55 protein-coding genes (1 of these 55 only partly in view) are annotated in these 56292 nt (G+C 69.1%); 28 read left to right on the forward strand and 27 right to left on the reverse strand.

The genetic code is table 11. From position 1 onward, the window contains the following. Window positions 1-50: 50 nt before the first annotated feature. Window positions 51-503: a MarR family transcriptional regulator gene (locus J2Y58_RS07915; protein WP_310101316.1), complete on the forward strand. Its 453-nt coding sequence runs from the start codon at window positions 51-53 to the stop codon at window positions 501-503. Window positions 504-631: 128 nt separating this feature from the next. Further along, complete coding sequence (locus J2Y58_RS07920; RefSeq protein WP_310101131.1) at window positions 632-955, forward strand: hypothetical protein; 324 nt, start codon at window positions 632-634, stop codon at window positions 953-955. On the opposite strand, the gene J2Y58_RS07925 is transcribed toward J2Y58_RS07920, so the two are convergent. From J2Y58_RS07925 to J2Y58_RS07945, 5 genes are all read right to left on the reverse strand, one after another. Further along, window positions 946-1560 (reverse strand): glutathione S-transferase family protein, encoded by a 615-nt coding sequence (locus tag J2Y58_RS07925; RefSeq protein ID WP_310101134.1) that lies wholly within the window; start codon window positions 1558-1560, stop codon window positions 946-948. The two genes, J2Y58_RS07920 and J2Y58_RS07925, sit on opposite strands and share 10 nt — an antisense overlap. Then, window positions 1557-2444: a dienelactone hydrolase family protein gene (locus tag J2Y58_RS07930; protein ID WP_310101136.1), complete on the reverse strand. Its 888-nt coding sequence runs from the start codon at window positions 2442-2444 to the stop codon at window positions 1557-1559. Before J2Y58_RS07930 ends, J2Y58_RS07925 begins: the two co-directional genes overlap by 4 nt. Before the next feature lie 416 nt (window positions 2445-2860). Further along, window positions 2861-3214, reverse strand: a complete 354-nt coding sequence (clpS, locus tag J2Y58_RS07935; RefSeq protein ID WP_310101139.1) for an ATP-dependent Clp protease adapter ClpS — start codon at window positions 3212-3214, stop codon at window positions 2861-2863. A 113-nt stretch (window positions 3215-3327) separates the two neighbouring features. Beyond that, window positions 3328-4092 (reverse strand): TIGR01841 family phasin, encoded by a 765-nt coding sequence (locus J2Y58_RS07940; RefSeq protein ID WP_310101143.1) that lies wholly within the window; start codon window positions 4090-4092, stop codon window positions 3328-3330. 83 nt (window positions 4093-4175) lie between these two features. Next, window positions 4176-5798, reverse strand: coding sequence for a class I poly(R)-hydroxyalkanoic acid synthase (locus J2Y58_RS07945; protein WP_310101320.1), 1623 nt, complete (start codon window positions 5796-5798; stop codon window positions 4176-4178). 193 nt (window positions 5799-5991) lie between these two features. Here J2Y58_RS07945 and J2Y58_RS07950 point away from each other — a divergent pair, with 193 nt between their 5' ends. The 4 genes from J2Y58_RS07950 (at window position 5992) to J2Y58_RS07965 (ending at window position 10554) form a co-directional block, all read left to right on the forward strand. Beyond that, on the forward strand, window positions 5992-7200 hold the full coding sequence (locus J2Y58_RS07950) for an LL-diaminopimelate aminotransferase (protein WP_310101146.1): 1209 nt from the start codon (window positions 5992-5994) through the stop codon (window positions 7198-7200). Between the two features lie 162 nt (window positions 7201-7362). Further along, on the forward strand, window positions 7363-9483 hold the full coding sequence (locus J2Y58_RS07955) for a bifunctional (p)ppGpp synthetase/guanosine-3',5'-bis(diphosphate) 3'-pyrophosphohydrolase (RefSeq protein WP_310101150.1): 2121 nt from the start codon (window positions 7363-7365) through the stop codon (window positions 9481-9483). 266 nt (window positions 9484-9749) lie between these two features. Then, complete coding sequence (locus J2Y58_RS07960) at window positions 9750-10124, forward strand: HdeA/HdeB family chaperone (protein ID WP_310101152.1); 375 nt, start codon at window positions 9750-9752, stop codon at window positions 10122-10124. A 52-nt stretch (window positions 10125-10176) separates the two neighbouring features. Next, on the forward strand, window positions 10177-10554 hold the full coding sequence (locus tag J2Y58_RS07965) for a hypothetical protein (RefSeq protein ID WP_310101155.1): 378 nt from the start codon (window positions 10177-10179) through the stop codon (window positions 10552-10554). A 31-nt stretch (window positions 10555-10585) separates the two neighbouring features. Here J2Y58_RS07965 and J2Y58_RS07970 read toward each other — a convergent pair whose 3' ends face one another. Further along, the gene (locus tag J2Y58_RS07970; RefSeq protein WP_310101158.1) at window positions 10586-12403 is read right to left on the reverse strand and encodes a methyl-accepting chemotaxis protein; all 1818 of its coding nucleotides are present in this window, start codon (window positions 12401-12403) and stop codon (window positions 10586-10588) included. Between the two features lie 182 nt (window positions 12404-12585). Here J2Y58_RS07970 and J2Y58_RS07975 point away from each other — a divergent pair, with 182 nt between their 5' ends. Together J2Y58_RS07975 and J2Y58_RS07980 are read left to right on the forward strand one after the other, a co-directional pair. Next, complete coding sequence (locus J2Y58_RS07975) at window positions 12586-13575, forward strand: M48 family metalloprotease (RefSeq protein WP_310101162.1); 990 nt, start codon at window positions 12586-12588, stop codon at window positions 13573-13575. A gap of 22 nt (window positions 13576-13597) precedes the next feature. After that, window positions 13598-14608, forward strand: a complete 1011-nt coding sequence (locus J2Y58_RS07980) for a glycosyltransferase family 2 protein (RefSeq protein ID WP_310101163.1) — start codon at window positions 13598-13600, stop codon at window positions 14606-14608. Window positions 14609-14769: 161 nt separating this feature from the next. Here the strand turns inward: J2Y58_RS07980 and J2Y58_RS07985 are convergent, their stop codons facing one another. Further along, a complete protein-coding gene (locus tag J2Y58_RS07985) occupies window positions 14770-16053 on the reverse strand; it encodes an aspartate kinase (protein WP_310101166.1) in 1284 nt (427 codons plus the stop codon). A 52-nt stretch (window positions 16054-16105) separates the two neighbouring features. On the opposite strand from J2Y58_RS07985, the gene ubiG reads away from it, so the two are divergent. Beyond that, window positions 16106-16864: a bifunctional 2-polyprenyl-6-hydroxyphenol methylase/3-demethylubiquinol 3-O-methyltransferase UbiG gene (gene ubiG / locus J2Y58_RS07990; protein ID WP_310101168.1), complete on the forward strand. Its 759-nt coding sequence runs from the start codon at window positions 16106-16108 to the stop codon at window positions 16862-16864. 110 nt (window positions 16865-16974) lie between these two features. Here the strand turns inward: ubiG and J2Y58_RS07995 are convergent, their stop codons facing one another. Continuing rightward, a complete protein-coding gene (locus J2Y58_RS07995) occupies window positions 16975-17313 on the reverse strand; it encodes a hypothetical protein (RefSeq protein WP_310101171.1) in 339 nt (112 codons plus the stop codon). Between the two features lie 17 nt (window positions 17314-17330). On the opposite strand from J2Y58_RS07995, the gene J2Y58_RS08000 reads away from it, so the two are divergent. Continuing rightward, complete coding sequence (locus tag J2Y58_RS08000) at window positions 17331-19145, forward strand: ABC transporter ATP-binding protein/permease (protein ID WP_310101176.1); 1815 nt, start codon at window positions 17331-17333, stop codon at window positions 19143-19145. A 54-nt stretch (window positions 19146-19199) separates the two neighbouring features. On the opposite strand, the gene J2Y58_RS08005 is transcribed toward J2Y58_RS08000, so the two are convergent. Beyond that, window positions 19200-20360: a phosphatidylserine/phosphatidylglycerophosphate/cardiolipin synthase family protein gene (locus J2Y58_RS08005; RefSeq protein ID WP_310101323.1), complete on the reverse strand. Its 1161-nt coding sequence runs from the start codon at window positions 20358-20360 to the stop codon at window positions 19200-19202. A gap of 117 nt (window positions 20361-20477) precedes the next feature. Here J2Y58_RS08005 and rpoZ point away from each other — a divergent pair, with 117 nt between their 5' ends. The 4 genes from rpoZ (at window position 20478) to J2Y58_RS08025 (ending at window position 24212) form a co-directional block, all read left to right on the forward strand. Continuing rightward, window positions 20478-20822: a DNA-directed RNA polymerase subunit omega gene (gene rpoZ / locus J2Y58_RS08010; RefSeq protein WP_058755050.1), complete on the forward strand. Its 345-nt coding sequence runs from the start codon at window positions 20478-20480 to the stop codon at window positions 20820-20822. 282 nt (window positions 20823-21104) lie between these two features. Beyond that, window positions 21105-22010 (forward strand): 4-hydroxybenzoate octaprenyltransferase, encoded by a 906-nt coding sequence (gene ubiA / locus J2Y58_RS08015; protein ID WP_310101181.1) that lies wholly within the window; start codon window positions 21105-21107, stop codon window positions 22008-22010. A gap of 65 nt (window positions 22011-22075) precedes the next feature. After that, window positions 22076-23422: a TldD/PmbA family protein gene (locus tag J2Y58_RS08020; RefSeq protein WP_310101184.1), complete on the forward strand. Its 1347-nt coding sequence runs from the start codon at window positions 22076-22078 to the stop codon at window positions 23420-23422. Then, window positions 23415-24212 (forward strand): 3'(2'),5'-bisphosphate nucleotidase CysQ, encoded by a 798-nt coding sequence (locus J2Y58_RS08025; RefSeq protein ID WP_310101189.1) that lies wholly within the window; start codon window positions 23415-23417, stop codon window positions 24210-24212. Before J2Y58_RS08020 ends, J2Y58_RS08025 begins: the two co-directional genes overlap by 8 nt. Before the next feature lie 6 nt (window positions 24213-24218). On the opposite strand, the gene J2Y58_RS08030 is transcribed toward J2Y58_RS08025, so the two are convergent. Both J2Y58_RS08030 and wecB read right to left on the reverse strand, forming a co-directional pair. Then, window positions 24219-24998 carry a sulfite exporter TauE/SafE family protein gene (locus J2Y58_RS08030; protein ID WP_310101192.1) on the reverse strand — a complete coding sequence of 260 codons (780 nt, stop codon included), beginning with the start codon at window positions 24996-24998 and terminating at the stop codon, window positions 24219-24221. An 84-nt stretch (window positions 24999-25082) separates the two neighbouring features. Beyond that, the gene (gene wecB / locus J2Y58_RS08035; protein WP_310101195.1) at window positions 25083-26222 is read right to left on the reverse strand and encodes a non-hydrolyzing UDP-N-acetylglucosamine 2-epimerase; all 1140 of its coding nucleotides are present in this window, start codon (window positions 26220-26222) and stop codon (window positions 25083-25085) included. 83 nt (window positions 26223-26305) lie between these two features. Between wecB and gnd the strand changes: the two genes are divergently transcribed. Genes gnd through J2Y58_RS08055 form a run of 4 tightly spaced genes read left to right on the forward strand, consistent with a single transcriptional unit; the run spans window position 26306 to window position 29166 of the window. Continuing rightward, complete coding sequence (gnd, locus tag J2Y58_RS08040) at window positions 26306-27289, forward strand: phosphogluconate dehydrogenase (NAD(+)-dependent, decarboxylating) (protein WP_310101198.1); 984 nt, start codon at window positions 26306-26308, stop codon at window positions 27287-27289. Further along, window positions 27289-28095, forward strand: coding sequence for a Cof-type HAD-IIB family hydrolase (locus J2Y58_RS08045; RefSeq protein WP_310101201.1), 807 nt, complete (start codon window positions 27289-27291; stop codon window positions 28093-28095). Before gnd ends, J2Y58_RS08045 begins: the two co-directional genes overlap by 1 nt. Next, window positions 28092-28838, forward strand: a complete 747-nt coding sequence (locus J2Y58_RS08050; protein ID WP_310101204.1) for an HAD-IIB family hydrolase — start codon at window positions 28092-28094, stop codon at window positions 28836-28838. Before J2Y58_RS08045 ends, J2Y58_RS08050 begins: the two co-directional genes overlap by 4 nt. A 4-nt stretch (window positions 28839-28842) precedes the next feature. Next, on the forward strand, window positions 28843-29166 hold the full coding sequence (locus J2Y58_RS08055; RefSeq protein WP_310101207.1) for a hypothetical protein: 324 nt from the start codon (window positions 28843-28845) through the stop codon (window positions 29164-29166). Between the two features lie 128 nt (window positions 29167-29294). Here the strand turns inward: J2Y58_RS08055 and J2Y58_RS08060 are convergent, their stop codons facing one another. After that, complete coding sequence (locus J2Y58_RS08060) at window positions 29295-31460, reverse strand: metallophosphoesterase family protein (RefSeq protein ID WP_310101209.1); 2166 nt, start codon at window positions 31458-31460, stop codon at window positions 29295-29297. Window positions 31461-31653: 193 nt separating this feature from the next. Here J2Y58_RS08060 and J2Y58_RS08065 point away from each other — a divergent pair, with 193 nt between their 5' ends. From J2Y58_RS08065 to J2Y58_RS08090, 6 genes are all read left to right on the forward strand, one after another. After that, window positions 31654-31920: a hypothetical protein gene (locus tag J2Y58_RS08065; RefSeq protein WP_310101212.1), complete on the forward strand. Its 267-nt coding sequence runs from the start codon at window positions 31654-31656 to the stop codon at window positions 31918-31920. A 1-nt stretch (window position 31921) separates the two neighbouring features. Further along, complete coding sequence (locus J2Y58_RS08070; RefSeq protein ID WP_310101215.1) at window positions 31922-33076, forward strand: SGNH/GDSL hydrolase family protein; 1155 nt, start codon at window positions 31922-31924, stop codon at window positions 33074-33076. A 104-nt stretch (window positions 33077-33180) separates the two neighbouring features. Next, window positions 33181-34806 (forward strand): GMC family oxidoreductase, encoded by a 1626-nt coding sequence (locus J2Y58_RS08075; RefSeq protein WP_310101217.1) that lies wholly within the window; start codon window positions 33181-33183, stop codon window positions 34804-34806. Beyond that, complete coding sequence (locus J2Y58_RS08080) at window positions 34803-35756, forward strand: NAD(P)-dependent oxidoreductase (RefSeq protein ID WP_310101220.1); 954 nt, start codon at window positions 34803-34805, stop codon at window positions 35754-35756. Before J2Y58_RS08075 ends, J2Y58_RS08080 begins: the two co-directional genes overlap by 4 nt. Before the next feature lie 210 nt (window positions 35757-35966). Continuing rightward, window positions 35967-37289, forward strand: a complete 1323-nt coding sequence (locus J2Y58_RS08085) for a dicarboxylate/amino acid:cation symporter (RefSeq protein ID WP_310101223.1) — start codon at window positions 35967-35969, stop codon at window positions 37287-37289. A 550-nt stretch (window positions 37290-37839) separates the two neighbouring features. Next, window positions 37840-38631 (forward strand): hypothetical protein, encoded by a 792-nt coding sequence (locus J2Y58_RS08090; protein ID WP_310101226.1) that lies wholly within the window; start codon window positions 37840-37842, stop codon window positions 38629-38631. Window positions 38632-38633: 2 nt separating this feature from the next. Here J2Y58_RS08090 and J2Y58_RS08095 read toward each other — a convergent pair whose 3' ends face one another. From J2Y58_RS08095 to rpiB, 5 genes are all read right to left on the reverse strand, one after another. Beyond that, window positions 38634-39677: a TrmH family RNA methyltransferase gene (locus J2Y58_RS08095; RefSeq protein ID WP_310101229.1), complete on the reverse strand. Its 1044-nt coding sequence runs from the start codon at window positions 39675-39677 to the stop codon at window positions 38634-38636. Window positions 39678-39777: 100 nt separating this feature from the next. Continuing rightward, window positions 39778-40239: a transcriptional regulator NrdR gene (gene nrdR, locus J2Y58_RS08100; RefSeq protein ID WP_310101232.1), complete on the reverse strand. Its 462-nt coding sequence runs from the start codon at window positions 40237-40239 to the stop codon at window positions 39778-39780. Window positions 40240-40247: 8 nt separating this feature from the next. After that, window positions 40248-40439, reverse strand: coding sequence for a hypothetical protein (locus J2Y58_RS08105; RefSeq protein WP_310101235.1), 192 nt, complete (start codon window positions 40437-40439; stop codon window positions 40248-40250). 12 nt (window positions 40440-40451) lie between these two features. After that, a complete protein-coding gene (gene glyA, locus J2Y58_RS08110; RefSeq protein WP_310101237.1) occupies window positions 40452-41774 on the reverse strand; it encodes a serine hydroxymethyltransferase in 1323 nt (440 codons plus the stop codon). Further along, window positions 41771-42205: a ribose 5-phosphate isomerase B gene (gene rpiB / locus J2Y58_RS08115; protein ID WP_310101241.1), complete on the reverse strand. Its 435-nt coding sequence runs from the start codon at window positions 42203-42205 to the stop codon at window positions 41771-41773. Before rpiB ends, glyA begins: the two co-directional genes overlap by 4 nt. A 101-nt stretch (window positions 42206-42306) precedes the next feature. Here rpiB and J2Y58_RS08120 point away from each other — a divergent pair, with 101 nt between their 5' ends. Then, on the forward strand, window positions 42307-42738 hold the full coding sequence (locus J2Y58_RS08120) for a hypothetical protein (protein ID WP_310101245.1): 432 nt from the start codon (window positions 42307-42309) through the stop codon (window positions 42736-42738). Window positions 42739-42778: 40 nt separating this feature from the next. Here J2Y58_RS08120 and J2Y58_RS08125 read toward each other — a convergent pair whose 3' ends face one another. Together J2Y58_RS08125 and J2Y58_RS08130 are read right to left on the reverse strand one after the other, a co-directional pair. Next, complete coding sequence (locus J2Y58_RS08125) at window positions 42779-43624, reverse strand: CoA ester lyase (RefSeq protein WP_310101326.1); 846 nt, start codon at window positions 43622-43624, stop codon at window positions 42779-42781. Between the two features lie 5 nt (window positions 43625-43629). Continuing rightward, complete coding sequence (locus J2Y58_RS08130; protein ID WP_310101247.1) at window positions 43630-44223, reverse strand: NAD(P)H-dependent oxidoreductase; 594 nt, start codon at window positions 44221-44223, stop codon at window positions 43630-43632. A 69-nt stretch (window positions 44224-44292) separates the two neighbouring features. Between J2Y58_RS08130 and J2Y58_RS08135 the strand changes: the two genes are divergently transcribed. Further along, window positions 44293-46467, forward strand: a complete 2175-nt coding sequence (locus J2Y58_RS08135; protein WP_310101250.1) for a transglycosylase domain-containing protein — start codon at window positions 44293-44295, stop codon at window positions 46465-46467. Between the two features lie 114 nt (window positions 46468-46581). Beyond that, complete coding sequence (locus tag J2Y58_RS08140) at window positions 46582-48099, forward strand: glycoside hydrolase (protein WP_310101253.1); 1518 nt, start codon at window positions 46582-46584, stop codon at window positions 48097-48099. A gap of 229 nt (window positions 48100-48328) precedes the next feature. Here the strand turns inward: J2Y58_RS08140 and J2Y58_RS20980 are convergent, their stop codons facing one another. After that, window positions 48329-48715, reverse strand: a complete 387-nt coding sequence (locus J2Y58_RS20980) for a hypothetical protein (protein ID WP_405053084.1) — start codon at window positions 48713-48715, stop codon at window positions 48329-48331. Here J2Y58_RS20980 and J2Y58_RS08145 point away from each other — a divergent pair. Next, window positions 48621-49865, forward strand: a complete 1245-nt coding sequence (locus J2Y58_RS08145) for a glycoside hydrolase family 27 protein (protein ID WP_405053083.1) — start codon at window positions 48621-48623, stop codon at window positions 49863-49865. The genes J2Y58_RS20980 and J2Y58_RS08145 overlap by 95 nt on opposite strands. Before the next feature lie 439 nt (window positions 49866-50304). Here the strand turns inward: J2Y58_RS08145 and pcaF are convergent, their stop codons facing one another. The 7 genes in view from pcaF to J2Y58_RS08185 are tightly spaced (at most 1 nt apart) and all read right to left on the reverse strand, a layout consistent with a single transcriptional unit that may run on beyond the window. Next, window positions 50305-51507 carry a 3-oxoadipyl-CoA thiolase gene (gene pcaF, locus J2Y58_RS08155; protein ID WP_310101259.1) on the reverse strand — a complete coding sequence of 401 codons (1203 nt, stop codon included), beginning with the start codon at window positions 51505-51507 and terminating at the stop codon, window positions 50305-50307. Continuing rightward, complete coding sequence (gene pcaD, locus J2Y58_RS08160) at window positions 51507-52688, reverse strand: 3-oxoadipate enol-lactonase (protein ID WP_310101261.1); 1182 nt, start codon at window positions 52686-52688, stop codon at window positions 51507-51509. Before pcaD ends, pcaF begins: the two co-directional genes overlap by 1 nt. Before the next feature lies 1 nt (window position 52689). Beyond that, on the reverse strand, window positions 52690-53829 hold the full coding sequence (locus J2Y58_RS08165; RefSeq protein WP_310101263.1) for a lyase family protein: 1140 nt from the start codon (window positions 53827-53829) through the stop codon (window positions 52690-52692). Beyond that, window positions 53826-54521 carry a protocatechuate 3,4-dioxygenase subunit alpha gene (gene pcaG, locus J2Y58_RS08170; protein ID WP_310101266.1) on the reverse strand — a complete coding sequence of 232 codons (696 nt, stop codon included), beginning with the start codon at window positions 54519-54521 and terminating at the stop codon, window positions 53826-53828. The genes J2Y58_RS08165 and pcaG overlap by 4 nt, the downstream gene beginning before the upstream one ends. Then, entirely contained in the window at window positions 54511-55227 is a 717-nt protein-coding gene (pcaH, locus tag J2Y58_RS08175; protein ID WP_310101269.1) for a protocatechuate 3,4-dioxygenase subunit beta, read from the reverse strand. Before pcaH ends, pcaG begins: the two co-directional genes overlap by 11 nt. Then, on the reverse strand, window positions 55224-55871 hold the full coding sequence (locus J2Y58_RS08180) for a 3-oxoacid CoA-transferase subunit B (protein WP_310101272.1): 648 nt from the start codon (window positions 55869-55871) through the stop codon (window positions 55224-55226). Before J2Y58_RS08180 ends, pcaH begins: the two co-directional genes overlap by 4 nt. After that, a protein-coding gene (locus J2Y58_RS08185) for a CoA transferase subunit A (protein ID WP_310101275.1) crosses the window boundary here: on the reverse strand, window positions 55868-56292 show its 3' portion. It continues 289 nt past the right edge of the window; only the last 425 of its 714 coding nucleotides appear in the window; the start codon falls outside the window, past its right edge; it ends in the stop codon at window positions 55868-55870. The genes J2Y58_RS08180 and J2Y58_RS08185 overlap by 4 nt, the downstream gene beginning before the upstream one ends.

Below are 56292 nucleotides of genomic sequence, written 5' to 3' on the forward strand. Positions count from 1 at the left end.
GAGTCCAGCGGATTGTTATCGCGACAAGGAAAACGTGCTATGTGAGCGCCATGCCCGCCGCCCGCCCGCTCGACGACCAATTGTGCTTCTCGCTCTACGCCGCCAGCATGGCGGTCGGTCGCGCCTACAAGCCGCTGCTCGACACGATCGGCATCACCTATCCGCAATATCTGGTGCTGCACGCCTTGTGGGAGGAGGACGCGCGGACGGTCGGCGCGATCGCCGCGCGGCTGGCGCTCGAATCGAGCACGGTGACGCCGCTCGTCAAGCGGCTGGAGGCGGCCGGGCATGTCGCACGCACCCGCAATCCCAGCGACGAGCGACAGGTGCGCGTCACGCTGACCGACAGCGGGCGAGGCTTGCGCGAACGGTGCGGGTGCCTGGCCGAGGAACTGGTCGCGCGCAGCGGGATGACGCTGGCGCAACTCGACGCGCTGAACCGCCAGGTCGCCGCGCTTCGTACCGCGCTGTCGGGGTCGGGCGCGGGCGCAGCCGTTTCCTGAACGGAGCCGTCGCGCGCGCGACATTCTGAGACACTTTCGCGCATCCTGCGGGACGGGAATGCGACAAGCGCCGCCTATCTTTTCCCTCGTACCGCCGCCGACGCGGTGCCTGTGAAAAGGAGCGTATGATGAACCGTTTCCATCTGCTGATCGCGGGGCTGGGCCTCGCCGGCGTCACCGTTCCGGTCGCGGCCAGCGCCGCGCCGTGGCAGTCGATCAACGCGCGGCAGGCGCGGCTCGACCAGCGTATCGACCAGGGGATCCGCAAGGGCGCGCTGACCCGCGGCGAGGCGCGGCGGCTGCGCACCGATTCGCGCCAGCTCGTCCGGCTGGAGGAGCGTTATCGTCGCACCGGCGGCCTGTCCGGCTGGGAACGGCAGGACCTGAACCGCCGCTTCGATGCGCTGAGCGCGCGAATCCGCTGGGAGAAGCGCGACCGCCGTTATCGCTGAGCGGCGTCTCCAAGCAGCGCGTCGTCGATCGCGACGGCGCGCTGCCATGCCGGACGTTGTTGCAGCCGGTCGAGATAGCGCATGAACGACTCGCGCTTTTCCAGCAGCCCGAATTGCGTGAACCAGCCCACCGCGCTGCCGACATAGACGTCGGCGGCGGTGAAGCGGTCGCCGGCGATATGATCGTGCCGGGTCACGGCATGTTCGAGCGTGTCGACCGCCTGCGCGAAATCGCCGTAACCGACCATGCCGCGCTTGCCCGCGGGCACCTCGACCCCCAGCACCTTGTCGACCATCGCCGCCTCGAGCGGGCCGGCGGTGAAGAACATCCAGCGCAGGTAGGGCGCGCGCTCGGCCGGCGTCGGCGCCAGCCCGGCGGCCGGGAACGCCTCCGCCAGATAGGCGCAGATCGCCGCCGCCTCGCTGACCACCACGCCGTCGTGGACGATCGTCGGCACCTTGCCGAGCGGATTGGCGTCCAGCAGCGCGGCGGGTTTCCCGGTCCAGTCGACCAGCACCGTGTCGTACGGCTCGCCGATCTCCTCCAGCATCCAGCGCGCGATCCGCCCACGCGACATGGGATTGGTGTAGAAGGTGAGCGTCATGCGCGGGCATCCAGATGGCGGTGGAAGAAGTCGATCGTCCGCCCCCAGGCGAGATCCGCGGCGGCCTTGTCATAGCGTTCGGCCGATGTGTCGTTGTTGAAGGCGTGGTCGACGCCCGGATAGTCGAACGCCTCGACCGGTTTGTTCGCGGCCTTGAGCGCGGCGACCCACGGCACCCCGGTCTGCGCGACGCGCGCGTCCTTGCCGGCGTAATGGAGCATCAGCGGCGTGTTGAGCCTGGGTGCCTCGGCCGGGTCGGGCGCAGGGCCGTAATAGCTGACGGCGGCGGCGAGCGCCGGACCGGCGGCGAGCGCGACGCGGTTCACCAGCGCGCCGCCCCAGCAGAAGCCGACCGTGCCGACGCGCCCGGTGCCGTTCGCCAGCTTGCCGAGTCGCGCGACGGTGGCGACCGCGCTGGCCAGCACCTGGTCCATGTCGGCCTTGGCGATCATTTCGCGCGCGAGATTCTCGTCGGCGGTGGTGCCGCCCTGCGCGGAGAGGAAGTCGGGGGCGACCGCGAAGAAGCCCGCGAGCGCGACGCGGCGCGCGACATCCTCGATATGCGGTTGCAGCCCGCGGTTCTCGTGGATCACCATCACCGCACCGACCGGGCGACCGGGGTTGCGCGGCGCGGCGAAATAGCCGGTCATGCTGGCCCCGCCCGCGACGCGGTAGCTGCCCTTCCGGGTGACGAGCCGCGGGTCGGCGACGTCGGTGAGCGCCGCGGCCGCCGGGGCGGCGGCGATCCCGCCGATCAGCGCCTCCGCCGCGGCGACCGAGCCGGCGAGCGCGGTCATCTGCCGCAGCAGGGTGCGGCGGTCGCGGTGCTCGTGGGTGAAGGCGTCGTACAGGCCGATCGCCCGATCGCGCAGGCTGGGGTCCATGACGTTTCCTCTCGCGATTCGTGGAGCTTGGGGAGGAAGCGTAGCGGGAAGATGTGGGGGGCGGAAGGTGCGGGGCCGGACGGTGATGCGGTCGCGTGGTTCCGGGCTTGTCGATCGCCGTCGTCCCGGCGGCGGCAGGGGCCCGTCGCTCTGGTGGCGGTAGATCAGCGATCCGCCGAAGCACATGACGCGACAAAAGGCATCGACGCGCCTGCGCCTGAACCGCTCCCCCCCTTTCGTGCTGGACCTGTTGAGGCGGGCGAGGCGCCTGCAACACGGACGTCGACAGGCTCCGTGCGAACGGCTCAGGACGTGGCTCGCCACCGGGAAATCATCGAAACTGACGGCCGAAGGGGAGAAGGCGATGGTTGCATCCGAGATCCGTCGCGCCGCCTAAACCGGCTGCCCGGCTCAGTTCACGCTTTCTCCAGCGTGCATTGCAGCGGGTGCTGGTTCTGGCGCGCGAAGTCCATCACCTGGCCGACCTTCGTTTCGGCCACTTCGTAGCTGAAGACGCCGCAGACCCCGACCCCCTTTTGGTGGACGTGGAGCATCACGCGGGTCGCTTCCTCCATGTTCATCCGGAAGAAGCGTTGCAGGCACAGGACGACAAATTCCATCGGGGTGTAGTCGTCGTTGAGCATCAGGACGCGGTACGGCGTCGGCTTCTTGGTCCGGGTACGCGTGCGCGTTGCGATACCGATTCCGGTACCGTCGCCATCGGCATCGTCGTTGCGGCCCGCGGCCGTGGGGACAATCTGCTGCTGCATGGACACGTGCGAGAATATGGCACGTGACCGCATCAGGGCAAGCCCGTGCCTGCCAGAAAAAAAGGCGGCCGCATCGCTGCGGCCGCCTTTCCCATCGGCAATGCCCGCGCGGATCAGGCAGCGGTGCGGAACTTGTCGGCGGCGGTCGCCACGCGGTTCTGCAACGGCTTCGCGACGTCGCCGGCCAGCTTCAGCGTCGCTTCGGTCGAGCGCGAGGCTTCCTTGACCAGCGCGTCGAACGCCGAGCGGACGTAATCGGCCTGAACCTGCATCGCCTCGGTCGGCGACTTCACCGACGCCAGCGTCTGGATCATCTGCGCGGTGCTCTCGTACCGGGCGCGCGCGAAGGCCGCGGCGTCCTGCCCCATCGTCTCGAGCGCCTGCGCGGCGATGCGCGCCGACTCGACCATCGCCTCGACATTGCCCTTGCCGAATTCGGCCATGTCCTCGGCCACCTTGCGGCTCTTGTCGAATGCGGCGCGGCCCTGCTCCTGCGCCTTGTCGGCGAACGCACCAGCCTGGGCCTGCGCCTTGTCGGCGAACGTCGTGACGGTCTCGTTCATTGTCGCTTCCTTTGTTTCAACAGGCGCTGCCGGAGCAGCCGGTTCGGGTGGGGTAATCGTGATCGGGGCGGGCGTTTCGGCCACCGTCGATGCGGGGTCGGCCTGCGGGGTGGCGGCGACGACCGGCTCGGGCGCGGTCACGACCGGCGCCGGTGCGTCGTCGGTCGCCGGCGCCGCGAGCACGGGCGGCACATCGTCGACCGGGACCGCCGGCAGGACGGGGATGGCGGCGGTCGCGGGCTTCGTCGCGCGCGCGCGGCCTTTCGCCGACGCGCCCGCCTTCCTGATGCCGTCCTTTCCGGTTTCGTCCACCATCGTGCCGCTCCGCTTTGCTGCAATGCACAATAATGGCACGCCGGCCGCGTTTCAAGCCTCTTTTGTGCAGCGCAGCATGGTCGTCAGCGCGCGCGGACGTAGCTGCCCGGCGCGTCCTCGATCGCGGGCAGCGCGCCGGCGCCGGGAACGCGCGCGCCGTCGGCTGCCACCGTTTCCGGCGCACGCGCGCGCAGCCACCCGGCCCAGTCGTGCCACCAGCTGCCCTTCACCTCGCGCGCGCCGGCGACGAACGCCTCCAGCGTGTCGCCGGGTTCGTCGTTGATCCAGTGCTGGTACTTGCCCGCCGCGGGCGGGTTCACGACCCCGGCGATATGGCCCGAGCCCGCGAGCACGAAGCGTATGGGGCCGCGCAGATGCTCGGTCAGCTTCCACACGCTCTCGGCCGGCGCGATATGATCCTCGCGCCCCGCCTGAACGTACGCCGGCGTCTCGACCTTCGTGAGGTCGAGCGGCACGCCCGCGACGCTGAGCGCGCCGGGCCGCACCAGCAGATTGTCGCGGTACAGGTCGGTCAGATAGGCCAGGTGCCATTTCGCGGGCAGGTTGGTGACGTCACCGTTCCAGTGCAGCAGGTCGAACGGCGCATAATCCTTCCCGAGCAGGTAGTTGTTGGTGACGTAGTTCCAGATCAGGTCGCGCCCGCGCAGCAGGTTGAAGGTCGCGGCCAGATAGCGCCCGTCCAGGAATCCCTGCGGGCTGAGCGTCGCGATCACCTTCAGCTGCTCGTCGTCGACGAAGTGGAGAAGCTCGCCGGCGCGGGCGAAATCGACCTGCGCGGTCAGGAAGGTCGCGCTCGTCACCCGCTCCGCCTCGCCCTTCGCCGCCAGCAACGCGAGCGTCGCGGCCAGCGTCGTGCCCGCGACGCAATAGCCGACCGTGTGCACCGCGGGCACGCCGAGCAGATCGCGCACCGTGTCGATCGCATCGATCTGCGCAGCGACGTAATCGTCCCAGATCACGTCGGCCATCGACGCGTCCGCCGATTTCCACGAGACCATGAACACGGTGATGCCCTGTTCGACCGCCCAGCGGATGAAGCTCTTCTCCGGCGTCAGGTCGAGAATGTAGAAGCGGTTGATCCACGGCGGGAAGATCACCAGCGGGGTCGCCAGCACCGTCCCGGTCGCGGGCGCATATTGGATCAGTTCGTACAGCGGCGTGCGCTTCACCACCTTGCCGGGCGTCGCGGCCAGGTTGCGCCCGACCTCGAACGCGCTGCCGTCGGTATGGGTCAGCTGCCCGCGGCCGATATCGGACAGCATGTTCGTCAGCCCGGTGAGCAGGTTCTGGCCGCGCGTCTCGATCGTCTTCTCGATCACCTGCGGGTTCGTCACCGCGAAGTTCGACGGGCTCATCGCGTCGACGAAGCCCGCGGTCGCGAACTTCAGCTGCGCGCGCGTCTTCTCGTCGATGCCCTCCAGCGCGTCGACGCTGCGCAGCATGTGATCGGCGAGCAGCGCGTAGCTTTGCCGCATCCAGTCGAACGCCGGATTGGCGCGCCACGCCGGATCGGCGAAGCGGCGATCCTTCTCCTTGGGGCGTTCCGGCTGTCCGGCGGGCGGGGTGGTGAAGCGCTGCCAGAGGTTGAGATAGTCGGTCCAGAAATCGCGCGCCTGTTCCGCCACCGTGTCGGGGGGCGCGAGCGGGACGCCCGCCTCCAGCATCATCTGCTGCGCGCGGCCCATCAGCCAGGTCCAGTGCTGAAGATCGGCAAGGTTGGGGGTCGCTGGCTTCTGCTCGGTCACGCGTCATCCTCTCGCTGCCTGACGTAACGCAACGACGTTGCAGCGCGAAGTCGGCTCCACGGCTTTTTGTTGCGCGGGGTGCCCGCGCGCGGCGTTTGCGCGTATAGCCGCTCCCGCAAAGGAGTATGGTCCCGTGTCCGACGAATTCTACCGCATGAAGCGCCTGCCGCCCTATGTCATCGCCGAGGTCAATGCGATGCGGGCACAGGCGCGCAGCGGTGGCGAGGATATCATCGACTTAGGGATGGGCAATCCCGACCTGCCGCCCCCCGACCATGTCATCGCCAAGCTGGTCGAGGTGGCGCAGAAGCCCTCCGCGCACGGCTATTCGCAGTCGCGCGGGATCCCGGGGCTACGGCGCGCACAGGCCAATTACTACGGCCGCCGCTTCGGAGTCGATGTCGACCCCGAGACCGAGGTGGTGGTGACGATGGGGTCGAAGGAGGGGCTGGCGAGCCTGGCGACCGCGATCACCGCGCCGGGCGACGTGGTGCTGGCGCCCAACCCCAGCTACCCGATCCACACGTTCGGCTTCATCATCGCGGGCGCGACGATCCGCGCGGTGCCGACGACGCCCGACGAACAGTATTTCGAGAGCCTGCAACGCGCGATGGAGTTCACGATCCCGCGCCCGAGCGTGCTGGTCGTCAATTACCCGTCGAATCCGACCGCCGAGACCGTCGACCTCGCCTTCTACGAGCGGCTGGTGGCGTGGGCGCGCGAGAACCAGGTGTGGATCCTGTCCGACCTCGCCTATTCGGAGCTGTATTTCGACGGCAAGCCGACCGTGTCGATCCTGCAGGTGCCGGGCGCGAAGGACGTCGCGATCGAATTCACCAGCCTGTCGAAGACCTATTCGATGGCCGGGTGGCGGATCGGCTTCGCGGTCGGCAACCGCAAGCTGATCGCGGCGATGACGCGGGTGAAGTCGTACCTCGACTACGGCGCGTTCACGCCGGTGCAGGCGGCGGCGTGCGCGGCGCTCAACGGCCCGCAGGATATCGTCGAGAAGAACCGGCAGCTGTACCACAAGCGTCGCGACGTCCTGGTCGAGAGCTTCGGGCGCGCCGGATGGGACATTCCCGCGCCGCCCGCCAGCATGTTCGCCTGGGCACCGCTGCCGCCGGCGTTGAGGCATCTGGGGTCGCTGGAATTCTCCAAGCAGTTGCTGACGCATGCCAAGGTCGCGGTCGCGCCGGGGGTCGGTTATGGCGAGAATGGCGAGGGGTTCGTGCGGATCGCGATGGTCGAGAACGAGCAGCGGCTGCGGCAGGCGGCGCGCAACGTGAAGCGGTATCTGCAGAGCATGGGGGTGAATACGCCGGGAAAGGTGGCGGGCTGACCGCCTCCCGTCGCTCCGGCGCAGGCCGGGGTGGCGCGCGTCGGGAGGGGCGCACCGCACCTCCCATCCGAACGATGCAGATTTGCCACGATTGGCGGGGTGGCGGCAATTTCATGCAACAACATGTTGCAATGCGGCCCCCTCCCGCCCCATCCTTGCCCCGTGTTGAGACAGTATGAACTGATCGACCGGGTTCTCGATTACGATCCCGACGCCGACGAGGCGATGCTCAACCGTGCGTATGTGTTTTCGGTGAACGCGCACGGGACGCAGAAGCGCGCCAGCGGCGACCCGTATTTCAGCCACCCGATCGAGGTGGCGGGCATTCTGACCGAGCTGCACCTCGACGACGAGACGATCGCCACCGCGATCCTGCACGATACGGTCGAGGACACCGTCGCGACGCCCGAGGAGATCGAGCGGATCTTCGGCGCGAACATCGCGCGGCTGGTCGACGGCGTCACCAAGCTGAGCAAGATCGAGGCGCAGACCGAGAACGAGCGCGCCGCCGAGAACCTGCGCAAGTTCCTGATGGCGATGTCGGGCGACATCCGCGTGCTGCTCGTCAAGCTGGCCGACCGGCTCCACAACATGCGCACGCTGCACTTCATCCCCAAGCCGGAGAAGCGCCGCCGCATCGCCAAGGAGACGATGGACATCTACGCCCCGCTCGCCGAGCGGATCGGCATGTACGAGTTCATGAAGGAGATGCAGACGCTCGCCTTCGCACAGCTCGAGCCCGAAGCGTATGAGTCAATCACCAAGCGACTGGAGTTGCTGAAGGAAGGATCGGGCGGGGACCGGATCGCGAAGATCGGCTCGGGGCTGAAGCTGCTGCTCGGCCGTGCGGGCGTCGAAGCGCAGGTGTCGGGGCGCGAGAAGCACCCCTATTCGATCTGGCGCAAGATGCAGGAGCGCCACATCAGCTTCGAGCAGCTGTCGGACATCATGGCGTTCCGCGCGATCGTGCCGACGATCGAGGATTGCTACCGTGCGCTGGGGCTGATCCACCGCCGCTGGCCGGCGGTGCCGGGGCGGTTCAAGGATTATATCTCGACGCCCAAGCGCAACGGCTATCGCTCGCTGCATACCAGCGTGATCCATGCCGAGAACCGCCGCATCGAGATCCAGATCCGCACGCCGGAAATGCATGCCGAGGCGGAGTTCGGGCTGGCGGCGCACTGGGCCTACAAGCAGTCGCTGGGCGCGGCGGCGCCGGTGCGGCCGGATCAGCAGCAGGACTGGATCAAGGACCTGGTCGAGATTCTCGACACCGCCGAGACGCCCGAGGAACTGCTCGAACATACCCGCATCGCGATGTACCAGGATCGCATCTTCGCGTTCACGCCAAAGGGCGAGCTGATCCAGTTGCCGAAGGGCGCGACGCCGATCGACTTCGCGTATGCGGTCCACACCGATCTGGGCGACCAGGCGGTCGGCGCGAAGGTGAACGGGCGCGTCGTGCCGCTGTCGACGGTGCTGGAGAACGGCGACCAGGTGCAGGTGCTGCGGTCCAAGGCGCAGGTGCCGCAACCGGCGTGGCTGAAGGTTGCGATCACCGCCAAGGCGCTGGCCGCGATCCGTCGCCACCTGCGCAACGAGGAGCGCGAGCAGACGGTCGCGCTGGGGCGCAAGCTGTACGACGATATCGTCCAGCGGCTGCCGGCGACGCTGGCCGACCATGCGATCGACGAGGCGCTCAAGCGGTTGAAGCTGCCCGACGAGGCGGCGTTGATGCAGGCGATCGCGCGGCGGACGCTGACCGACGGGCAGGTGATGGAGGCGCTGATGCCCGGCTCGGCCGGCGCCGACGTCGCGCACGCGCCGCCGCAATCGAGCGCGATCTCGATCGAGGGGCTGGCGCCGGGCGTCGCCTACGAGCTGGCGGATTGCTGCCACCCGGTGCCGGGCGACCGGATCGTCGGGCTGCGCCGTCCCGACGCGTCGATCGAGGTCCATGCGATCGATTGCCGCGTGCTCGCCGATCTGGCGGAGCGCAGCGAGGACGAGACCGACTGGATCGACGTGCAATGGGGCCATGCGACCGAGGGCGCGACCGCGCGCATCTCGGTCGAGGTCCGCAACCAGCCGGGTGCGCTGGGGATGCTGGCCACGATCATCGGGCAGCACAAGGCGAACATCATCAACCTCAGGCTCGACAACCGCGACACGCAATTCCACACCAACGTCATCGACGTGGAGGTGCACGACGCGCACCAGCTGATGCGGCTGCTGTCGGCGTTGCGCGCGGCCGATGCGGTGAACGCCGCGGAGCGGGTCTGACCGCCGACCCCCTCGCGACGTCGTTGATGGTATCGCAGGCGCCCGGCGGCGCGCAGGGGCGGCGGCGGGCGGCCCTTTCCGCAGCGGACGGCAACGCGTCACGCCATTTTGAGTAACGCGGAGGCATCCGGATCTGCGAACAGTGACAAAGACTTGTCCGTCTCGTTACCAATACTTCATCGCCGAGTACGAAACCTTCGCAAGCGCCATTCCGTTTCTTTCCTGTCCAGCCGATGGTGGCTGAACAACGGAAAAAGGGACGTCTTATGAAGAAGTTCGTGGCCTCGCTCGGGGCGCTCCTCATCGCGGTTTCCGCAAGCGCCTGTTCCGCCCAGAGCACGCCGCAGGTGGTCGAGCAGGCGCAGGTTCCCGAAACCGACGGCACCGCCGGCATCGCGCTGTTCAAGGACCACAAGAAGCTCGAGACCGTCTCGTGCCGCGACTTCAACGCGCTCGACGAAAGCTATCGCCCGCAAGCCGTCGTCTATGCCGCCAATTATGGCCCGAAGGGCAAGCCGCACCCGACGGTGACCGTCGACGGCGTCGAAAACATCATGCCGGTGGTGGTCGCGCAGTGCAGCGCGCAACCCGGCAACCACTTCGGCGCGACGGTAAAAGCGGCGCTGAAGACGGCGCGCTGACGTTTGCGACGGGGCCGTCCGCACACGGCCCCGTCCTTCGGGAGAGAAGCATATGGCAAGGCACGCGGTGGCCCGCCTCTACGCGGTGGCGTTGGCGCTGACGATGCTCGCGGGATGCGGCGGGCAGAAGGCGATGACATGCCCGACCCCACAGCCGGGCGGCGGCGGCGACCTGCGCGAGACACCGGCCCAGCAACGCGCGACGGCGACGATGCTGGGCGACGGCGACGAAAACGCGATCGCCACGGCCGCCGCGGTGGTCCACGGTCGTCACCCCGCCGCGACCACCGACGCGATCACCAACTACCTGGTCGTGGCCTACTGCCCGACGATCGCCGCGCGCCCGGACAAGGATGCGCGAGACAAGGACCAGCTGCTCACGGCCTTCGCGGAACGGGCGCGGCAGGTCGTCGGACGCGCGGTGCGCTGACGCGGCGGCGCCGCCCGGACGGCGACCGGCCTCAGAACGCGTCCCAGTCCCCGCTACCGCCCTTCAGCGCCAGATTGCCGCGCACCTGCGGCACCGGGCGCGGCGCGGTACGGCGTTGTGCGGGAGGCGCCGGGGATGCGACCTCATGCTGCCCGGCGACGCGGAAGCGGTTGACCTGCCCCTCCAGCGTACCGGTCTCGGTGGTCAGCAGGCGGCAGGCGGCGGTCACTTCCTCGACCATCGCGGCATTGGCCTGCGTCGCGCTGTCCATCTCGCCGATCGCGACATTGACCTGCCCGATGCTCGAAGCCTGCGATTCGGCACTGTCGGCGATCTTCGCCACGAACGACGCGATCTCGCCGATGCCGGTGGTGATCGCGCGCAGCGACGCGTCGGTTTCCTGCGCCAGCTGCACACCGCTGCGCACGCGCTGCACGGTGGTGGTGATCCGCGCGTTGATGTCGCGTGCCGCGTCCGCCGAGCGTTCGGCGAGCGCGCGCACCTCGCTGGCGACGACCGCAAAGCCCTTGCCGGCGTCGCCCGCGCGCGCCGCCTCGACCCCGGCGTTGAGCGCGAGCAGGTTGGTCTGGAACGACAGCCCGTCGATCAGCGCGATGATTTCGGCGATTTCGTTGGACGACCGCTCGATGTCGCTGATCGCCGACATGGTGCGCCTGACGATCTCCTCACTGTGGCGCACGTCGCCGGTGGCGCGGTCGACCACGCCGATCGCCGCCCTCGCCTGGTCGGCGGTCGCGCGCACCGAGGAGGCGATCTCGGTGACAGCGGCGGCGCTTTCGGCGAGGCTCGCGGCCTGCTGCTCGGCGCGCTGCGCCAGATCGTCGGTGGCGGCATGCATCTCGGCGGTGCTGGTCGCGATCCCGCTCGCGCTGCCGCGAACCGTCCCCATCGCCGTCGCCAGCCGCGCGACGGCGGTGTTGAAGTCGCGCTCCAGCGCCGCATAGGACGCCGGGAAGCCGCGGAGCGTGACCCGGAGGTCCGAGTCCGCCAACCGCGTCAGCGCCGCGCCGACCTCCGTCATCACCTGCTGCTGCTCGGCATCGGCCTGCGCCTTGGCGGCGGCGGCGTCGCGGAAGACCAGCACCGCGCGCGACATGCTGCCCAGTTCGTCGGCGCGATCGGTGTCGGGCACGGCCAGCCCGTGATCGCCCTGCGCCAGCGTGTCCATCACCCCCGTCAGCCGCACGACCGGGCGCGCGAGTGCGCGGCTGAGCAGCATCGAGACCGCCACCGCCACGCCGCACATCACCAGTCCGCCCAGCAGCAGCGCGACCTTGCCGGTCCACAACGCATCGACGCGCTCGATCCGCGCCGCCAGCCCGCGCTCGGTCTCCTCGGCCTGCAATGTCCGCAGCGGCGCCAGCACCGGGGTCATCGTCACCTTCTTGGCGACGGCGCGCAGCTGCTCCTGCGCGGCCACCCGATCGGTCCGCGCCAGCGCGATCATCGGATCGCCCACCACGCGGCGCCATTCGGCGGCGCGCGCGACCGATTCCTCGACCTTGGCGCGCGCATCGGGCGTGTCGGCCAGCAACGTGCGCAATGCGGCGGCAGCGGTGTCGCTCTGCTCCTGTCCGTCGCGATATTGCTTCAGATAGCTGTCGTCGCCGGTGAGCAGGAAGCCGCGCATCTGGCTGTTCAGCCGCAACAGCCCGATCTCGATCCGCTGCGTCTGCGTCACCACTTCCTGTCCACGGACGCTGACCGCGCTCGTCGCCTCGATCCGCGACAGCAGCAGCCATAGCGCCGCCATCATCACGAGCACCGCCACGATCACGGCGCAGAAGGCGGCCGCGATCTTCTTGGCGATGGGCAGAGATTTAAACATCGGCGGCGTCCCCCGGAGTCGGCAATCAACCCCCTTTTCGACTCAAAACGGCGAAGATCGGGTTAACCGCCTCTGGGCTCTAAAGATCTTTCTGACCCACGAGCGCCAAACCGTCAGTCAGCGCGCGACGCGGAAACCGGACCGCCGCTGCCGCATTCTCCCGGTTACGGGAGGAATGATCCATGTTGAAGTCGATGTTGTTCGCCACCGCACTCGCCACCGTCGCCGTGCCCGCCGCCGCGCAGTCGATCTCCGCCAACGACAAGGCGCTCGGCGCGCGCGCCAATCCCGAGCTGCTGGCGCAGTTCGGCGGCAAGTACGGCGGGCCGCAGGCCGCGTATGTCGAGCAGGTCGGCAAGCGGGTGGCGGTCCGGTCCGGGCTGTCGAATGCGCAGGGCGACTTCACCGTCGCACTGCTCGATTCGCCAATCGAGAACGCCTTTGCGATCCCCGGCGGCTATATCTACGTCACCCGCCAGCTGCTGGCGCTGATGAACAGCGAGGCGGAACTGGCGTCGGTGATGGGGCATGAGGTCGGCCATGTCGCCGCCCGCCACTCGGCCTCGCGCAACCAGCGCGCGACGATCGGCGGCGTGCTGGCGGCGGTGGTCGGTGCGGCGGCCGGCAACAGCGCGGCCGGCCAGCTGGTCGGCACCGCGGCGCGCAGCGGGGCGCAGCTCTACGTCCTGAAATACGGCCGCGACCAGGAATATGCCGCGGACGGGCTGGGCGTGAGGTACATCACCGCCGCCGGTTACGACCCCTATGCCGCCGCCGACATGCTGGCGCAGCTCGACGCGCAGAGCCAGCTGACCGCCGAGGCCGGCGGGAAGCGCGGGCAGCAGGTGCCGACCTGGGCCTCCACCCACCCCAACAGCGCCGAGCGCGTGCGCCGCGCCGCTGCGCTTGCGAAGGCGACCGGCCGCCCGCTGACCGATCCGCCGCAGGACACCAATTACCTGCGCCGGCTCGACGGGCTCGCCTATGACGAAAAGGGTTCGGGCAAGCGCATCCGCATCGTGGCGGTGAAGCCGGGCGACACGATCGCCGCGCTGTCGCGGCGGATGGCCTATGACACGCTGCAACGCGAACGGTTCATGACGCTGAACGCGATCGAGGAGGATGCGCAACTGTCCCCCGGCCGCTTGGTAAAGATCGTGACGCGGGGATGACGGGGCGCTAGACGCGGGCGCCATGAATCGTCCCGCGCTATCGGTCGTCATCCCCTGCTACAACGAAGAAGCGACGCTGCCGCTGCTCCATGCGCGGGTGTCAGCGGCGGCGCGCGCGGCGGTGGGCGACGACCATGAGATCGTGCTGGTGAACGACGGCTCGCGCGACGGCAGCTGGGGGGCGATGCAGCGGCTGGCCGCGGAGGACGCCCGCGTCGTCGCGGTCAACCTGTCGCGCAACCACGGGCACCAGCTGGCGCTGACCGCCGGGCTCGACCTGTGCGCGGGCGAGCAGATCCTGATCATCGACGCCGATCTTCAGGACCCGCCCGAGCTGCTGGCCGACATGCGGCTGATGATGGCGCGCGACCAGGCGGATGTCGTCTATGCGGTGCGCCGCAAGCGCGAGGGCGAGACCTTCTTCAAGAAGGCGACCGCTGCCGCCTTCTACCGCGTGCTCGACCGCGTCACCGACACGCCGATCCCGCTCGACACCGGCGACTTCCGGCTGATGACCAGGCGGGCGCTCGACGCTTTCCTGGCGCTTCCCGAACAGGCGCGCTTCATTCGCGGCATGGTGGCTTGGGTCGGGTTCCGGCAGGTCCCCTTTCCCTACGACCGGGCCGAGCGGCATGCGGGCGAGACCAATTACCCGTTCGCCAAGATGGTGCGCCTCGCCCTCGATGCGGTAACCGGCTTCTCCACCGCGCCGCTGCGCTGGGCGAGCCATCTGTCGGTGGTGCTGGCGGGCTGCTCGCTGCTGCTGCTGTTCTATATCGCCTATGGCTATTTCGTCAGCGACCGCGTGCAGGGCTGGACCTCGACGATGCTGGTGGTGGTCGTGCTGTCATCGATCCAGATGTTCGTGCTGGGGATGATCGGCGAGTATCTGGGGCGGCTGTATATCGAGGCGAAGCGGCGGCCGTTGTATCTGGTCGCCGACATCGCCGGCACCGCGCATGGGCGCGCGACGCTGGGATTCCAGGCGGAGCGGACGCGGATCCCGGATGCGCAGGTGGCGGGCCAGGAATAGCGCACGTTCCAAGCACCATCGTCATTCCCGCGTCGGCGGGAATCCAGACCCGCCGGTCTTCGCGAGAGTCGTTGACGTCAGAGATTCCGGATCCCCGCCGTCGCGGGGATGACGTACCGTCTCCCAACCCTCTCCCCCTTCGGGGAGAGGGCTCAAGGCCCTTACGCGGCTTCCTCCGCATCCAGCCCGTAGGCCGTGTGCAGCACGCGCACCGCCAGCTCCGTCTCGTCCTCGTGGATCAGCACCGACACCTTGATCTCGCTGGTCGAGATCGCCTGGATGTTGATGCCGCGCGCGCCCAGCGTCGTGAACATCGTGCTCGCCACGCCCGCATGGCTGCGCATGCCGACGCCGACGACGCTGATCTTCGCGACGCGCGTGTCGTGGATCAGCTCGCCGAAGCCGATCGTCTCGCGCGCCTGGTTCAGCGCCTCGATCGAACGCGGCAGGTCGGCGGCGGGCACGGTGAAGGTCACGTCCGTCGCGCTGGTGCTGCCGCTGCTGCGGTGCGCGATGTTCTGGATGATCATGTCCACGTTGATGTTCGCCGCCGCCAGCGGCTCGAAGATCGCCGCGACCGAGCCGGGCTTGTCGGGCACGCTGGTCAGCGTGATCTTCGCTTCGTTCTTGTCGTGCGCGATGCCGGTGATGAGCTGGCGTTCCACGTCTTCAATCTCCTCTTCGCCGACGATCATCGTCCCCGGCAATGTGTCCGCCATCGGTGCCCCATCTCCATCGGCGTCGCCCGTAAAGGACGACAGCACCTGAACGCGGACCTTTTCCTTCATCGCCAGCCCGACCGAGCGGGTCTGGAGCACCTTGGCGCCGACGCTGGCGAGTTCCAGCATCTCCTCATAGGTCACCTTGGCGAGCTTGCGCGCGCGCGGCACGATGCGCGGATCGGTGGTGTAGACGCCGTCGACGTCGGTGTAGATGTCGCAGCGGTCGGCCTTCATCGCCGCCGCCACCGCCACCGCCGACGTGTCCGACCCGCCGCGCCCCAGCGTCGTGATCCGCCCGTCCGCCGACACGCCCTGGAAACCGGGGATCACCGCGACCTCGCCCGCCGCGAGGCTGGCGTCGAGCGCGGCGGTGTCGATCGTGCCGATCCGCGCCTTGGCGAAGGCGTCGTCGGTGTTGATCGGCAATTGCCAGCCCAGCCACGAGCGCGCGGGCACGCCGATCGCCTGGAGCGCGATGGCGAGCAATCCGCTGGTCACCTGCTCGCCCGCGGCGACCACCACGTCATATTCGCGCGGATCGTAAAGCGGCGAGGCTTCGCGGCAGAAGCCGACCAGCCGGTCGGTCTCGCCCGCCATCGCCGAGACGACCACCGCGACCTGGTTGCCGGCGGCCGCCTCGCGTTTCACCCGCGCGGCGACCGAGCGAATCCGCTCGATCCCCGCCATCGAGGTGCCGCCGAATTTCATGACGATGCGCGCCAATGCCGTATCCAAACGCCTTGGGATGAGAGGGGCGTCCTGATAGGAAGCGGGCATGACCGACGCAAGCGTAACAACCGCAACCACTCCCGGCCCCGTCCACGCCTCCGTCGTGGCGGGGGAGGCGGCGCATTTCGGGAAGCTGGCGGCGGAATGGTGGGACCCGACGGGCTCCTCGGCGATGCTCCACCGGCTGAACCCGGTGCGCTTGCGCTACCTGCGGGCGGCGATCGACCGGCATTGGGATCTGGACGACCGCAGCTTCACGCCGCTGGCGGGCAAAAGCGCGCTCGACATGGGGTGCGGCGCCGGACTGCTGGCCGAGCCGCTCGCGCGGATGGGCGCGGCGGTGACGGGCGTCGACGCCGCGGCGGAGAACGTCGCCGTGGCGCGCGTCCATGCCGAAGGGCGGGGGCTCGCGATCGACTATCGCGCCGGCGGGGTCGAGGCGGTGGCTGGCGAGACGTTTGATCTCGTCTGCTCGCTGGAGGTGATCGAGCATGTGTCGGAGCCGCGCGCCTTCGTCGCCGGGCTGGCGGCGGCGGTGGCGCCGGGCGGAATGCTGGTGATGAGCACGCCGAACCGGACGTGGTGGTCGCGCGTCGCGCTGGTCGAGGCGGCGGAGCGGCTGGGACAGATCCCACGCGGCACGCATGATTGGGGCAAGTTCCTGACCCCCGACGAACTGTCGGCGATGATCGTCGGCGAGGGATTCGCGGTGACCGACATCACCGGTCTGTCTGTCGGGGCGAGCGGGTTTTCGCTCGGCGGGTCGACCGCGCTGGATTATTTCGTCACCGCGGTGCGGGCCTGATTTCGTCAGTCCCGCCAAGGCTGGAATCCAGAGCCTCTGACGTCAGCGACGCTGCGACGACCTGCGCGTCTGGATCCCCGCCTCCGCGGGGATGACGATGGGATCTGGAATCAGCCCCGCGCCTTGCCCGCCTGCCGATCCACCACCTGCATGCCGTTGCGCTGGCATGCGGCGCTGACGACCGGATAATCCACGTCTGTGTTGCGCGCCAACGCCGCCGGCATCGCGGCCTGGCACTGCTGCACGGTCGCGTAATGCGCGGGCTCGACACGGGCGGTCGCACAGCCGGAGGCGGCATCGCCGCAGCCCATGATCGCCATCACGAAGAACGTCGCTTCCATCACAACCTCCTGTCGGCAGAAGAACGAACATCGAACCGCGCCGTTCCCGCCCCGACCACGGTAGCGGCGCGACAGTCCCGCGGCATTGACGCCCGTGGCCGCGCGCACGACATGCGCCTTCGACCATGCCCCCCGACACATCGACCCGTTCCGCCGTCGAGCGCCCGCTGCTGCCGACGCTCCGCCGTTTCCTGCCCGACCTGTGGCCCGCCGACGCGCCGGGCATGAAGCTGCGCGTCGTCGGCGCGATGACGTTGGTGGTGCTCTCGAAGCTGGTGCAGGTCTACGGCGCGCCGTTCGCCTTGCAGGGCGCGGTCGACGGCATGGGAGTGCCGACGACTCCGGTGTCGCTCGTCATCCTGCTGATCGTCGGCTATGCCGCGGCGCGGTTCGGCAGCACGCTGTTCGACAATCTGCGCAATACGGTTTTCGAGCGCGTCGGGCAGGAAGCGACGCGGCGGCTGGCGGCGCGCGTGTTCCGCCATCTCCACCAACTGTCGCTGCGCTTCCATCTCGAGCGCCGCACCGGCGCGGTGACCAAGGTGGTCGAGCGCGGGACGAAGAGCATCGACACGATGCTGTACTTCCTGCTGTTCAACATCGCGCCGACCGTATTGGAGCTGGCGCTGGTGCTCGGCATCTTCTGGGTGAAGTTCGGGTGGCAGCTGGTCGCGGGCACGGTGGCGATGGTCGCGCTCTACATCTGGTTCACGCGTGTCGTCACCGACTGGCGATCGAGCTTGCGCGAGCGGATGAACGACCTGGATACCGGCGCGGTGGCGCATGCCGTCGACTCGCTGCTCAATTTCGAAACCGTCAAATATTTCGGGGCGGAGGAGCGCGAGGCGCAGCGTTACGACAAGGCGATGCGCGCCTATGCCGATGCCGCGGTGGTCAGCGAGAACAGCCTGGCGTGGCTCAACATCGGGCAGGCGGCGATCACCAACGCGATGCTCGGCGCCGGGATGGCGTGGGTCGCCTGGGGGTGGAGCCGCGGCGCCTTCACCGCCGGCGAGGTGGTGCTGGTGTCGACGTTGCTGTCGCAGCTGTTCCGCCCGCTCGACCTGCTCGGCATGGTTTATCGCACGATCCGGCAGGGCGCGATCGACATGGGGGCGATGTTCGACCTGATCGACACGCCGTCGGAGGTGGTGGACGCGGCCGATGCGCCAGACCTGCTGGTGTCGCGCGGCGCGGTGCGGTTCGAGAATGTCGTGTTCGGCTACGACACGGGCATGGCGATCCTGAAGGGCATCGACCTCGACGTCCCGGCGGGAACGACCTGCGCGGTGGTCGGTCCGTCCGGGGCGGGCAAGTCGACGCTGGCGCGGCTGATGTACCGTTTCTACGACGTCGATACCGGGCGGATCACGATCGACGGACAGGATATCGCCGCCGTGACACAGGCGAGCCTGCGCGCCGCGATCGGGATCGTGCCGCAGGACACGGTGCTGTTCAACGACACGATCGGCTACAACATCGCTTATGGTCGCGCGGGCGCCGATCAGGCCGCGATCGAGCAGGCGGCGCGCGGTGCGGCGATCGTGGGCTTCATCGAGCGCCAGCCGGACGGCTATGCGACGCGCGTCGGCGAACGCGGGCTGAAGCTGTCGGGCGGCGAGAAGCAGCGCGTGGCGATCGCGCGCACCTTGCTGAAGGATCCGCCGCTGCTGATCCTCGACGAGGCGACCAGCGCGCTCGACAGCCGCACCGAGGCGGAGATCATGGAGACGCTGGAGGCGATCGAGCGCGGCCGCACCACGATCGTGATCGCGCACCGGCTGTCGACGATCGTCCACGCCGACCAGATCGTCGTGCTGGAGGCGGGTCGCGTCGTCGAGCGCGGGACGCACGCCGGGTTGCTGGCGGCGGGCGGACTGTATGCGGAGATGTGGGCGCGTCAGGCGCAGGAGCAGGAGGAAGCGCTGGTCGCGGAGTGAGACGCGGAACAAGCGCCGTCGTTGCGAGCGTAGCGCATCCGTGGCGAAGCGCCGCTATTCCTCGTCGATCCCCCAGTTGAGCCCGCGCGAGATCGCGGGGTCGGCCACCGCGGTCAGCAGGTACGCCACGAACTGCTTCATCCGCTGCCACCAGCCGGTCGCCGCGCGATAGGCGTCGACGGTCACCTCGTTCGATTGCGCGATCTCGCCGTCGACATACCCGCGGACATGCGCCGCGAACGCCGCATCCTCGATCCGCAGCATCAGCTCCAGGTTGATGAACAGGCTGCGCATGTCGAAATTGGCGCTGCCGACCCACGTCGCGTCGTCGACCACGTACAGCTTGGTATGCAGCTTGGTCGCGGCATATTCCCAGATCCGCACGCCCTTGCGCAGCAACCCGGCATAGGTGAAGCGCGACGCCGCGATCGTGACGTTGTTGTCGGAACGCGCCGCGGTCACCACCCGCACCGTCGCGTCGCGCCTGCCCGCACGATCGAGGCGCCGCAGCACGGTCGGGCTCGGCGTGAAATAGCCAGCGATGATGTCGATGCGCTGCGCATGGCGCATATCGGCGCGAATCGCGCGCGCCCATGGCGACAGGTGGCGCGTCGGGCCGCCGATCAGCCAGCGCAACCGCCCCTCGCGCTCGCTCCACCGCGCCAGTGCCTTGTTCAGCCGCCGGACCCGCCCGCCGTTCTCGATCCCCTCGTGCAGCGCGTCGAAATAGCCCGCCATCCGCGCCGCCGCCGGACCCTCGACCAGCAAGCCCAGGTCGCGCCACGCCTGCTCCCTGGGCGTACCGAAATAATCGTCCTCGATATTGAAGCCGCCGATGATGATCCTCGCGTCGCCCTCGGCGTCGGCGAGCGCCAGCTTCTGGTGGTTGCGCAGCAGGTAGCGCCGGCCGAACCGCGGCGAGAAGCGGCACACCGACACGCCTGCCTCGCGCAGCGGGTCGAAGAAGTCGTCGCCCTCGCTGCCGAAGCCGTCGACGATCAACGAGACGCGCACCCCGCGCTGTGCCGCGGCGATCAGCGCGGCATTCACGCGCCGCCCGGTCGCATCGTCGGCGTATATGTAATAGAGCGCGCGCAGCGAGGTGCGCGCGCCGTCGATCAGCGCCAGCACCCCGTCGAGCCGCCGCGGCCCGGTATCGAGCAGCGTCAGGCGGTTGCCGTCCACAGTGAATACGGGTTGCGACGCGGCCTCCATGGACGCGGAGATGGCCTGCGCGCACGGGCGCGGCAAGCGCAGCCTTTCCTTGACGAATGGCGCCGGGGGGCGTACCGGCTCCATCTTCCCTGAGTTCACCGTCAAGAGGATACGCGGATGGCGCGCGTCACTGTCGAGGATTGCGTCGACAAGATCCCGAACCGTTTCGACCTGGTCCTGCTCGCCGCCCAGCGCGCGCGGCAGGTGTCGGGCGGCGCCGAGCTGACGATCGACCGCGATCGCGACAAGAACCCGGTGGTCGCGCTGCGCGAGATCGCCGAGGAGACCGTGCGCCCCAAGGAGCTGCACGAATCGGTCGTCCAGAGCCTGCAACGCGTCCAGATCGACGACGAGGAAGAGGCCGACGAGATCGGCAGCCTGGCCGCCTCGGCCGAGGCGCTGCGCCTCACCGCCGTCGCCCCGCCGCGCAACCAGAACCTGGGTGCCGACTACGACGGCTGATCCGGTCGGATCGTCCGTTACCGACCGGGCCGGTCGCACGCGGGTGCGGCCGGCCCGTTCGTTTTTGCTGCGGCGCTGGTTTACATCTTCGCACCCTCAATCGTCCTGAGCTTGTCGACGGGCCTGTTCCGGGCGCCCGACCGGTTGGAGCGGCTGCCCCCGATGCACGTGCTTCGACAGGCTCAGCACGAACGGACGAGAGTGGCGCCCGCAGTTGGTGGCGACGCGAGCATTCCCAAACAAAGCTGACGCCCGCCCGCTTCCCCGCTATCCCCGCGAACCGTGACCGACATCGTCCCCGATACCCAGCACCGCGGCCTGTTGTCGCTGCTCCCGCCGCGCCTGCGGCTGTTCGCGTCGCTGGCGCGATTCGATCGGCCGATCGGCTGGTGGCTGCTGTTCTGGCCCGGCGCGTGGGGCGTGGCGCTCGCCGGCGGACTGCCCGATCGCTGGGCGCTGATCCTGTGGCTGCTCGTCGGCAGCATCGCGATGCGCGGCGCCGGATGCGTCTATAACGACATCGTCGACCGCGACCTCGACGCCAGCGTCGCGCGGACGCGGGATCGCCCGCTGGCGAGCGGCGCCGTGTCGGCGAAGGCGGCGTGGATCTGGCTGCTCGCGCTGTGCCTGATCGGGCTGGCCGTCCTGCTTCAGCTCCATCTGCCCGCCGCGATCGTCTCGCTGGCCGCCATCGCGCCGGTCGCCGCCTATCCGTTCATGAAGCGCATCACCTGGTGGCCGCAGGCGTGGCTCGGGCTCGTCTTCTCCTGGGCGGCGCTGGTCGGCTGGACCGAAACGTGGGGGGCGCTGACGCTGCCGGGCGGGCTGCTCTACGCCGGCACGATCGCCTGGGTGGTCGGCTACGACACGATCTACGCGCTCCAGGACCGCGAGGACGATGCGCTGGTCGGCATCCGCTCGTCCGCACTGGCGCTCGGGCGCCACGTCCGTGCCGGGGTGGCGGCCTGCTACGCCGCGGCGGTCGCCTTGTGGGCCGCGGCCTTGTGGCAGGTGCGCGCGGACCCGCTGATCGCCGCCGCGCTCGCCCCCGCCGCGCTGCACCTCGGGTGGCAGGTCGCCACTCTCCGCGAGGATGATGGCGCCGGCGCATTGTACCGCTTCCGCAGCAACCGCACCGCCGGGCTGCTCGTCTTCCTCGCCTGCGCGGTCGTGGGCACGCGCATCTAATCGCGGCGACCAAGCGTTTCGTCCGCGATATGGCAACCACACGCTTTCCCTCCTAAGTCGGTCCGATGCTGACCCCGGAACAGGCGCAGGAGCGCGCCCACGACATCGTCCGCCGCGCCGTCGCCGCGGGCGCGGACGCCGCCGATGCGGTCTTCGCCGCGCATGGTTCGACCGAGGTCTCGGTGCGGCTCGGCAAGCTTGAGGATGTCGGCCGTTCGGAGGGCGAGGACCTGGGGCTGCGCGTGTTCGTCGGTCGCCGCTCGGCAAGCGTCTCGACCTCGGACCTCTCGTCGGCAGCGATGGACGCGCTGGTCGAGCGTGCGGTGGCGATGGCGCGCGAGGCGCCCGAGGATCGCTGGGCCGGACTCGCGCCGCAGGACCGGTTGCTGCACGGGGCGTCGCCGCTGCTCGACCTGGCGGACGCCCACGCCTGCTCCCCCGAGGCGTTGCGCGCCGCCGCGCTCCGCGCCGAGGATGCCGCGCGAAGCGTCGACGGCGTCAGCAACAGCGAGGGCGCGGGCGCGGGGGCATCGGAAAGCGTCTGGGCGCTCGCCACCAGCCACGGCTTCGTCGGCGGCTATGCCACGACCGGATTCAGCATTTCGGCCAGCGTCATCGCCGGCGAAGGCGGCGCGATGCAGCGCGACTATGCCTTCCACTCCGCGCGGCACCGTGCGCGGCTCGACGCGCCCGAGGCGATCGGGCAGCTCGCCGGCGAGCGCGCGGTCGCGCGGCTCGGGCCGGGCACGCTCCGCAGCGGGGCGATGCCGGTCGTCTTCGATCCGCGCGTCGGCGCCAGCCTGCTCGGGCATCTGAGCGGCGCGATCTCCGGCAATGCGATCACGCGCCGCACCAGCTTCCTGCTCGACGCGCTCGGGACGCAGGTGTTCGCGCCCGGCGTCACGATCTGCGACGACCCGCACCGCCCGCACGGGCTGCGCTCGCGGCCCTTCGACGGCGAGGGGCTGCCGGTGTCGCCGGTCGCCATCGTCGCGGCGGGAATGCTGGAGACGTGGCTGCTCGACAGCGCATCGGCGCGGCAGCTGGGGCTGGAGCCGACCGGCCATGCCGCGCGCGGGATCGCGGGCGCGCCGGGGGTGTCGACCAGCAACCTCTATATGGAGGGCGGCAAGGTGCCGGTCGCGACGCTGATCGAGGATATCCAGGACGGCGTCTATGTCACCGAGCTGATCGGGCAGGGCGTGAACCCGGTGACCGGGGACTATAGCCGCGGCGCGGCCGGCTTCGCGATCCGCGGCGGCGAGATCGCCGGGCCGGTCGCGGGCTTCACGATCGCGGGCAATCTGCTGGCCATGTACCGCGAGCTGACGCCGGCGAACGACCTGGCCTTTCGGCAGGGGGTCAACGTACCCACGCTGCGCGTCGACGGGATGACCGTCGCCGGTGGCTGATCCGGCGCCGCCCGTCGATGCGACGCTGGCCGACGCGGTGGCCGCGATCGCGCGGGAGGCCGGGCAGATGGCGTTCGCGCGCTGGCGCACCGATTTCGCGCGCTGGGAGAAGATGCCCGGCAGCCCGGTGTGCGAGGTCGATCTCGACGTCGACCGGATGCTCCACGCGCGGCTCGGCGCGTTGCTCCCCGACGCCGGTTGGCTGTCGGAGGAGACCGCCGACAACCCCGACCGGCTGGCGCGGCGACGCGTCTGGGTGGTCGACCCGATCGACGGCACCCGCGACTATATCCGCGGGCGTGCCGGCTGGTGCGTGTCGATCGCCCTGGTCGAGGACGGACGGCCGGTCATCGGCGTGCTCGATGCGCCGGCGCGCGGCGAGGTATGGCGCGCGAGCGCCGGCCGCCCGGCCACGCGCAACGGCGTGCGCGTGGTCGCGGGGGGGCGCACCACGCTGCCAGGCGCGCGGGTGCCGGTCGATGCGCTTACGAAGGCGGATCGCGACCTGACCGCGGTCGAGAAGCCCAATTCGATCGCGCTGCGCGTCGCGATGGTCGCCGCCGACCGCGCCGACCTCGTCGCGACGCTGCGCTGGGGCAACGAATGGGACATCGCCGCCGCCGTCCTGGTGGCGAGCGCGGCGGGCGCCTCGGTCAGCGACGCGGTGGGTGCGCCGCTGATCTTCAACAAGCCCGATCCCCGCGCTTACGGCGTTCTGGTCAGCACGGCCGGCATCCACGACGCCGCCGTTCTGCGCCTGGCCGACCGCGTGCGTGCCGCCTTGGGCTAAAGCGCGTCACGCAAGCAGGCGTATTCCGACGATCAGCAGCACCAGCGCCAGCGCCGGCGTCACCACGCGCTCCGGCAAGCGGTCGGTCAGCTTCGCGCCGAGGATCACGCCTGGTACCGATCCCAGCAGGAGGGAACCCAGCAGCGGCAGGTTGATGTTCCCGATCATCGCATGGCCGATCCCGCCGATCAGCGCGACCGGCACGGCGTGCAGGATATCTGTCCCCACCAGCCGCTTGGCATTCAGCCGGAACGGGTAGAGCATCAGCAGCAACGTCGCGCCCAACGCCCCCGCGCCGACCGAGGTGAGCGTGATCAGCGTTCCCAGGAGCGCCCCGGCCGCCGCGGTGAGCAGCGGTTGCCAGCGCAGGAACGCCTCCGTCCGCGCCCCTTCCGCGCGCGCGAACCGCTGCGCCAGCGCGCGCCGGAACGGTGTCAGCAATGCGGAAAGCACCAGCGTGACGCCCAGCACATGGACGATCAGGCCGCCACTTTCCGCCTTCCTTCCATGACTTGCCAGCCACCATACGGTGATCGCGACCGCGGGCAGGCTGCCCCAGCACAGCCGCCGCACGATCGCCCAGTCGGCGTTGTTCTGGCGATGGTGGATCGTCCCGCCGACGATCTTGGTGATCGCGGCGAACCACAGATCGGTGCCGACCGCCGTGGCGGGTGCGACCCCGAACAGCAGGATCAGCACCGGCGACATCAACGATCCGCCGCCGACGCCGGTCAGCCCGACGATCGTTCCGACCAGAAATCCTGCCAGCGTACTCAGCAAATCCAAAGCTGCGTGCCCCCGTTCATCCAAGCTACCTGCGACGATCGGGGTCGCAGCGGCAAGCGCAGAAAAGCTTGGGGCGGGCAAGGCTCAGCCCGCCTCGCCTGTCATGGTGCGGACGAGAATGTCGGCGATCCGCGTCGCTGCCCGTCCGTCGCCGTAGCAATCGCGCGTGACCGCCATTGCGGCATAAGCATCCGGATCATCGAGCAATTCGGTGGCCGCCGCCACGATCCGCACCGGGTCGGTGCCGACGATCCGCACGCCGCCGGCGGCCACGCCCTCCGGCCGCTCGGTCGCGTCGCGCAGCACCAGCACCGGGACGCCGAGCGCGGGCGCTTCCTCCTGCACCCCGCCCGAATCGGTCAGGATCAGCGTGCTCGCCGCCATCAACCGCACGAAAGCGGGATAGTCGAGCGGCGGGAGCAACGTCACCGCAGGATGTGCGGCCAACGCGTCGCGCAGCACGCCCGCCACCACCGGATTGGGGTGTAACGGCAGGACCACGATGACATCGGGACGCGCCGCCAGTTGCGCCAGCGCGGTCGCGATGTGGCGCAGTGGCGCGCCGTGGTTCTCGCGACGGTGCACCGTCACCGTCACGACCCGCCTGCCCGCGCAATGCGCCAGCACCGGCGCGATCGTCGCGCCCAGCATCGGATCGGCCGCCAGCCGCGCGCGCATCGCCTGCAACGCATCCGCGACCGTATTGCCGGTCAGGTGGATCGTCGACCCGGGCACGTTCTCGCCCCGCAACGCCGCCGCCGCCGCCTCGGTCGGCGCGAAGTGCAGGTCGGCGATCACGCCGCCCACCCGCCGGCTCGCCTCCTCGGGCCACGGCGCGGACAGGTCGCCGCTGCGCAGGCCCGCTTCGACATGCGCGACCGGCACCCCGCGCAAATGCGCTGCCAGCGTGCCCGCCAGCATCGTCAACGTGTCGCCGTGCACCACCACCCGGTCCGGTCGTTCCTGCTCGAGCACCGCACCAATCCCGACCAGCAGCGCCGCCAGCGCGGCGTCGAGCGGCTGCCCGTCGCGCATCAGGCCGAGGTCGACGTCGGGCACGATCCCGAACGCCGCCAGCGCCTGATCCAGCAGCGTGCGGTGCTGCCCGGTCGACAGGACGCGCGTGGAGACCGCGGTCTGCGCGCGCAGTGCGGCGATGACGGGCGCCATCTTGACGACCTCGGGCCGCGTGCCGACGATCACGAGCAAACGGGGTCGTCGCACCGGGTCCGGACTCCCTCGGTTTGTTGCGCAGGCGGAACCTGCCGCAGGGTCGGACCATTAAGCGGCCAGCGAGGAGGTACGCAATGCGACTGGTGATGATCGGCCTCGGCCGGATGGGCGGGAACATGGCGCGCCGCCTGATGAAGGCGGGGCACGAGATCGTCGCTTACGATCGCGACGCGAACGCAGTGGAGAAACTGGTCGCCGACGGTGCGATCGCCGCCTCCTCGGTCGACGACGCGCGCGGGAAGGCCGGTAGTCCGGCGATCTGGTGGGTGATGTTGCCGCACGGCGAGATCACCGACGGCATGATCGACCAGATCGCGACCGGCAGCAGCCCCGGCGACATCGTCATCGATGGCGGCAACAGCTTCTACAAGGACGATATCCGCCGCGCAAAGGCGCTGGCCGAGAAGCAGGTCCATTATGTCGACGTCGGCACCTCGGGCGGTGTCTGGGGGCTGGAGCGCGGCTATTGCATGATGATCGGCGGCCCCGATCAGGTCGTGCGCGACCTCGACCCGATCTTCGCCGCGCTGGCGCCCGGCATGGGCACGATCGCGCGCACGCACGGGCGCAACGACGACGCGCCGGACCCTCGCGCCGAGCACGGCTATATCCACGCCGGCCCGGCGGGCGCGGGCCATTTCGTGAAGATGGTCCACAACGGCATCGAATACGGGCTGATGCAGGCCTATGCCGAGGGCTTCGATATCCTGAAGGGCAAGGCCTCGGAGAAACTGCCCGAGGACCAGCGCTACGACCTGAACCTGGCCGATATCGCCGAGGTCTGGCGTCGCGGCAGCGTGATCTCCTCGTGGCTGCTCGACCTGACCGCCGATGCGCTGACCGCCGACGGCAAGCTGGAGAAGTTCAGCGGCAACGTCGCCGATTCGGGCGAAGGCCAGTGGACGATCGAGGCGGCGATGGAGGAGGCGGTGCCCGCCAACGTCCTGACCACCGCGCTGTTCGCGCGCTACCGCAGCCGCGTCGAGCATACGTTCGGCGAGAAGGTACTGTCGGCGATGCGCTTCGGCTTCGGCGGGCACGTCGAGATGCCGCAATAATGGCGATCCGCCTGTTGGTGTCGGATCTCGACGGCACGCTGGTCGACAAGGACAAGAACCTGACCTCCGCGACGATCGCCGCGGTGGGCCGATTGCGCGACGCCGGGGTGAGCTTCACCGTCATCAGCGCGCGGCCCATGTCGGGGATCCGTCCGCTGCTGGAGCCGCTGCGGCTCGATGGCGATGTCGCGGCGTTCAACGGCGGGATCGTCTTTCGGCGCGACGGCACGATCGTCAGCCACGTCACGATCCCGCCGAACGTCGCGCGCGGCGTCATGGCGATGGCCGAGGGCGTCGACACCTGGGTCTTCGCCGACGATCAATGGTATGCCAGCAACGGCGACGGACCGCACACGCAGAGCGAACGGCGCAGCAGCGCGCAGGAGCCGGTGGTGGTCGCTTCGTTCGACGACCTGCTCGACCGCGCCGACAAGATCACCTTCGTCAGCGACGACGAGGACGCGCTCCACGCGCTGTACGAGCGCGTCCACGCCCGTTTCGGCGAACAGGCGACCGTCGCCCAGTCGCAGACCTATTATCTCGACGTGACCGCGCTGGCGGCCAACAAGGGCGACGGCATCGCCGCACTGGCCAAGGCGCTCGACATCGACCTCGCCGATACCGCCGCGATCGGCGATCAGGCCAACGACCTGCCGATGCTGGCGCGCGCCGGGCTGTCGATCGCGATGGGCAATGCGCCGGATGCGGTAAAGGCGAAGGCGCACGCAACCACTCGCGCCAACGATCAGGATGGAGTAGCGCACGCCATCGAAACGATTATCCTGGCCCGCGGAGATACCGAATGAAGAAGCTCGTCGCCTTCGACCTGGACGGAACGCTGGCGCTCAGCAAGCAGCCGCTGAAGGACGACATGGGCGAGACGCTGGCCGATCTGCTGACGGTCGCGGACGTGGCGGTGATCTCGGGCGGCGACTGGCCGCAGTTCGAGAAGCAGGTTGCCAGCCGCCTGCCGTCGCGCGCCGACGTGTCGCGGCTGTGGCTGATGCCGACCACGGGCACCAAGCTGTACACGCACAAGAACGGCACGTGGACGACGGTCTATGCCGAGCTGTTCGACGAGGCCGAGAAGCAGAAGATCATCGCCGCCTTCGGCGAATCGCTGGAGGCGACCGGCTTCGTCCCCGAGCAGACCTGGGGCGAACGGATCGAGGATCGCGGCAGCCAGATCACCTTCTCCGCGCTTGGCCAGGAAGCACCGATCGAGGCCAAGGAACATTGGGACCCCGACTTCGCCAAGCGCAAGGTGATCCAGGCCGACCTGCGCCAGCGGTTGCCGGGGCTGGCGATCAACATGGGCGGCGCGACCTCGATCGACATCACCCGCGAGGGCGTGGACAAGGGCTATGGCCTGCGCAAGCTGTCCGACGAGAGCGGGTTCGCGCTGTCCGACATGCTGTTCATCGGCGATGCGATCTTTCCGGGCGGCAACGATTATCCCGCGCACGAAGCGGGGGTCGACTGCGTCCGCGTCCGCGATCCGCAGGAAACCATCAGCGTCGTGACCGCGATCGTCGCCTGCCAAAAGTAACCCGGTGATCGACGTACCGGGGCTGTACGCCCGCTTCATCAACTGGATCGGCGACGGCACCGGTACCACCGACACGGTTCTGCACATCCACGCCGGCATGGCGGTGCTGATGATCGCGCGGATCGTGACGCGCCGGTCGCTCGGCACCTTCATCCCGCTGTCGGTGGTGGTGGTGGCGGAAGCGGCGAACGAGGTGCTCGACCGGCTCCATTATCATAGCTGGCGATGGTGGGACACGATCCCCGACATCATCAACACGCTGTTCTGGCCGACCGTCATCTGCATGGCGGTCCGGCTGCGGCCGATGCGCCCCGTCCGGCGCCGCTGACGCCTTCCCTGTGGGCGGCACAGGGCCGCTCCCGCCCGGCCCCGCGCAGCATATCCTGAATGGGAGGTCGGGTGAGGGCACGCGGCCGGCGCCGCGACCGTGCCCTCGACACGCTCCCGAACAGGCGTTCAGCGCGTCGTCAGCAGCCGGACCGGTCCGCCGTCGAAGCGCGCTGCGGTCAGCACGCCGGTCGCGTAGGCGCCGCTATCGAGGCAGATGCGCCCCGGCGCACCATATGCCGCGTCCTGCGGCGTATGGCCGTGGACGACCAGCAGCCCGCCGTCCACCGGCGCTCCCAGGAACTCCTCGCGGATGTAGAGGATGTCCTTCATCCGCTGCTTCTCCAGCGGCACGCCGGGACGCAGCCCGGCGTGAACGAAGATCAGCTCGCCCTGGACGATGTAATGCTCGAGCGCGCGCAGCCACGCGTCGTGCGCCGGCGGCACCGCGGCGCGAAGCTGCTCGCGCGCGACCGCCCAATCCTCGGGGCGTTCGGGCAGCGCGACGCCGTAGGAGGTCAGCGTCGTGCCGCCGCCGTGCCGGCCCCAGCTCTGCCCGCTGCTGCGTTCGTCCAGGAACGCGACCATCGCGTCCTCGTGGTTGCCCAGCACCGCGCGAACCTCGATCGCCGGATCTTCCGCGAGCGTCAGGATACGGTCGAGCAGCTGCGCCGACGCCGGGCCACGATCGATATAATCGCCCAGCAGCACGATCATCGGCGGCTCGCGATAGCCGCCGGGATGTGCAGCGATGTCGGCGCGGATTCGCTCCACCAGCCGGTCGAACAGGTCGACGCGTCCGTGCAGGTCGCCGATCGCATAGATCAGCCGCCCGCCGGTGTCCGGCGTGCCGAGCAGCGCGACCAGCGCGTCACCGGTCACGTCGCCCACCGGCATAGCCGCGGGCAGGGATGCGTCCGATCCGGAGGCCCGCTGCGGCTGCGGAACGCGGCGCGAGCGTTGCGGCGCCGATACCGGCGCGGGAGCGTCCCCATCCGGCACCACCTCGCGCTCGCGACGGCGCCGCTGATCCTCGGGCACCACGCGCAGCATCGTTCCGAACAGCACCAGCGCCAGCGCATTGTGCGCGGTCAGCAGCGTACCCTCGAACGAATACCAGACGATCAGCACGAAGGCCATCGCGCGCTCCGGCGCGGTGCGGAACAGGCAGTAGATCGTCCAGGCGTAGAAGATGACCGCGCTCAGCAGGCCATATTCGATCGCGACCTTCGTGAACGGCCACCAGATGAAGGAGCCGCCCTTCTCGATCTGCCCCGCGCCGATCCCTGCGATCAACCCGCGCGGATCGTGCAGGAACTCCAGCATCCGCTCGAACGGCACGATGAAGCGCATGTTCGCGCTCGATCCGTTGTGCTTGTACTCGTCCATGCGCGAGCTGACGATGTCGAACCAGCCCAGGCGGAAGGCGACGACGCAGACCACCAGCAGGATCGCGATCATCAGCACCGCGCTGCGCAGCCGCATCCGCCCGAGCAGCACCGGCAGCGTCAGCGCCATCAGCAGCGCCCCGGTACCCGCCAGCGTCATCATCAGCCCGCCGGCCAGCACGATCAGCTGGATCGGCCGCCGGAACAGCACCAGCTCGAACGCGAGCGCCAGCGCGATGAACTGCGAGAGGAGCGACACCTCCAGGAACACGACCGCGTTCGGCTTCATGTAGCGCGAGCCGTAGATGATCGGCTGGATGTAATTATAGTCGGGCACCAGCCACGCCGCGGGCGACAGGCGGTTCAGGTCCGGCCAGTCGCGCCACGACCCCGCCAGCTGGAGCAGGTGCTGCGCCAGCGTGACCCCGACGAAGCCCAGCATGAGGGTGACGTAGAGGTTCACGCAACGCCGGTAATTGGCGGCGCTCGTCTCGAACTGGACCACGAACGGCGCGTAGAGCGCGGCGAACAGCATCAGGCTGGCCGCGCTGTAGCGTGGCGCCAGGAAGAAGGTGGAGAAGGACGCGACCAGGAAGGCGAGGAAGAAGCCGCCGACCCGTACCGGATCGAACCGCGGGCGGATCAGCACCGCCGCGAAGATCATCGCCGCGACGAACAGCGGCAGCACGACCGGCACGAACCCGCCCCCGGCCAGCGGCACCGCGAACTTCTGGAGCACGACGACGCCAACGATGCCGGTCGCGAAGACCGCCATCACCACCTTGTCCTCGAACGACGGCGCGTTCTCCGGGAGCTCCGCGGGGGGTGCCGCGTCGTACGCCGCTTCCTGCACCGCGCGCTCGCGCCGGCGGTTCGCCGGGGCGTCGAGGGTCAGCGATCGAGCCATCGTGTCACGCGCAATCCCTGATCGTGGCGTCTCGTCAGGGCCGCACGCGGTACCCCATCGGAACCGACGCTAAAGCGTAAGAGCCGCGACGCCAACCAAAAAGGCGCCGCGCGCGTCCCTCTGCAATTGGGGGCTGTCCTACACGCCGCGTCCGAACATAAAGGGAACGTTCTCGACGATGGAGGACACATACATGCCCGACAAGTTCCAGAACAGCAGCGACAGCGCCGCCGCGCCCGCCACCGCGCCGTTTGCGATCGTACCCGACGACGCCAACCCGCTGCCGAACGTGCCCAAGGGCATCTATGTCGGCACCGGCGGCACAATCACGCTACGCGGCGTCGGCGGCACCGAGGACGTCACGTACCGCAACCTGCCCGACGCCAGCTATGTCGCGGTGCGCGCGCTCTTCGTCCGCGCGACCGGCACCACCGCCGCCAACCTGATCGCGGAGGCCTGAGATGACACGAACCTCGGGATCGATCGGTGGCGCGGTGAGCGCCGCGGCGCTGGCACGGGTCGGCGCGCCGGTACCGGCGGTGGAGACCGCCTCGCCCACCGCGTTGCTGGCATGGGCGGCGGCGCGCGGACGGCTGCGCAGCGGCATGGCGGACTCGGCGCGGATCGCCTTCGTCGGCGACAGCAAGACGATGGGGGCGGGTGCCGGCAGCGGCGCGAGCGGCACGGTCGGCGCCTTCGCACGCGCGCGCCCGGCGCGGGTCGCGGCGCTGCTGGCCGCGGGCGGGCTGCCGGTGCGCGCCGACGCCTTCTTCGGGTGCGCCGGGCTGGGGAGCATCGCCGACGTGCTCGCCTATGATCCGCGGCGCAGCGGCTTTTCGGGCTGGAGCGGCGGCCCGGTTTCGCTGGGCGGCGCGTCGATGACCGCCGGCTCCGCGAACCCCGGACAATTCCAGCCGTCCGGCCCGGCCGACCGCTGCTCGGTGTTCATCCGCAACGGCTCCGATCGCCCGCCGCTGACCGTGACGAAGGGCGCAGAGACGGTGACGATCACCCCGACAGGCGCGCCGGGCGGGTTCGCGCGCTTGGAGGTGTCGTTCGCGACGCGCGACGCGAACCCGATCGTCGTGGCGCGCGCCGGCGGCACCACCAACCTGGTGCTCATCGGGATGATCGCGTGGGACAGCCAGCGTCCGGGCGTGGAGATCGCCAATTTCGGTGCGTACGGCGTCACCTCCGCATTCCAGGCCGATCTGTCGAGTGCGGGTGCGCCCGCCGCGGCGCTCGCCGCCTATGCCCCGCACCTGACGGTGGTGAACCTGGGTACCAACGACAGCCAGCAAGCGGTGCCGATGGCGACATGGCTGGCCAAAATCCGCATGATCGTCCAGCAGGCGCGGGCGAGCGGCAGTGTGGTCCTGAGCTGGCCGGCGGTGGCCGGCGTCAGCCCGAACGGCGGCACCGACGCGAACCGCGCGCAGTGGCGCAACGCGCTGCGTGCGCTGGCTTTCGAGACCGAGTGCCTGTTCATCGACGAGGAAGCGCTGCTCGGCGGGCGCGCCGCCGCGCAGGCGAGCGGCGCGTTCTTCGACGCGCTGCACGAATCGCCGTGGGCCTATGACGTGCAGGCCGCCGCGATCGTGCGCGCGATCCTGTAAGGCTGCTTCCCGAATTGGGCTCCGCCGCGCAGGCGGCGGAGCCATCGTGCTTGCCCCTGCGGCACTTCATGCTACCCCGGCGGCCGATTGACCCGGGAGACAGCGTGCGCGCCGACGCCAGCGAACTGACCGCCCCGCCCGCCCCCGCCGACGTGTGCATCGTCGGGTCGGGTGCCGCCGGCCTGACCCTGGCCGCGCGCTGCGCCGCGCTGGGGATGGAGGTGCTGGTGCTGGAGGCGGGCGGCACCCGCGTCGAGCCGCAGGTCCAGGACGCCTATGCCGGCGAGGTCGCCGACCCGCGCGTCCACTGGCCGATCGACAATTTCCGCATCCGTGCGCTCGGCGGCACGACGGCCCTGTGGGGCGGACGGTCGATCCCGTTCGACCCGATCGACTTCGAACCGCGCCCGTGGGTCGCGCATTCCGGCTGGCCGATCGGCTATGACGAGGTCGCGCGCTACTACCCGGCCGCGATGGAGGCGGCGGAGGCCGGCGCGTTCGATCACACGCCCTCCGCGCCGATCGTGCCGGGGCTGGACGGCGAGTGGCTGCACACCACGATCGAGCGCTTCAGCCGCCCGACCAACTTCTGGACCCGCTACGGCCGGGAACTGACCGCGGCAACCAACGTCCGCATCGTCACGCACGCGCCGGTCACCGCGGTGCGGCTGACGCCGGACGGCGGCCACGTCGACCATCTGGAGGTGCGCGCGCCGAGCGGTGCGACCTGGCCGGTACGCGCGCGCGCCTATGTGCTGGCGGCAGGCGGGCTGGAGACCGCGCGGCTGCTGCTCGCCTCCGACGACGTGCTGCCCGAAGGGCCGGGCAATGCCGGCGGCTGGCTGGGGCGCGGCTACATGTGCCACCTCGCCGCCCATTTCGGCACCGCGCACTTCACCGGCGCACCCGAAGCGATCGGCTTCGACTACGAACGCGATGCCGAGGGCATCTACATCCGCCGCCGCCTCGCCCCGACCCCGGCGGCGCAGCGCGCGAGGCACCTGCTCAACAGCACGATGCGACTGCACATCCGCGACGTGAACGATCCGTCGCACGGCGATGCGGTGCTGTCGCTGATGTACCTGGCCGCCTATGCGGTGAAATATGAATACAGCCGCGCCTCGCGCGAGGCGGACCGCTCGATCGGCCCCTATCTGCGCCACCTCGGCAATATCGCCCGGCACCCGCTACAGCTGTTCCACTTCGTGCGCACCTGGGGCGTGAAGCGGTATCTGTCGTCGCGCCGCATCCCGTCGATCGCGCTGCCGGCGCGCGACAATCGCTATCCGATCGAGTTCATCAGCGAACAATCGCCCTGCTGGGACAGCCGCGTGGCGCTGTCGGACGAGCGCGACGCGCTGGGCATGCGCCGGCTGCGGGTCGACTGGCGCGTCGCGCCCGCCGACTTCGATTCGGTGCGCGCCACCTACCGCCTCGTTCACGACGAGCTGGCGCGCACCGGTACCGGCACGCTCGATTATGACGAGGCGTCGGTCACCGACGCGATCCTCGACGCCGGTGCCTATGGCGGCCATCACAGCGGGACGACGCGGATGGCGGACAGCCCGCGCGACGGCGTGGTCGACCGCGAATGCCGCGTCCACGGGGTCGCCGGGCTGTACGTCGCCAGCGCATCGGTCACTCCGACGTCCAGCCAGGCCAATCCGACGCTGACGGCGATCGCGCTGGCGCTGCGGCTGGCCGATCACTTGAAGGAGCGGCGGGCATGACGGGCGCAGTGCTGGTGACCGGCGCGGGTGGATTCGTCGGCCGGCGGGCGGTGGCGGCGCTGGAGGCGGCCGGGATGCCGGTGGTCGCCGGCTATCGCCGCCCCCCCGCCGGCGGCACCGCGCTCGACGTGCTCGATCCGGTCGCGCTGGCCGCCGCGATGCCGGGGGTGGAGACGGTCGTCCACACCGCGGTCGGCGATCCGCGCGACACGCGCGTGATCGTCGACGGCACCCGCAACACGCTGGCCGCCGCGCAGGCTGCCGGGGTCGCGCGCTTCATCCAGCTCAGCTCGGTCGCGGTCTACGGCACGGTGACCGGGATCATCGACGAAGAGGCGCCGACCGAGCGGCCGCATGGCGCCTATGGCGCGGCGAAGGTCGCGGCGGAGGCGATGTGCCGCGACGCCGCCGCGGCGATGGCGGTCGCGATCCTGCGTCCGACGCTGATCTACGGCCCGCGCAGCGCGCAATGGACGACGCCGTACCTCGACCGGCTGCACGGCGGCTGCCCCCGGCTCGGCGCGGCCGGGCGAGGCGACGCGAACCTCGTCCATGTCGACGACCTCGCCGGGTTCATCGTCCACCTCGCCATCGCACCCGCGCCGATCGCGGGCACCTTCAACGTCAACGGCGCCGATATCCCGACCTGGGACGGCTATCTCGAGGCGTTACGCAACGCGATCGGCGCTCCGGGGCCCACCGGCACATTGCCGGGGCGCCCTACGCTGGCCGCGCGCAAGCTGGCCAAGGCGCTCGGCCGCGCCGGCGTGACGCTGGCGCCGCTCGACCGCTTCGTCACGCGCACGCCGTCGCACGACGAGATCGCGCGCTTCGCCGCCCCGGTGCGCTACGATATCGCGCGGATGCTGGCGACCGGATACCGGCCGCGCATCAGCCTGGCCGAGGGCGTAGCCGGTATCGCCGCGTGGGAGCGCGCCGGGCGACCATGACGTTCACGTCATACGTGTGAATTGTGCCACGGGCGCTGATCGCAGCGCGTAACTTTTTGCACACATGACTAACGGTGCGCAAAGCGCGCGTTAGCTTTCTCGTCTTATTACAGTGACTTGGTTCAGCTACGGCAAACCTTTTGCGCGCGCTGCCATCCGCGGTAGCTTGAGCGACGAAGACGTCCGTCACCGTGGACGCGAGGAGAGGTCATGCACGTCACCGCCATTCCACCCGAAGCCGAAGGACCGCGACGCCTTCATCATCACCTCTACGTCCAGGTGCTGATCGCGATCGTCGCCGGCGCGGTGCTGGGTCACTTCTATCCGAGCCTGGGCGAAGCGCTGAAACCGCTGGGCGACGGTTTCATCAAGCTGGTCAAGATGGTGATCGCCCCCGTCATCTTCCTGACGCTGGTTAGCGGTATCGCCGGCCTGCGCGAGCTGAGCGCGGTCGGGCGCGTCGCCGGCAAGGCGTTCGGCTATTTCCTGTTCTTTTCCACGCTGGCGCTGATCGTCGGGATGATCGTCGCCAACGTCGTCCAGCCGGGCGCAGGCATGAACATCAACCCTGCGTCGCTGGATGCCGGCAAGATCGCCGATTATGCGGAAAAAGCGCATGATACCACGCTGACCGGCTTCATCCTGAACATCATCCCCGACACGCTCGTGTCGGCGCTGACGCAGGGCAACATCCTGCAGGTGCTGCTGGTGGCGATCCTGTTCGGCGTCGCGATCAGCCTGGTCGGCAAGCCCGCCGAGCCGATCCTCGACGGCATCGAACGACTGAATATCGTCGTCTTCCGCGTCGTTGCGATCCTGATGCGCGTCGCCCCGCTCGGCGCCTTCGGAGCGATCGCCTTCACCGTCGGCAAGTACGGCGTCGGCAGCCTCGTCAACCTCGGCGGGCTGGTCGCGACATTCTACCTGACGTCGGCGGTGTTCGTGTTCGGCATCCTCGGGCTGGTTGCGCGGCTGCACGGCTTTTCGATCCTTCGGCTGATCGCCTATCTGAAGGGCGAGCTGTTGCTGGTGCTCGGCACCTCCTCGTCCGAGCCGGCGCTGCCGGGGCTGCTGACCAAGCTGGAGGCCGCCGGCTGCGACCGCGGCGTCGTCGGGCTGGTCGTCCCGACCGGCTATTCGTTCAACCTCGACGGCACCAACATCTACATGACCCTTGCGGCGCTGTTCATCGCACAGGCGTGCAACGTCGACCTGACGATCGGCCAGCAGCTCCTGTTGCTCGGCGTCGCGATGCTGTCGTCGAAGGGGGCGGCGGGGGTGACCGGCGCAGGGTTCATCACGCTGGCGGCCACGCTGTCGATCGTGCCGACCGTGCCGGTCGCGGGCATGGCGCTGATCCTGGGCGTCGACCGCTTCATGAGCGAATGCCGCAGCCTGACCAATTTCATCGGCAACGCGGTCGCCGCGATCGTGGTCGCGCGATGGGAAGGCAAGCTGGACCGCGCCGCGCTGGAAACGGCGCTCGCCGGGCATCCGCCTTCCATACCGGCAATCACGCAGCCGGTCGACTGAACGACATCGGATCGCACCAAGGGATCGCGAAAGCGGTGGGCGCGCACGCCCGCCGCTTCTCGTTCATCTGTGGAGGCGATCGGCACCGATCTGCCAATGCTCCCTTTCTGATTTGTCATGCTGGCGACACTCAGCGGAAAAGCACCGACAATCATAAGCATAACGCCTGAAATCTGATGTAGATCGTGCCGGGCGAGGCGCGAACCGTACGATCCTGACACGACACCCGCGGAAAACCACAGGTGAAGACTTGTATTTATTTGCTTGCAAATGCAAATAACATAGGTGCGATCGGTTCTTCGATTGCTGCACAGACTGGGTCATGAGTGACGGGCCGCGTAGACAGGGCTGTGCGTCTGTAATAGAAAAGGGGTGCGGTACCGTGCCGAATTACGCGGCCACCGAACAACGCCATAATATCGATCCCAATTTTGCTCACCGTCCGGAGCATGGCCGGCCGTTGACACGATTGGCCTGCCTGCTCGCGGAATTTCACACCAGCATCAACGTGGTCGGCCTCCGTTACTTTAGCGGTAACATGGACCGGTTCATGGTCTTCTGCCTCTTGCTTAGAACCACTTTGTCGCATCCCGACCGGCACGGCACGATCTCGATCCATTCGGCGGCCATGTCGCTAGGGCGGCCGTTCGAAACCGTGCGCCGCCATGTCCGCGCGCTACTCGATCGCAACGTGTGCGAACGGACGCCGACCGGTGTGATGCTGTCACGACCCTATTGGGAAAAGCCCGAGAACTGGCGGCAGCTGCGCTACACGCACGACTGTTTCGTCCGGTTGATCGCGGACGGCGTGGCAGTCGGCGCGATCCCTGCGGGGACGTCGGGCGCCGTGCCCGGTGCCAAGCTTTCGCTTGACGACGGCGTCTGCGCAGCGATCGACCTCATCCTGGCGCTGGCCGATGCAAATCGCCACCTGTGCCCCGAAGCGATCGACCTCGCGATCTTCGCCGCGGTACTTCACGCCAATTTTCAGGCGTTCGACGCCGATCGTGCCGCGAACCCTGGCTGCCGGATGGACTCGCTACAGGCGCGTCATGCCGTGCGGATCGCACAGATTGCGCGCGCGCTGTCGATGCCCGACACCACGGTGCGGCGGCGCGTCACGCCGTTCAGCGGTTCCGGCGGCCTTTACCGGCGCAGTACCATGGGGTTGCTGGTCGCCACCGACCGCCTGCAACCGTGCGTGGGATCCACCTACGCCGCCGGCGAGAGGCACGGGTCGATCCGGCTCATCATCCAGCGTGCGGTCGCCAACGGCCTGTCGTTGCAGAATCCGGCGCGATCCTATTGCGAGGGGCGCCCACCCACACCCAGCATCGCTTGACCTCAGCCGCCGCGGGGGCGCTTCGGTGCCAGCGCGGACAGGATACCGCGAACCGTCCGCACCTCCTGGCTCGACCAGCCCGGCTTCGTCAGCAGCGTTCGGAGCATACGCCGCGTCGCCGGCGTGCGATCCGGCGGGAAGAAATAGCCGCCCTCGTCCAGCAACGCGTCGAGCTGCGCGATCATCCCGTCCAGCTCGCGTTGCGGCGCGGGCGGGTCGGCATCGACCGCCGGCGGGCTGGCCAGCCCCTGCCCCTTCGACCATTCGTAAGCAACCAGGATCACTGCCTGCGCGAGGTTGAGGCTGCCGAACTCGGGATTGATCGGCACCGTCACGATCGTGCGCGCGACCGCCACGTCGTCGGTCTCCAGCCCCGATCGCTCCGGGCCGAAGAGGATCGCGGAGCGTTCCGGCCCCGCATGGATGGCACGCGCGGCCTGTTCGGGTGTCACCACCGGCTTGGTCACGCCGCGCTTGCGCACCGTTGTGGCATAGACGTGTGCGCAGTCCGCCACCGCCTCGGCGACCGTCTCGAACACCGTCGCGCGGTCGAGCACGATGTCCGCGCCGGACGCTGCCGGCCCCGCCTGCGGATTGGGCCAGCCGTCACGCGGCGCGACCAGCCGCAGCTCGGTCAGCCCGAAGTTGAGCATCGCGCGCGCCGCCTTGCCGATGTTCTCGCCCAGTTGCGGACGGACGAGGACGATGACGGGCGGTAATCCGGCAGCGGGGCGCGGCGTCGCCATTCGATTCGAGCCAGCGTCGAGCGCAGCCGGGCGCGCGGCGTCACTGACGGCGCGCCAGTCCCCCGCGAACAGCGCTTCCTTCTTCGCGGGCGACCAGTCCTTCACCTCCCGCTCGCGCTCCAGCGCTTCAATCCGCGTGGGGAACGCCTGCGCCCACATCAACTCGACGGGTCGGCGATCATGCGCGTAGCCGGGTATCGTGCCTGACTGATGCTGCGCGACGCGACGTTCGAGATCGTCGGTGTGGCCAGTATAGTAGCTGCCGTCGGCGCAGCGCAGGATATAGACGAAGAAGCTCATCGTGACGCTATGTTCTCGACGGGCGCATCTCGGCAAGCGCGATGCTGCTTGAACCGAACGGACGGATTGAAATCGTCGATCGGGCGGATGACGGTATCAACTACCCCCGCCCCGCTTCCTCCACACTCCCCGCGAACTCCTCGAAATCACGCGCTTCGCTGAAGTCGCGATAGACGCTGGCGAAGCGGATGTAGGCGACCGAGTCGAGCCCCTTCAGCCCGTCCATCACCATCTCGCCGATCCGCTTGGCGGTGACCTCGGGTTCGCCGCTCGTCTCCAGCTGCCGCTGGATGCCGCTCACCAGCTTTTCGAGTCGTACCGGCTCGACCGGTCGCTTGCGCGCCGCGATCGAGATCGAGCGCAACAGCTTGTCGCGGTCGAACGGTTCACGGCGCGACTCGCTTTTCACCACCGTCAGGTCGCGCAGCTGAATGCGCTCGAACGTGGTGAAGCGCGCCGCGCACCCCTCGCACTGCCGCCGCCGGCGGATCGCCGCCCCATCGTCCGTGGGGCGGCTGTCCTTCACCTGGCTGGCATCATGGCCGCAGAACGGGCAGCGCATTCAGCGGGTCACCGGTTCTTGGTGCCCTTGTGATAGGCGTAGGCCGCGCCCGCGATCGCGCCGAAGATCGGTCCGACCACCGGCAGCGGGATGGCGACGACCGCGCCCAGCGCGCTCCACTTCGCCATGCTCTTGCCCAGCCCCGGCGTGCTCTTCACCGTGCCGCGCACCTCGTCGACCTTCTTGTCGAAATCGGCCACCGATCGTCCTCCTCAGTTGTAGATCGGGAACCGAGCGCACAAGGCGCGCACACGTTCCCGCACATCCGCCTCGACCGCCGGGTCGCCGGCCTCGCCCTTGGCGCGCAGTCCGTCGAGCACGTCGGCGACCATGTTGCCGATCTCGCGGAACTCCGCCACGCCGAAACCGCGCGTGGTACCCGCCGGGCTGCCGACGCGGATGCCGCTGGTCTTGACCGGGGGCAGCGGATCGTTGGGGATGCCGTTCTTGTTGCAGGTGATGCCGGCGCGCTCCAGCGCCTCGTCGGCGTCGCGCCCGGTGATGCCGAGCGGGGTGAGATCGACGAGCGCCAGATGCGTGTCGGTGCCGCCCGAGACGAGGTCGGCACCGCGCTCCTTCAGCGTGGCGGCCAGCACCTTGGCATTCTCGACCACCGCCGCGGCATAGCTCTTGAATTCAGGCCGCAGCGCCTCGCCGAACGCGACCGCCTTGGCGGCGACGACGTGCATCAGCGGCCCGCCCTGCAAGCCCGGGAACACCGCCGAGTTGATCTTCTTCGCGATCGCCTCGTCGTCGGTCAGCACCATGCCGCCGCGCGGCCCGCGCAGCGTCTTGTGCGTGGTGGTGGTGACGACATGCGCATGGCCGAACGGCGTCGGGTGGACACCGCCGGCGACCAGCCCGGCAAAGTGCGCCATGTCGACCATGAAGAATGCCCCGACCTTGTCGGCGATGGCACGGAAGCGCGCGAAGTCGATATGGCGCGGGTATGCCGAGCCGCCGGCGATGATCAATCTGGGCTGGGTTTCGACCGCCTGGCGTTCGACGGCGTCATAATCGATCAGATGCGTGTCCGCGGTGACGCCATATTGCACCGCGTTGAACCATTTGCCGCTCATCGCGGCGCGCGCGCCGTGCGTCAGGTGACCGCCCGCATCCAGGCTGAGCCCCATGATCGTGTCGCCGGGCTTGGTCAGCGCCAGCATGACCGCCCCGTTCGCCTGCGCGCCCGAATGCGGCTGGACGTTGACGAAGCCGCAGTTGAACAATTGCTTGGCGCGATCGATCGCCAGCTGCTCGACCTCGTCGGACGGGTGGCAGCCCTGGTAATAGCGCTTGCCTGGATAGCCCTCGGCATATTTGTTCGTGAAGACGGAGCCTTGCGCCTCCAGCACCGCGCGGCTGACGATGTTTTCCGACGCGATCAGCTCGATCTGCGTCTGCTCGCGCGTCAGCTCATGCTCGATGCCGGCGAACACCGCCGCATCGGCATCGGCGAGGCCGCGGGTGAAGAAGCCGCCATCGGTTTTATAGGCGTGCTGGATATCGGACAGCGAGGTCGGTTTGGTGCTCATGCAGGCTCCTTGAGCATGTCGACGCGGGGGGCGTGCCGCCCGCCGAGGAAATCCGTGGACAGGAAGGCGCGGACGCACGCGCGCGCCATCTCCGCGCCGATCAGCCGCGCCCCCAGCGCGATCGCATTGGCGTCGTTGTGGCTGCGCGCGAGTGCGGCGGACAAAGGTTCGTTGACCAGTGCGCAGCGCACCGCCGGGTTGCGGTTGGCCGCGATCATGATGCCGATCCCCGACCCGCACAACGCGATCCCGCGTTCCGCTTCTCCGGCGGCCAGAACGTCGGCCAGCTTGCGCCCGTAATCGGGATAATCGACGCTGGCCGTGCCATGCGTGCCGAGGTCGAGCACGTCATGCCCCTCGCCGCTCAACCACTCGCGCAACTCGTCCTTCAACGAAACAGCGGCATGGTCGCAGGCGATGGCGATACGCAACGGATCGACTCCCGGAATGATCGGATGTCCGCGCTCTAGCGAGCCGAGCGCGGGAACGCCACCCGGAACGCGGCTGCCCGGTCGCCGGTTGACGCGCCATGATGCTGCGCCCTCCCCTGTTTGCCGTTCCGCTCGCGCTCGCCGCCTGTGCGCAGCCCGCGCCCGATCCATCCCCGAGTACCACGCCCACCGAGCGCAACGGCCCGCTGGCCGCGCCACGCGACAATGCGATCGAGCCTGCCGCCACCGCCGCGATCGAGGACCGCTATCTCGGACGCTGGATCGGCGTCGAGGGCATGTATCTGAACGTCACGCGCCGGGCGGGCGGCGGCGTCATGCTCGACATGCAATGGGATCTGGACCATCGCGGCACCTTCGTGGGGTCGGTCACCGCGGAGGGATTGCGGTTCGTCCGCAATGGCGTCGCGGAGACGGCGGTTCCCGGCGACGGCGATGCTGCCGGGCTGAAGTGGCTGGCCGGCAAGAGCGATTGCCTGATCGTGAAAAGCGGGGAGGGATATTGCCGCGCATAGGCGGCAACGACCGCCAGTCGCACGGCCGCATGGTGGCCCCTCAGCGTCGCGCCGTGATCGCTGCCGCCAGCGCGAGCGTCCGCCGCGCCTCCTCGAGATGCAACCGTTCCACCATACGGCCCTCGATACGGATCGCGCCCTCGTCCTCGCGCCCATCGAACGCCGCCGCCAGCTGCCGCGCCGCCGCAACCTCGGCATCCGATGGCGCGAAGGCCGCGTTCGCCGTCGCGATCTGGGCGGGGTGGATCAGCGTCTTGCCGTCAAAGCCCCAGTCGCGGCCCTGCGCGCACTCGGCCGCGATCGCAGCCTGATCGTCGAGCGAGTTGATGACCCCGTCGAGCGCCACCAGCCCACCCGCGCGCGCCGCCAGCACGATCTGTGCGAGTACGGGTAGCAGCGTAGCCCGGTCAGCGCCCACCCGACACCGCAGTTCTCGCGCCAGATCATTGGTCCCGGCCACCAGCGCGGCCAGCCCGGTCGCGCCCGCCGCCCCGACGATCTCGCGCAGCGCCAGCACGCCGCCGCACGTCTCGATCATCCCCCACAACGCCGGCCCACCCCCCAGCGCGGTGCGTGTGGTGAGCAGCGTTTCCGAATCCGCCAGCTTGGGCAGCAGCACCGCGCCGACCGCGCTGCGCGCCAGCGCCGCCAGATCGTCCGCCCCCCACGGCGTATCGAGCGCATTGACCCGCACCACCAGCTCGCGCGCGCCGAACCCGCCGTCCTGCACCGCGGTCACCGCCGCGTCCCGCGCCGCCGCCTTCTGCGTCGGCGCCACCGCATCCTCCAGGTCGAGGATCACGACATCGCACGGCAGCGTGCGCGCCTTCTCGATCGCCCGCGCATTCGACGCCGGCAGGAACAAGGCACTGCGCCGCGGACGCACCGTCGTCACGCGGCGCCGCCCGACAGCGGTGCGAACCGCGCGACCTGCCGCCCGATCAGCCGCAACTGCTCGACCACCGCCGGATCGCTTGCCCCGCCCTCGTCATCGAAACGCGTCACCTGCGTGTTGATCGCCGCCGCGAACGGCGTCGGCCAGCCGCGCAGCGCATGGACGATCGAGCGCAACGCCGCGATCGTCGACCCCGTCGCCTGCCAGCCATAAGCGGTCGCGATCAAGCCGACCGGCATGTCGGCCAGATACGGGCGCGGGTCACGCGCGGTCTCTTCCAGCAGGTCGAGGGCGTTCTTGACCACGCCGGAAATGCTGCCGTGATATCCGGGACTGGAGATGATGACCGCCGACGCCTGCCGCACCGCGTCGACGAACGCACGCTCCTCGGGCGTACGCGACGTGGCCCGCGGATCGTACAGCGGCAAGCGCGCCATGTCGGCGCCCCCGAACATCTGCGTGCGGAACCCCTGCGCCGCCGCCTCGGACAGCGCAATGCGCAACGCCCGCTCGGTCGAGGACACGCCCCCGATCGTTCCCCCGATCCCCACCACCAGCGGCGCGGCGGCGGCTTTCGCATCATCCTGCATTTGGTTATCCTTGGTCAACGCGGGCGAGGCTTGCGACAACTGTTCTATCAGCATAAGACACCACCAGCCATGCGCCCCGACCCCTACGACACTGGCCGCGTCCGCTACAACCATGCTCGCGGCGATACGCCCGGCGGCGCGGCGCCCGATCCGCTGCCCTCGTTCGGCGCATGGCAGGACGATGCCGAACATCCGGAGCAGGGCCCGCCCCGCTGGAACGACGACGGCGGCGACGACCGTCGCGGCCCGCGCCGCCGTATCGCGTGGGGCAAATGGATCGTCCGCGGGCTGGCCGCCTCGATCGTGATCTTCGTGCTGGCGGTCATCTGGCTGGCGGTGACCGCGCCGTTGTCGCGGTCGCTCAAGCCCCCCACCCCGCCGTCGATCACGCTCACCGCCGCCGACGGCACGCCGATCGCGCGGCGCGGTGCCATCATCGGTGCGCCGGTCGACGCCGCCACGCTGCCTGCGCACGTGCGCGAGGCGTTCCTCGCGATCGAGGACCGCCGCTTCTACTCGCACTGGGGGATCGACCCGCGCGGCATCGCGCGCGCCGCCTGGGCGAACGTCGGCTCTGGCGGGGTCCGGCAGGGCGGCTCGACGATCACGCAGCAGCTGGCCAAGAACGCCTTCCTCGATTCGGACCGCACCGCGGCGCGCAAGATCCGCGAGGTCATGATCGCCTTCTGGCTGGAGGCGTGGCTCAGCAAGGACGAGATCCTCTCGCGCTACCTCTCGAACGTCTATTTCGGCGACAACGTCTACGGGATCACCGCCGCGTCCAAACATTATTTCGGGCGCACGCCGCAGAAGCTGAACATCGGGCAGGCCGCGATGCTGGCGGGGCTGGTCAAGGCGCCGTCGCGGCTCGCCCCGACCGGCAATCTGAAGGGCGCACGCGCGCGGCAGGCGGTGGTGGTCGGGGCGATGGTCGACGCCGGCTTCCTGACCAAGCGCGAGGCCGCGTCGGTCCAGCCGCAACGCGTGCTGCCCGCGCGGACCGACACATTGCCGACCGGCACCTATTTCGCCGACTGGGTCTTGCCGACCGCGCGCGAGGTGGCGGGCGACGCGGGGACCGAAGCCACCGTCAAGACGACGCTCGACCGCGGGTTGCAGGCGACCGCCGAGCGGGTAGTGCGGCAGGCCAGCCTGGGCGGCCTGCAGGCGGCGGTGGTTGCGATGCGCCCGGACGGCGAGGTCGTCGCGATGGTCGGGGGCAAGGATTACCGGTCCAGCGCCTTCAATCGCGCGGTGCAGGCCAAGCGCCAGCCGGGATCGACCTTCAAGCTGTTCGTCTACCTTGCCGCGCTGCGCGCCGGGCTGACCCCCGACGATGTGCGCGACGATTCGCCGGTCGAGATCGCAGGGTGGAAGCCGCGGAACGACGACGGACGCTACCTGGGGCCGATCACGCTGCGCCGTGCCTTCGCGCGTTCGTCGAACGTGGTCGCCGCGCGGCTGACGCAGGAGGCCGGCGTGCGCAACGTCATCCGCGCCGCGCGCGACCTCGGGATCACCACGCCGATCCCCAACGAGGCGACGATCGGGCTCGGCACCGCCGAGGTGTCGCTACTGGAGCTGACCGGCGCCTATGCCGCGATCGCCAACGGTCGCTATCCGGTCACCCCGCGCGGGGTGGAGGGCAATCGCAACGCCAGCTGGTACGAGAAGATCGCCGGCCGCGACACCGAGATGCCCGCCAAGATCCGCGACGCGATGCGCTCGCTGCTCGGCTCGTCGATCCGCGGCACCGGGCGCGACGCCAACTTGCCCGTCGACGCCTTCGGCAAGACCGGCACCAGCCAGGGCGGACGCGACGGCTGGTTCATCGGGTTCGCCGGCAATCTCGTCGTCGGCGTCTGGGTGGGCAAGGACGACAGCTCGCCCAACCCCGGTCTGCACGGCGGCGGCATTCCGGCGCAGATCTGGCGGCAGTTCATGATGTCGGCGCTCCACATTCCGGTCGTCGTCGCGCCGCCCGAGGACGAGTTGGGCGCGCCGCTCGACAATATGGAGGGCGAGGCGCTCGACCAGTTCGGGCGCGTCCTGGACGGCGCGCAGCCGACGATCGACGATGCGGTCGACCGGCTCCGCGAACTCGGCATCGAGCTGCCGCAGCCGCCCGAGCCGCGTCGTCGCGTGCCGGACGATCGGTTCGATCGTGACCGCTTACCCGACGATCGCGGCCCGCCGCCCGAGGACGGGCCGGGTGAGGACGAGGAGCGTTACGACCGCTTCTGAGACTTTCTCACCGCGGCGACACGGATGTTTCCACCGCGGCGAACCCGTCATGCTCCAGGGCGCTTGACCCGCATCTCACCCGACATATTGTCGTACAAAAGGGAGGATGTCGTCATGTTGCGCCCGATCTTCGTCGCCGCCGCATTTCTGGCGACTACCGCGCTCCCCGCCGGCGCGCAGGAGCAGACCGTCGCGGTGACGCTTCGCCCCGCGCTTGATCGACCGTCCACTACCTTCGAAGGGTGGGGTACCGCACTCGCCTGGTTCGCGGACGTGACCGGCGGCTGGCCCGCGGCGGAGCGCGAGCGGCTCGCCGACCTGTTCTACGGCCGCGACGGACTCGGCTGGACGATCGCGCGCTACAACATCGGCGGGGGCAATGCCGCGGGTACGCCGCCGTACCTGCGGCCGGGGGGCGCGATACCGGGTTTCTGGCGCCAGCCGCGGGGCACGGAAGGGCGCGACTGGTGGCGCGCCGACGATCCCGCGATGTGGGACTGGTCGCAGGATCGGCGCCAGCGCTGGTGGCTCGACGCGATCCGCGATCGCGTGCGCGTGCCGATCTTCGAGGCGTTCTCCAACTCGCCGCCGTGGTTCATGACCGTCTCCGGCCGCGTGTCGGGCGCGGACAGGGCGACCGACGACAATCTGCGCCCTGGATTCGAGAACGTGTTCGCGACCTATCTGGCGCGCAGCGTCGCGGAATTGCAACGGCGCCATCGCATCACGTTCCGCACCTTGTCGCCGATGAACGAACCCAACACCGATTACTGGTTCGCCGCCAACAAGCAGGAGGGCGCGCACTGGAGCCCGGCGCGACAGGCGGCGATGATCGACGCCACCGATGCCGCGCTCCGGGCCGAGCGGCTGACCACGGTCGTCGCCGCGCCCGACGAGACCAACTCGGTGCTCTTCCTGAGCGATTGGTCCGCCTATCCTGCCGCGACCCGCGCGCGGATCGGGCAGCTCAACATCCACAGCTACGGCACCATCCACCAGACCGGGGTTCGCGACGCCGCGCGCGCAGCGGGCATACGTTTGTGGATGAGCGAAAATGATGCGCCACTCGACAGGGATCCGGAGAACGTCGAGGGCATGGCCTCGCCGCTGGCAATGGCGGAGCATATCGTCCTCGATCTCAAGCGGCTTGAGCCGGCCGCCTGGGTGTTCTGGCAGGCGGTGGAGGACCTCAGCACGCGCAACGGCGCGAAGGGATCGAACTGGGGTCTGGTCAAGGCCGATCTCCGTGCTGCCGACGACGCAGCGCATGCGATCCGGGTGACCCGGAAATATTGGGCGATGGCACAATTCAGCCGCTACATTCGCCCGGGTGACCGCCTGTTGGCCGTCGACGACCTCGATACGGTCGGCGCGCTGTCGCCGGACGGCAGCCGACTGGTGCTGGTGCACGTCAATCCCGGACTGAACCCGCGAAGGCTGCTTCCGCCAGCGGGCTGGCGGGGATCGATGGTGGTCACCGACGCGACGCACAACGCCACGTGCGTTGCGGGCATGACGGCGCCCGCACGCTCGGTCGCGACGCTGGTCCTGCACCGTGGCAACCCGCCGAGCCTACCGTGCAGACGCGCCGGCGTATCGACGGTAACAGAGGATCGCGACTTCGCGCCGTAAGCGCCCGACAAGCCGCACGTCGAAAGGAACGGGTGCAGCAGTGGATTGCCGCCGCTGGATCTCGCATTGTTGATGCGTTCGCCATAGCCATTGTCGACGCCCGGCGATGTGGGCGTCGGTAGCGTCGCCGTCTCGACACTGCCTCGCGCAGGAACAGCACCTTTCCAGACGCACAGCCGACCGTCTAGTTCGATCATAAATGCCAATCAATCATGATCACGCCATGGCATCAAATGCCCTGCTCGAGACAGTTGTTGCCACGAGTAAGATGCAGCCGCTCTTTGAGCCACGGAAGATCAGAAGCGGCTACGTCGTTTATTGACGCCTGTTGCGGAATTAGAAAATGTATGAGCAGATACTCGTATGATGGCGCGAAACGGTGCCGCACGTGAGCATCGCGGAGAAGGGAGCGCCAAGGCATGCAGGTAAGTCGCAGGAATATTCTCGCATCGGGTGCTGCGGGGATGGCAGCATCAATGACGCTCTCGGGTCCGGTCAAAGCGCAAGGCATATCGGGCGGACTGCGCGCACCGCGGCCGCCGATGGGATGGAATAGCTGGAACAGCTTCGCCACCACGATTACCGAGGCACAGGCGCGCGAGACCGCGGCGATCATGCGTGCCAGGCTGCTACCGTTCGGCTACGACATCTTCACCGTCGACATCCAATGGTACGAGCCCGAGGCCTCGAGCTACGAATATAACGCCGCACCGGTGCCATCGCTCGACGACTACGGCCGCGTCATCCCGGCACCGAACCGCTTTCCGTCCAGCCGCGATGGATCGGGATTCACGAAGCTCGCGGCCGACATCCACGCAATGGGCATGAAATTCGGCATCCACGTCATGCGCGGCATCCCGCGGCTGGCGGTCAAGAAGAACCTGCCGATCCTTGGCACCCGCTACCGCGCCGCCGACGTCGCCGACAGGAACAGCATCTGCTCGTGGAACCCGGACATGTACGGCGTCGACATGACCAAGCCGGGCGCGCAGGCCTATTACAACAGCATCTTCCGCCTTTATGCCGACTGGGGCGTCGACTTCGTCAAGATGGACGACATGAGTCGCCCGTACGACGCGCACGCGCCGGAGATCGAGGCAGCGCACGAGGCGATCGTCAGTAGCGGTCGTGCAATCACGCTAAGCCTGTCGCCCGGAGAGACCCCCGTGATACGGGGCGATCATGTCCGCCGTTATGCGCAGATGTGGCGCATCTCCGACGACTTCTGGGACGAATGGTCGATGCTGGAAGCGCAGTTTACGCGCTTGGAAAACTGGAACCCATGGCGCCGCGCAGGCGCATGGCCCGATGCCGACATGCTGCCGCTCGGCCGATTGGCGCTGGGCAAGCGCGACACCAAGTTCACGCCCGACGAGCAACGCACGTTGATGACCCTTTGGTCGATTGCGCGTTCCCCGCTCATCATGGGCGGCGACCTCCGGCATCTCGATGCGCCGACGTTGGCGCTCTTGACCAACCGCGAGGTGCTAAAGGTCAACCAGGCTTCGACCGACAATCGGCCGCATTTCGTCGAAGACGGTACGCGCATCTGGTCGGCACGGCCTGAGGACGGACACGGTCTCTACCTTGCCCTGTTCAACACCACAGACAAGGCCAAGGAAGTCGGCATGGATCTGAAACAGATCGGAGCGCCGTCTCGCGTGACCTTGCGCGATCTATGGACAGGCCGTGATGCGGGTTCTGCCAGCGGGCGCGTGACCCGCACGGTACGCCCACACGGAGCAGAATTATACCATCTGGCCTGATTCCGCCCGTTCCGTTCGGGTCGTGAGCACACCGGCTTGACTTCCGGAGATGCCAGCATTGCGGCAACCGTCGAATGGACCACTCAGCGCAAGCTGAACCGCCCCGAATCCGTCGGACGCTCCAACTCCTGAAATGGTGGAGCCCGTATCGGCTAGACGACGAACAAGTTTGCGCCGGAAACCCGCGAGCGGGCGGTGCGGATGGTGCCGGATCATGAGCGTGACCTCGGTCGCGATGGTCGGCGATGGTTTCCCGTCGCGGAGAAGATCGGCTGCGCGCCACAGACGCTGCATGAGGCGCTGAAGAGAACCGAGGGCGACAACGGCGAGCGCGCCGGGGTGTCGGCCGAATCGGCGGACAAGCTGAAGGCGTTGGAACGCGAGAACCGCGACCGGCGTCTAGCCAACGAGGTTCGGATTCGGCGTCCTCGTCGAGCCGTCAGACGCGTTCCAGCATCAGCGCGATACCCTGCCCCACGCCGATGCACATGAAGACCATGGCATAGCGGCCGTGCGTGCGGTGCAATTCCTCCACCGCGCTCATCGCGAGCCGCGCGCCCGACATGCCGAGTGGGTGGCCGAGTGCGATCGCGCCGCCGTTACGATTGACGCGCGGATCGTCGCTCGCGATCCCGAGATCCCGGAGCGTCGCGATCGCCTGCGCGGCGAAGGCTTCATTCAGCTCAATGACGTCGAGTTGGTCGAGGCCGATGCCGGTGATCCGGGACAGCTTGCGCGCCGCCTCGATCGGCCCCGCACCCATGACCCTCGGGGCGATCCCCGCCGCCGCCATGCCGAGCACGCGCGCGCGCGGTATCAGTCCGTGCCGCGACGCCGCGCCCTCGCTCGCCACCAGCATCGCGGCCGCGCCGTCGTTGAGGCCCGAGGCGTTGCCCGCAGTGACGGTGCCGTCGGCGCGAACCACCGGCTTCAGCTTGGCCAGCGTCTCCAGGCGGGTCGCACGCGGATGCTCGTCACGCTCGACGATAACGGGATCGCCGTTTTTCTGCGGCACGCTGACGGGCACGATCTCCGCTGCGATCCGACCACTGGCGATCGCGGCGGCGGCCTTCTGCTGGCTGGCGAGCGCGAAGACGTCCTGCTCCTCGCGGGTGATGCGCCACTCGTCGGCGACGTTCTCCGCCGTCTCGGGCATCGAATCGACGCCGTAAGCCTCGCGCATCTGCGGATTGACGAAGCGCCAGCCGAGCGTCGTGTCCTCCAGCTTCTGGGCACGATCGAACGAACCCTGCGCCTTGCCCATAACGAACGGTGCGCGGGTCATGCTTTCGACACCGCCCGCGATCAGCAGTTCGGCATCGCCGCTGCGGATCGCCTGCGCCGCACTGCCGACCGCGTTGAGCCCCGACCCGCACAGGCGATTGATCGTGGCGCCCGGCACCACATCCGGCAGGCCCGCGAGCAGTGTGGCCATGCGCGCGACATTGCGATTGTCCTCGCCCGCTTGATTCGCACAGCCGAGCAGCACGTCGTCGACGGCGCACCAGTCGACGTGCGAATTGCGTTCGATCAGCGCGCGCAACGGGATGGCCGCAAGGTCGTCAGCGCGGATCGTGGCCAGCGCGCCATTCAACCGGCCGATCGGCGTGCGGATCGCGTCACAGATAAAGGCGTGGGTCATCAGGCGTCCTGTTCCAGCGTATCGATGATCTTTTGCGCCTCTGCAAAGGCAGTGTTGGCCGCTGGCACGCCTGCATAGATGGCGGCCTGCATCAGGACCTCCGTCAGCTCGTCGCGAGTGAAACCGCCTTGCGTCAGGCCGGCGCGGACATGCAGCGCAAATTCCTCCCAGCGCCCCAACGCACAGGTGATCGCGAGGACGATCAGCCGGCGCGTGCGGTCGTCGAGCCCTGGCCGTCCCCAGATTTCGTGCCAGGCGATGCGGGTAATCATCGCCTGAAAGTCGTGGGTCAGCGGCGTGCGCCGGGCGAGGCTGGCGTCGACCCAAGCGTCGCCGAGAACGCGCCGACGATGCACCAGCCCCGCCTCGAACAGCGTGTCGGCCGCCCCGGCGACGGCGCCCTGCGGCTCAAAGAAGCGGCGCAGCGCCGATGCGAGCGCAGCCGGCGCCTCGATCGGCGGCAGGTGCGCGCCGCCGACGCTGACATGGATTGCCCCCGGGATGCCTGCGACCAGCCGCTCCCCGTGCCCCGCGAACGGGGTCGAGACGTCGAGCACCGCCGTCACGACCAGCGTCGGCACCACGATCTCCGGCAGCCGCGCAGCGATCGAAATGTCGCGGATCGCGGCACCAGCCCCGGCATAGCCATCGTCCGGCTGGCGGACGATGCCATCGCGCAGACCGTCGGCGATCTCCGGATGCTGCGTGGCGAAGGCGGGCGACAATAGGCGGCCGACCGCCATGTCGGCGATAAAGGCGGTACCCTGCTGGCGGACCGCCTCGATGCGCGCCGCCCAGGATGCGGAGTCCATCGTCACGGAGGTGCAAATCAGCGCCAGTGCCCCAACGCGCGAAGGGTGATCGAGCGCCAGTTGCATCGCGATCATGCCGCCCAGCGAAACACCCGCTACCGCCGCCGAGCCGACGCCGGCATCGTCCATGATCGCGGCGACATCGGCCGCCAGCATCGCCAGGCCGTAATCGCCGCCGGGCGCGTCCGACCCACCACTGCCGCGCGTGTCGATGCGGAGCAGCCGGAAGGCGGGGAGCAGCAACGGCACCGTACGATCCCATAGGCTGAGATCCGTTCCGATCGAGTTGAGCAGCACCAGCACCGGCCGATTCGCCGCGCCGTCCATTCGCCAGTGCAGCCGCACCCCGTCGCGCGTCGTGAAGGCCATGTCAGTCCTTTTGCCCCAGCAGTTCGGCGATGATCGCCGCGCTCTCGCCAATGTCCTCATCCATGCCCGCTGCCGCGAGATTGCACGCGATTGCGCCGGCGTCGATGTCCAGCCCCTCGGCCACCGCCGCCATCGCCGCCGCACTGCCCGCGGCGAGCAGGAACAGGTCGGCGATCACCGGTCCTTCCGCCTGCCATCCGCCCAAACCGCGCTCCTGCTCCTGCGGCATGCCGGCCAGCAGCGCGGCGACGAGCCCCGGCGCCCGGATCGCGGCGGACAGCGCGACCTGGCATCCGGTAGGATTGCGCTTGTGCGCCATCGCCGAACTGCCGCCACGCCCGTCGACGAGCGGCTCCTGCGCCTCACCGACGCCGTTCTGTGCGAGCAGCGACACGTCGCGGGCGCATTTGCCGATCGCGCCGATCAACAGGCCGACCGCGGCACCGATCGCGACGGTCCCGGTCCGGCGTGCGTGCCACGGCGGTCCGGCGACAAGGTCCAGCGCCGCCGCCATGTGATCGGCGACCGCGCGACCGCGGTCATGCATGCCGCGGCGCGTCCCCGCCGCGCCGCCGAGTTGGACGACCGCATGACGCGCGACCGCGGCGTCGAGCTGGGCCAGCGCCTCGCCGATCCCCGCCGCGGCCTGGGCCAGGCGCAGGCCGAATGCGACCGGCAGCGCGTCCTGCAACAGCGTGCGTCCGATCGCCGGCGTGTCGCGGTGCAGCCACGCCTGCCGCGCCAGTGCCGCGTAGAGCCGGTGCGCGTCCGCCGCCAACAGGCGACACGCGGCCTTGACCTGCCGCATCAGCACGGTGTCGGCGACGTCCTGGCTGGTGGCGCCACCGTGCAGCGCGGCCGCGGCCTCGTCTGGCAGCATGCCGCGCAGGCGCGCCACCAGTGGAATGGCGAGCGTTCCAGCCAGTGCTGCCTCGTCCGCCAGCAAGGCGGCATCGATCTGATGGGTTGCCACGCCGCTCGCGATCACCGCGGCGACGGCGTCCGGGATCAGGCCATGCGCCGCCTGCGCGCGGGCCAGCGCGACCTCGAACGCGCAGGCGTGGGCGATTACCGCAGCATCGTCGAACACGGCGATCATCGCCGGCGTCGCGGCGGGGCGGAGGCGCAGCAGGTCGCTCACAGGTCGAAAAACACCGTCTCGCGCTCGCCTTGCAAGACCAGGTCGAGCGTCCATTCGCCCGGCGCCGTGCACCGGGCGATCAGCGTGTCGCGACGCTCGGCCGGTACCAGCGCCAGTACGGGATCGTCGTCATTGCTATCGGCGTCTCGAAAGTACAGGCGGGTCGCCAGCCGCTTGATAACGCCGCGCGCAAAGATCGACAGCGCGATATGGGGCGCCTGCAGGCTGTTGCCCGGCCCCGGTACCCGCCCCGGCCGGATCGTGCGAAAGCGGTAGCGGCCATCCTGCCCGGTCGCGGCGCGCCCGAAGCCGACGAAGTGCGGGTCGATCGGCACTTCGTCACGCGGATCGTCGACGCTGCGATAGCGGCCGGCAGCATTCGCCTGCCACAACTCGATCATTGCATCGGGCACCGGTGCACCCCTTCCGTCGAGGACGCGCCCCGTGATCTCGATCACCTCGCCGCAGGGGGTGCCGGTCGGGGCGGACAGGTTGAGCACGTAGTGCGCCTCGGGTATCAATTCGGGGCGCGCGCCCATGTCGGACCGGCCCACCAGGTCGGCACCACCCTTCCACGGCAGGCCGTAGTGGAAGAACGGCCCGACCGTCTGGCTGGGCGTCTGGCCGAACAGGGCCGGGTCCTGATTGTCGGCGCGCGCCGCGGGGCGGAGGTCGGCGGGATCAATCGTCATGGTGATCCTCCTCGAACGGCGTCTGCTCGCGTCCCTTGAGCACGACGTCGAACCGGTAGCCGAGCGCCCAATTGGGCTCGGTCGCGTCCATGTCGAACCGCGCGACCATGCGCTGGCGATAGGGCAGCGGCACCGCATTGGCGATCGGATCGATCTCGATCAGCGGGTCGTCGGGGAAATAGAGCTGCGTCACCAGCCGCGTCGCGAAGGCGGGGCCGAGCAGCGACAGATGGATGTGCGCCGGCCGCCACGCGTTCTTGTGGTTGCCCCAGGGATACGCACCCGGCCGTACCGTGACGAAGCGGTAGCGTCCCTCGGCGTCGGTGACGACGCGGCCGGCACCGGTGAAATTGGGATCGTGGGGAGCATCCCATTGGTCGTGGGCATGGATGTAGCGCCCGGACGCATTGGCCTGCCAGATCTCCATCACCGTGTCCGGCACAGGACGCCCCGCCTCGTCGAGCACGCGGCCAGCGACGATGATCCGCTGCCCCTGCGGCACGCCGGCATGCTGCGTGGTGAGGTCGGCGAGCGCCGGCCCCATCAACCGGTCCCAGCAACCGCCCGGCCCCGTCGTCTCGGTCAGCGTCGGCGGCAGCACGATAGGCGCCTGATGCGGCGCGCGGATCACCGTCGACCGATAGTCGGACACCAGCGACGGCGGCGCCCCCGCATCGTCGCGGGCATAGCCGATCACCCCGCTCATGCCGCGATCTCCGTGGCCACGGTGAAGGGCGCGCCGGTCTTCGCCCGCACCTCGTCAAGGGTCACCCCGGGCGCCAATTCCATCAGCCGCAGACCGGGCTTGGCGCACGCCATCACGCACAGATCGGTGACGATCAGGTCGACGCAGGCCTTCCCGGTCAGCGGCAGCGTGCATTGAGGCAGGATCTTCGGGCTGCCGCTTTTGCTGGCATGGTCCATGACCACGACGATGCGCTTGACGCCCGCGACCAGATCCATCGCGCCGCCCATACCCTTCACCATCTTGCCGGGAATGGTCCAGTTGGCGATATCGCCGGCGACGCTCACCTCCATCGCGCCGAGCACGGCCATATCGATATGGCCGCCACGGATCATCGCGAAGCTGTCGGCGCTGGAGAAGAAGCTCGAGGTCGGCAGCACCGTCACCGTCTGCTTGCCGGCGTTGATGAGGTCCGGGTCCGCCTCACCCTCATACGGGAACGGTCCGATGCCGAGCAGCCCGTTCTCCGACTGGAGCGTCACATCCACGCCGGCAGGCACATGGTTGGCGACGAGCGTCGGGATACCGATGCCGAGGTTGACGTAATAGCCGTCGCGTAATTCCTGCGCGGCGCGGGCCGCCATGTCGTCGCGGGTCCAGCTCATGCCGCATTCTCCCTCGCGCGGGTGGTCAGTTTTTCAATCCGCTTCTCGTTGATCGTGCTCGGCACGATGCGGTCGACATAGATGCCCGGGGTATGAATGTGATCGGGATCGAGCGCGCCCGCTTCGACGATCTCCTCGACCTCCACGACGGTCACCTTGCCGGCCGTCGCCATGTTCGGGTTGAAGTTGCGCGCGGTCTTGCGGAAGATCAGGTTGCCTGCCGGATCCGCTTTCCACGCCTTGACGATCGACAGATCGGCGCGCAGCCACGTCTCGCGGACATAGTCCTCGCCGTCGAACGTCTCGACCGGCTTGCCCTCGGCGACGACGGTGCCGACCCCGGTCTTGGTGTAGAAGGCCGGAATGCCCGCGCCCCCTGCCCGGATCCGTTCGGCCAGCGTCCCTTGCGGGTTCAACTCTA

This window comes from Sphingomonas sp. BE138, assembly GCF_031456125.1.
Lineage (GTDB): Bacteria > Pseudomonadota > Alphaproteobacteria > Sphingomonadales > Sphingomonadaceae > Sphingomonas.

What these genes read in the sequence shown, in the direction of transcription:
- J2Y58_RS07915 (WP_310101316.1), top strand. Translation starts at nt 51, where the DNA reads ATGCCCGCCGCCCGCCCGCTCGACGACCAATTGTGCTTCTCGCTCTAC.
- J2Y58_RS07920 (WP_310101131.1), top strand. Translation starts at nt 632, where the DNA reads ATGAACCGTTTCCATCTGCTGATCGCGGGGCTGGGCCTCGCCGGCGTC.
- J2Y58_RS07925 (WP_310101134.1), bottom strand. Translation starts at nt 1,560, where the DNA reads ATGACGCTCACCTTCTACACCAATCCCATGTCGCGTGGGCGGATCGCG.
- J2Y58_RS07930 (WP_310101136.1), bottom strand. Translation starts at nt 2,444, where the DNA reads ATGGACCCCAGCCTGCGCGATCGGGCGATCGGCCTGTACGACGCCTTC.
- clpS (WP_310101139.1), bottom strand. Translation starts at nt 3,214, where the DNA reads ATGCAGCAGCAGATTGTCCCCACGGCCGCGGGCCGCAACGACGATGCC.
- J2Y58_RS07940 (WP_310101143.1), bottom strand. Translation starts at nt 4,092, where the DNA reads ATGGTGGACGAAACCGGAAAGGACGGCATCAGGAAGGCGGGCGCGTCG.
- J2Y58_RS07945 (WP_310101320.1), bottom strand. Translation starts at nt 5,798, where the DNA reads ATGGGCCGCGCGCAGCAGATGATGCTGGAGGCGGGCGTCCCGCTCGCG.
- J2Y58_RS07960 (WP_310101152.1), top strand. Translation starts at nt 9,750, where the DNA reads ATGAAGAAGTTCGTGGCCTCGCTCGGGGCGCTCCTCATCGCGGTTTCC.
- J2Y58_RS07965 (WP_310101155.1), top strand. Translation starts at nt 10,177, where the DNA reads ATGGCAAGGCACGCGGTGGCCCGCCTCTACGCGGTGGCGTTGGCGCTG.
- J2Y58_RS07970 (WP_310101158.1), bottom strand. Translation starts at nt 12,403, where the DNA reads ATGTTTAAATCTCTGCCCATCGCCAAGAAGATCGCGGCCGCCTTCTGC.
- J2Y58_RS07975 (WP_310101162.1), top strand. Translation starts at nt 12,586, where the DNA reads ATGTTGAAGTCGATGTTGTTCGCCACCGCACTCGCCACCGTCGCCGTG.
- J2Y58_RS07980 (WP_310101163.1), top strand. Translation starts at nt 13,598, where the DNA reads ATGAATCGTCCCGCGCTATCGGTCGTCATCCCCTGCTACAACGAAGAA.
- ubiG (WP_310101168.1), top strand. Translation starts at nt 16,106, where the DNA reads ATGACCGACGCAAGCGTAACAACCGCAACCACTCCCGGCCCCGTCCAC.
- J2Y58_RS08000 (WP_310101176.1), top strand. Translation starts at nt 17,331, where the DNA reads ATGCCCCCCGACACATCGACCCGTTCCGCCGTCGAGCGCCCGCTGCTG.
- J2Y58_RS08005 (WP_310101323.1), bottom strand. Translation starts at nt 20,360, where the DNA reads ATGGAGGCCGCGTCGCAACCCGTATTCACTGTGGACGGCAACCGCCTG.
- rpoZ (WP_058755050.1), top strand. Translation starts at nt 20,478, where the DNA reads ATGGCGCGCGTCACTGTCGAGGATTGCGTCGACAAGATCCCGAACCGT.
- J2Y58_RS08020 (WP_310101184.1), top strand. Translation starts at nt 22,076, where the DNA reads ATGCTGACCCCGGAACAGGCGCAGGAGCGCGCCCACGACATCGTCCGC.
- gnd (WP_310101198.1), top strand. Translation starts at nt 26,306, where the DNA reads ATGCGACTGGTGATGATCGGCCTCGGCCGGATGGGCGGGAACATGGCG.
- J2Y58_RS08045 (WP_310101201.1), top strand. Translation starts at nt 27,289, where the DNA reads ATGGCGATCCGCCTGTTGGTGTCGGATCTCGACGGCACGCTGGTCGAC.
- J2Y58_RS08050 (WP_310101204.1), top strand. Translation starts at nt 28,092, where the DNA reads ATGAAGAAGCTCGTCGCCTTCGACCTGGACGGAACGCTGGCGCTCAGC.
- J2Y58_RS08060 (WP_310101209.1), bottom strand. Translation starts at nt 31,460, where the DNA reads ATGGCTCGATCGCTGACCCTCGACGCCCCGGCGAACCGCCGGCGCGAG.
- J2Y58_RS08065 (WP_310101212.1), top strand. Translation starts at nt 31,654, where the DNA reads ATGCCCGACAAGTTCCAGAACAGCAGCGACAGCGCCGCCGCGCCCGCC.
- J2Y58_RS08070 (WP_310101215.1), top strand. Translation starts at nt 31,922, where the DNA reads ATGACACGAACCTCGGGATCGATCGGTGGCGCGGTGAGCGCCGCGGCG.
- J2Y58_RS08080 (WP_310101220.1), top strand. Translation starts at nt 34,803, where the DNA reads ATGACGGGCGCAGTGCTGGTGACCGGCGCGGGTGGATTCGTCGGCCGG.
- J2Y58_RS08085 (WP_310101223.1), top strand. Translation starts at nt 35,967, where the DNA reads ATGCACGTCACCGCCATTCCACCCGAAGCCGAAGGACCGCGACGCCTT.
- J2Y58_RS08090 (WP_310101226.1), top strand. Translation starts at nt 37,840, where the DNA reads ATGGTCTTCTGCCTCTTGCTTAGAACCACTTTGTCGCATCCCGACCGG.
- J2Y58_RS08095 (WP_310101229.1), bottom strand. Translation starts at nt 39,677, where the DNA reads ATGAGCTTCTTCGTCTATATCCTGCGCTGCGCCGACGGCAGCTACTAT.
- nrdR (WP_310101232.1), bottom strand. Translation starts at nt 40,239, where the DNA reads ATGCGCTGCCCGTTCTGCGGCCATGATGCCAGCCAGGTGAAGGACAGC.
- glyA (WP_310101237.1), bottom strand. Translation starts at nt 41,774, where the DNA reads ATGAGCACCAAACCGACCTCGCTGTCCGATATCCAGCACGCCTATAAA.
- J2Y58_RS08120 (WP_310101245.1), top strand. Translation starts at nt 42,307, where the DNA reads ATGCTGCGCCCTCCCCTGTTTGCCGTTCCGCTCGCGCTCGCCGCCTGT.
- J2Y58_RS08130 (WP_310101247.1), bottom strand. Translation starts at nt 44,223, where the DNA reads ATGCAGGATGATGCGAAAGCCGCCGCCGCGCCGCTGGTGGTGGGGATC.
- J2Y58_RS08135 (WP_310101250.1), top strand. Translation starts at nt 44,293, where the DNA reads ATGCGCCCCGACCCCTACGACACTGGCCGCGTCCGCTACAACCATGCT.
- J2Y58_RS08140 (WP_310101253.1), top strand. Translation starts at nt 46,582, where the DNA reads ATGTTGCGCCCGATCTTCGTCGCCGCCGCATTTCTGGCGACTACCGCG.
- J2Y58_RS20980 (WP_405053084.1), bottom strand. Translation starts at nt 48,715, where the DNA reads ATGATCGCCGCGGTCTCGCGCGCCTGTGCCTCGGTAATCGTGGTGGCG.
- pcaF (WP_310101259.1), bottom strand. Translation starts at nt 51,507, where the DNA reads ATGACCCACGCCTTTATCTGTGACGCGATCCGCACGCCGATCGGCCGG.
- pcaD (WP_310101261.1), bottom strand. Translation starts at nt 52,688, where the DNA reads ATGGCCTTCACGACGCGCGACGGGGTGCGGCTGCACTGGCGAATGGAC.
- pcaG (WP_310101266.1), bottom strand. Translation starts at nt 54,521, where the DNA reads ATGACGATTGATCCCGCCGACCTCCGCCCCGCGGCGCGCGCCGACAAT.
- pcaH (WP_310101269.1), bottom strand. Translation starts at nt 55,227, where the DNA reads ATGAGCGGGGTGATCGGCTATGCCCGCGACGATGCGGGGGCGCCGCCG.
- J2Y58_RS08180 (WP_310101272.1), bottom strand. Translation starts at nt 55,871, where the DNA reads ATGAGCTGGACCCGCGACGACATGGCGGCCCGCGCCGCGCAGGAATTA.